The following is a 57,671-nucleotide window of genomic DNA, read 5'->3' as shown; positions in this document are numbered from 1 at the left end:
GATGAAGCCGTAGCACTCATCCTCAGCGTCCTGATAACGCTCCAGCTGCTTGCTCTCCACACTCATCTTGGCAAGTTCGTACTTGCTCTTCATTACGAGCGAAGCAAACTCCTCACGACGGTTACTGTAAGGATAGTCCTTCAGGGCATTCTGCGCTGTGACGATGCAAGCCTCATAGTTGTTGCCGCCGTTGGTGCAGTTGCCGAAGTAGGTTCCCAAATCGAAGTAGAGACGGGCGCTCTTGTATTCCTTCTCCACGAGCAAATCCTGCAGGGCATAGAGACGGCTGGTGGCCTGAGACTTGAGATGAGCATCAGGGAAGATGTCGAGATACTCCTGGAAGGCAGCGATGGCAGTCATCGTAGTGCTCTGGTCCAATCGAGGCTCCGGAGCATTCTGGAAGAGACTCTCGCCCACGTAATACTTGGCATTCTCAGCGTAGCGACCCTTCGGATAGGAAGAGAAATACTTCTTGAAGTATTCGGATGCGGTCTCGTAATCCTTCATACCGAACTCAGCCATGGCAAGCATGTAGAGACATTCCTCGCCCTCGGTAGAACCCTTCTTCATGGTAACGACTTCCTGCAGGAGAGGTACGGCACGGGAATACTTGCCCTGAGCATAACACTGCTTGGCATACTCGTACTTCAATGTATAATCACCCGATTTGGTGATCTGGTTATATTCGTTCACACAGCTGGTCATCAGCAGTGCTACGCATGTTGCGATAAGAGTCAATTTCTTCATAATTCTCATTTTGAGATGCAAAGTTACTCATAATTTACTTATTATCAAAAGAAAAAATACATTTTTTCGCAAAATATTAATCTTTATAACGATTAATGGCGATTTTTTTGTATTTTTGCACCTAAATTCAGTGATTATGGACTTTAAAATTACATCAGAATACAAACCGACGGGCGACCAGCCACAGGCTATCCGACAGCTTACCGAAGGCATAGAGCAGGGTGAGCCGGCGCAGGTACTGCTGGGCGTTACCGGTTCGGGAAAGACCTTTACGGTTGCCAATGTCATCGCAAACATCGGCAAGCCTACCCTTATCCTGAGCCACAACAAGACGCTCGCCGCACAGCTCTATCAGGAGATGAAGGGATTCTTCCCTGAGAACGCCGTAGAATACTACGTATCCTACTACGACTACTATCAGCCGGAAGCCTACCTGCCAACCACCGATACATACATCGAGAAAGACCTCGCCATCAACGACGAGATAGACAAGCTGCGACTGGGAGCCGTCTCTGCCCTACTCTCCGGAAGGAAAGACGTCATCGTAGTTTCATCCGTATCATGCATCTACGGTATGGGCGGACCTGTGGCGATGCAGGAAAACATCATCAAAATCAAGAAGGGACAGACGCTGGACCGCAACGAATTCCTGCGCAAGCTGGTGGATGCACTCTACGTAAGAAACGACATCGAACTGCAACGCGGCAACTTCCGTGTGAAGGGAGAAACCGTGGACATCTTCATGGCTTACAGCGACAACGTGCTGAGAGTAACCTGGTGGGACGATGAGATAGACAGCATCGAGGAGGTAGATTCGATGACCTATCACCGTCTGGCTTCGTTCGAAACCTACGAGATTTATCCGGCTAACCTCTTCGTAACCACGAAGGAACAGCAGGAAAGTGCCATCCGTATGATTCAAGACGATATGGTGAAGCAGGAGGAGTTCTTCAAGAGTATAGGCGACGGAATCAAGGCGCAGCGCATCAAGGAGCGTGTGGAATACGACATGGAGATGATCAAGGAGCTGGGTCACTGTTCGGGAATAGAGAACTATTCGAGATATTTCGACGGCAGAAAGGCGGGCGAACGGCCATACTGTCTGCTGGATTTCTTCCCGAAAGACTTCCTGCTGGTGGTGGACGAGAGCCACGTGAGCATTCCGCAGATTGGCGCCATGTATGGTGGCGACAGGGCGAGAAAGAAGAATCTCGTGGAATATGGTTTCCGATTGCCTGCCGCCTTCGACAACCGTCCGCTGACGTTCGAGGAGTTCCACAGTCTGATTCATCAGGCTATCTACGTCAGTGCCACCCCTGCCGATTATGAATTGAGAGAGGCTGAGGGCGTAGTGGTAGAACAGCTCATCCGTCCTACGGGCTTGCTGGATCCGGAGATTGAAGTACGTCCGAGCGAGAACCAGATAGATGACCTGCTGGATGAAATCCTGACCCGCACGCACCGCAATGAGCGAGTGCTCATCACTACGCTTACCAAGCGCATGGCAGAGGAGCTGACGGAATTCCTGCTGAACCATGACGTGAAGGCAGCATATATCCATAGTGATGTGGCTACACTTGACCGAGTAAAGATTATGAACGATTTGCGAGCTGGCGTTTATGATGTACTGGTGGGTGTGAACCTGCTCCGTGAGGGTCTCGACCTTCCGGAAGTTTCGCTTGTAGCCATCCTGGATGCTGATAAAGAGGGTTTCCTGCGCAGTCACCGTTCGTTGACGCAGACTGCGGGTCGTGCTGCAAGAAACGTGAACGGCAAGGTAATCATGTATGCAGATAATATTACAGATAGCATGCAGAAGACCATTGACGAAACCGCCCGCCGAAGAAGCATCCAGCTGCAGTACAATGCCGACCACGGCATTACGCCGAAGCAGATTCAAAAGGCGATTACATCTGCCCTGCCAACCAGCAAGGAGGAGGCAGAAAATGGATTGGGAAGTGGTTATGGAAGCGGTTCCGGAAAAGCTTCTGGAGCAGGTTCTGGTATCAATTCTGCATCATTCCGCACTATTCAGGGAGCTGATGGATCGAAACAGCGAGTTTACATCGAACCTGACAGCACCACGATGGTTGCCGACCCTATCGTCCGCAGCATGAGCAGGGAGGAATTGGAGAAGAGCATCGCCAATACCACCGCCCTGATGAAGCAGGCAGCCAAGGACCTCGACTTCATGCAAGCCGCACAATATCGCGACGAAATCATCCGATTGCAAAAGGAATTGGAAGAAAAAGGATAGGAGCTTCTGCCCTTTCAGGGCGCGTGGCGCTAATTTGCGAAGTTCTACCGAGGACGGCTAAAAGCCCCAAAGTACCTAGGTGTCTTCAAGAGCGTAAACCCGCCAGGCGTCCCGGCGGATTTGAAATCCGCCGTAAAAAAAGGTTCGACCTATATCACCGGGGGATTTGTAATCCCCCAACAAAAGGAAAAGCATACTCCTTTGCTGCGGATTGCAAATCCTCAGAGCCTAAATAGATTAGGACATTTTTTAACGCCGGATTGCAAATCCGGCGGGACGCCTGGGGGACTTACGTTCTTAAAAAACTAAAAAAGGGTGCGTTGTGGACTTATGACACACCCTCTTTCAGGGCGTGCGGGAACTCAGTGATTTTCCGTTATTCGAAGGAAAGCTTCTTCAGGCGAGTACGCAACTGCTCGGCTTCGCTCTTTCTGATGGATAACTTGATGGTACAGGTATTGTCGAAAGTCTGATCCACAATACGGGGATTCATCTCCTTGACAATCCTCATCACATCATTCATCATCGGATAAGTGAAATCGTAGATAACGATTTCCTCCACCTGCTGCGTCACTTCCTCACAATGCGCCAAAGCATCTATTGCTGCTTCACGATAAGCAACAATCAATCCACTGGTACCCAACTTCACACCTCCGAAATAGCGGATGACGACAATGAGAATATCCGTCAATTCCGCCTTCGTGATTTGTCCAAGGATAGGCTTGCCAGCCGTAGAAGATGGTTCACCATCATCATTGGCACGGAACTCGGTGCGCTCCGGACCCAGCATATAGGCATAACAACAATGTCGGGCATCGTAATATTTCTTACGGTACCCGGCAACAATCTCCTTCACCTCGTCAACGGTCGTCACGTGGTGAGCAAAGGCGAGAAACTTACTCCTTTTCTCGGTGTAATATCCCTCGCCTACTGTATCTGATATAGTCTTAAATTCGTCAATCATTAATCCAACTTGTGAATAATCAATCCGCTACGCAACTTAGGCTCAAACCAGGTAGCCTTAGGAGGCATAATCTTGCCACTGTCTGCAATGTCCATAATCTGCTGCATGGTGACTGGATGCAAGGCTAATGCCATCTTCATCTCACCACTATCTACACGACGCTTCAACTCTCCGAGACCACGAAGTCCACCCACAAAGTCAATGCGCTTGTCTGAACGCAAGTCCTTGATTCCCAGAATCTCATCAAGAATCAGACGGGAAGAAATGTCTACATCGAGCACACCGATTGGGTCCTCATCATCGTATGTTCCCGGCTTGGCAAACAGACCGTACCATTTGCCGTCCAGATAAAGGAGGAAGGAATGGAGAGCGGCTGGCTTCAGAATATCCAAACCGAACTGCTCGATAGCTGCATCAATGGCAAACTTCTCGTAGCAAGGGATTCCCTCCTCATCGCCAGATACGTTCACATTAATCGCATCAATCTCTATCACCTCGAAGTTCTTGGTCAATGCGTCGAGGAACTGCTCTGATGTCAAGCCATTCAGGTCCTTCACTACTCGGTTGTAGTCGAGGATGGTCAACTGGCTAGCCTGGAAGCAGACAGCCATGAAATAGTTGTATTCCTCCTTACCAGTATGGTTAGGATTCTGCTTAGCCTTCTCTGCGCCTACCAAAGCAGCGGCTGCCGAACGGTGATGACCGTCAGCTATATAGAGACTAGGCATCTTGGCAAATTCTGCGGTGATGGTCTCAATGTCCTTATCATCGCTGACAATCCAGAACTGGTGGCGGAAGCCATCAATCGGAGCGATGAAATCATACTCAGGTTCTGTAGCAGCATAGCGCATCAGAATCTCATTGAGTACGGAATTATCAGGGTAAGCGAAGAAGACAGGTTCGATGTTGGCATTGCAGACACGAACGTGCTTCATGCGGTCCTCTTCCTTATCACGGCGGGTGAGTTCATGCTTCTTGATGACACCCGTCATATAATCATTAACGTATGCACCCACAACAAGACCATACTGAGTCTTGCCATTCATGGTCTGTGCATAGATATAATACTGTTCTTTATCATCCTGCTTCAACCAGCCGTTCTCCTGGAACTTCCTGAAGTTCTCTGCAGCACTTTCATAGACGCGAGGATCATACTCTGATGTACCTGGTTCGAAGTTGATTTCAGGTTTAATAATATGATAAAGGCTTTTCTCGTTATCGCCAGCCTCGGCACGAGCTTCCTCTGAATCGAGGACATCGTATGGACGAGACTCAACTTGCTCAACAATACTTTTAGGAGGTCTTACTCCCTTAAAAGGTTTTATTATTGCCATAATGTTTTATTTTATAATTAATATTTGAATGTTTCTAAAGTAATATAACGCTAAGATTACAAGGAATCCCATAATTAAAAGACAAAAAGCCCATAAAGAGTACTTATACAAAGCACCCTTTATGAGCTCTCTTATATCCTAAAATTATTTGTTTACTTGATATTTTGTGCAGCCATCTGCAAAGAACGCATTGATCTGCTTAGCGGCAGCAATACCGGCATTGATGTTAGCCTCGGCAGTCTGAGCACCCATCTTCTTAGGTGTTGAGAAGTAGCGACCCTCGAACTTGGCGAAGTCTGCATCAGCATCTGGCTTGATGTCGGTAATGAACTTCAAGTCCTCACGCTCAGCGAGAAGCTTCAAGAGCTCTGGCTCATTGATTACTTCCTTGCGGGCAGTGTTGATAAGGATACCACCCTTTGGCAACTGGTTCACGGTCTTGTAATCGATGCTCTTGATGGTCTCTGGAGTAGCAGGGATATGAAGAGAAACGATGTCGCAAGTCTGGAACAACTCATCCTGAGACTTCACGGCGTGAACACCGGCAGCCTCAATGACATCAGCTGGGCAGAATGCATCGTAGGCAGCTACCTCCATACCGAAGCCCTTGGCGATGCGAGCCACGTTGCGACCCACGTTACCGAAAGCCAGGATACCCAACTTCTTGCCCTTCAACTCAGAGCCTGCCTTGCCGTTGTAGAAATTACGAACGGTGAAAACCAGCAGACCGAAAACCAACTCGGCAACGGCGTTGGAGTTCTGACCAGGAGTATTCTCAGCCACCACGTTGTGAGCAGTAGCAGCAGCCAGGTCGATATTATCATAACCGGCACCAGCACGAACAATGATCTTCAGGTTCTTGGCTGCGTCGAGCACCTCGGCATCAGCCTTGTCAGAACGGATAATCATCGCATCCACATCCTTCACAGCATCGAGAAGCTGAGCCTTCTCTGTATATTTTTCGAGCAGCACCAATTCGTTGCCTGCTCCCTCTATTTCTTTCTTAATGCCCTCGACAGCAGCTGCTGCGAATGGCTTTTCTGTTGCAACTAATACTTTCATATTGCGATTTTACTTGGAACTTTGAGCTTTGAACTTTGAACTTTATGATTTGCTTTTTCAATATTTCCAGATTATACATAGATATATAATCTTTGGAGTAATCATAAAGTTCAAAGTTCAATGTTCAATGTTCAATGTTCAAAGTTCAATGTTAATACTTAGCTTCAAATTCCTGCATTGCCTTGACGAGTGCCTGAACACCCTCCATGGTCTGTGCATTGTAGCAGCTGGCACGGAAACCACCTACTGAACGGTGACCCTTGATACCAACCATACCACGCTCTGTAGCGAAATCGAGGAATGGTTTCTCCAACTCCTTGTACTCATCGTTCATTACGAAACAGATGTTCATCAATGAACGGGAAGCCTCTTCTACAGTACCCTTGAAGAGCTTGTTGCGGTCAATCTCTGTATAGAGAACCTCAGCACGCTCGTGAGCACGCTTGTCAGCAGCCTCGACACCACCGTTAGCCTTCAACCAGCGGAGATTCTCCATCAAGGTGTAGATAGGAACTACAGGAGGAGTATTGAACATACTGCCCTTCTCTACGTGAGTGCGATAATCGAGCATGGTAGGAATCTCGCGAGGAGCCTTGCCGAGCATCTCATCCTTCACGACGATGACGGTAACACCAGCCATAGAGAGATTCTTCTGAGCACCGGCATAGATAGCGGTGTACTTGGAAACATCTACAGGACGGCTCATGATATCTGAGGACATATCAGAAATCAATGGAACGTTCACGTCTGGATCTACACGGAGTTCAGTACCATATATAGTATTGTTGCTTGTCAAATGCAAGTAATCACAATCGGCTGGCACATTGTTAGGAACCTGAGGATAGAAAGTGTAGTTGGCGTCGGACGATGATGCGATCTCCACGACCTCACCAAAATGCTTCGCCTCTTTCATTGCTTTCTTGGCCCAAGTACCAGAATTAATGTAGGCAGCCTTCTTGATGAGGAAGTTAGCAGGAATCTGCATAAACTGCAATGACGCACCACCACCAAGGAAGATTACGGAGTAACCCTCAGGAATGTCAAGAAGCTCCTTGAAAAGGGAGACAGCCTCGTCAACAACTGGCTGGAAATCCTTAGCACGGTGGCTGATTTCCATCAATGAAAGACCTGAACCATTAAAATCCAAAATCTGCTTTGCTGTGTTCTCAATCACTTCGCGTGGAAGCATTGATGGACCTGCGTTAAAATTGTACTTCTTCATCTTTATATAATTATTTAAGTAATTAATCGTATAACCCTCCTGTTAGCAGGAGACATACATGCGCAATCCACCCATATAGGCTTAGCTGTAAACCTTATGATAGGACTTACGACTGCGAAATTACATTTTTTATTTCAAACTACCAAATTTTTCTGCACATTTTTAGCATTTTGGGCATAAATCTTTCTTTTTGTCACCAGTTTTAACATATTATCTGCATATTTATGCCCTAAATTACAATTTATAACCTAAAAAGCCTCATCTGGAAACAGATTCCAAGATGAGGCTTTTACTAGCTATAAATTTAACTCACTTTGCAGTTTTTTTATCCAAAACCTGAAGTTTCATCTCACTTCTTCGACAATCGTCTTGACACCTTTAATCTTTTCGCCCTTCACATTGTTGAGCACGCTCTTCAGCTTAGGACGGGCGATGGCTGCATAGGCGTACCGGTCGTTGACATCAATCTTTCCGATTTCAGAAGAATTCAGACCTCCCTTCTTGCAGAGGAAGCCGAGAATATCGCCCTTGCTGATCTTGTCCTTCTTTCCCTTACCTATATATAAGGTAGCCATCTGTGGCTTGGCTGGTGCCGGCAACTCCTCAACGGCAGGAATCTCGTAATCCTCAACCTCTGCATCCACATATTCAGGAATATGCTCCTCAGGACCCAGCAGGAAAAAGGCTCTACCCTGCGCTTCCCAACGGGCTGTACGACCCACACGATGGATGTAGCCGTCCTCGCTCTCAGGAATGTGGTAATGGATGATGTTGTCAATATCAGGAATATCAAGACCACGGGAAGCCAGGTCGGTGCTCACCAGAATATTAGCGCTGCCATTGCTGAATCGGTAAAGGGAAGCTTCACGCTCCTTCTGCTCCAATCCACCATGGTAGAATGAAGTGGAGAAACCCTGCTCAACCAGATAGTTGTTGGTGCGCTCCACGCTGTCACGGTAGTTCAGGAAAACGATGGTGCTGGTTTCGCCCAGACTGCGAAGCAATCGACCCAGACTCTCCAGCTTATCCTTCACCGGACTTTCCACCTTATATATATGTACTCGCTCAGGCACCTGCTCCTCGTCCATTCGATAATCTATCTTCTCTACCCTGCCCATGTGGACGAAGCGAGGAATCTCCTCTGCCTCGGTAGCAGACAGCAGGAAGTGGCGGCGCAAGCCTGGCAAAAACTGGATGAGGCGGCTCATCTCGTCCTGGAAACCCATCTCCAGACACTTGTCAAACTCGTCGATGACGAGATACTTGATATGATAAGGCGAGAAGTTGCCCTTGCTGAGATGGTCGTTCAGTCTACCTGGAGTTCCGAAGATAATCTGCGGACGAACCTGCTTCAGCACCCGATGCTCATCCATCGCAGCACGACCGCCGTAGCAAGCCATGGCACGAAGCCCCGAACCCATATCCTTCAATACGGTAGACGACTGCAAAGCCAGCTCACGGCCGGGAGTAACCACGATTGCCTGCGGCTCATCATCGCCCGCATCCACCAGCTGGGAAAGCGGCAAGAGATAAGCCAGCGTCTTTCCACTGCCCGTAGGCGAAAGAACAACCACATCCTTATTGCCATGTGCAATAGACTGAAAAGCCTCCTGCTGCATCTCGTTCAGCGAGATTCCCAGTTTATTCAATATTCTATCTATCATATTTATTTTCTTCATTATCAATTTTCTAATCCTTATTTTCTGCCCTGGTTCAGCAGCTTGTCAATCTCATCAAATTCCTTACCCATGTTCAGGTTCAGATAGATGGTATAAAGCGGCAAGGCCCACTGGTCCTTCTTGTCGGGCATCATCTTTCTGTATTTCTCCAGATACGGCAGAGCCTTCTTGTAATCGCTCTGAATCTGCAAACGCTGCTTGTTGGACTGTTTCAGGTTCTTGTCCTGCTCCACAGCCATGTTGAAGTAAGCCAATCCAGCATTCAGATAGGTTCCCGGCATAGTATCGTTCTGCGCAATGATCCGGTCGCACACCTTGATGCAATCCTTGTATTGGCAGAGATTGAGCAGCAGGGTGCTCTTGGTGAAGAGATAAATATCATTCACCGAATCTACAGCCAGCGCCTGATTGACCACATCCATTGCAGAATCGAGCTGGTTCCTGTCCGAATAGTATTCCACCAGACGCGGGAAGAAGAACGGGAACTTCGGAGCGCGTGAGAAGCCTTCCTTCAGCGTAGCCACATAGCGGGCAGTATCCTTATCCAGCTTGTAGGTCTCAGCCAGATACTGCAACATATAGTTGTAGTGAACCGTATCCTTCAACGCTTCGTAGGAATGATGCAGGGTAGCCTTGCTGTTCTTCATCTTATAGCCAGAATACACAGCCCAGTAGGCAGCAGTATGGAGCGGTGGATTCTTGCTCTGGAAATCATTGCCCTTGAAGAGCGGCTTGTTGGCACAGTCGATGTAGAGGTCGAAGAACTGATAAGCCTCCGGATATTTCTTCTTCTGCAGAAACCAGACTCCACCGTTGTAGATATTGGGACGGATGCGCTTGAGATATTCAGCATGCGCCTTGCGATACTCAATATCCACCTTGCCCTTCCGGTTAGGAACCATCTCTACCGAGTCCAGCCCCTGGGCAATGAGAAACATCTGCCTGCCAAGATTGAAAAGCTGGGCAGTATCATACTTCTGCTTGAGATAGAGCTTTTCATTGCCCTGTTCATACTGCTTTCTGACAGCATCAAAGAGCGTAACCCAAATCTTCTTGTTGCCCAGGTTAGCCGAATCCTTCAAGAGTTTCTCCATGCTAGCCTGTGCCTTGTTCAGGTCCTTGCCCTCCTTGACCTGATCACGGGCAGCCGCAATCTCCTTCTTCTGAGCCTGCATCACAGATGGAAGTCCGAAGAAAAAGACTATTGTAAACATCCATATGTATTTCAATCTTGTCATTTTCTAATCTCTTTATATAATAAAATCCCAATCTCTTACTGCAATATGATTTTATCTCTCAGAGATATTTTTTTTATCTTACAGAGATATTATTTTATCTCTCAGAGATATTCTCCTTACTTACTGCAGTAGTCGAAATAATACCAGTACGTGTTGCCGTAGGTGTCACGGATGGCAGTCTGCATTTCCTGCCTGTTCGTATACTTGTGTTCCATCTGCTGATAGTCCTGGAAATCAGTATCAACCACATTGTCGTGATACTCGATGACAGGCTTGCTGCGACGATGGATGTAGAGCGTCAGAGCCTCCTTGTAATGGGTAGGGAGCTTGGCGGTCTTCACATCATAATGCTTGCACAGAGCCACGACAAACTGATCCAGCTTTTTGTCGAGCAGCAGCGCACAGAGCTTGTAATCGTCCGGCTTGCGATAAACCAGATGCTGCATCTTCATCGAATCGGTAGGCTCCTGCATCCAGCGGTGAGATTTCCACATCAATGACTTCACGGTAACGCTGTCGGGCAACATTGCCTTGCTGCCACCAACCAGCGGATAGGAAAACAGCTTGTCAGCAAGTTCACCCGTATGATGCAGACAAGCTATGCGCAGCATGGTCAGCGAGGAATCGGTCTGCAAGGACTTTCTGCCCACCTTCAGCGCCTCAGCATAATTCTTCTGCTTCATCAACCGCTCCATCTTCATACGTTCATGGAACAGACGGTCGTTGCTTGCCACAAAGCTCATCACGACAATCATCACCACCATCTGGAAGAGGTTGATCCACATATACTTGGAAAGCCAGCCGCTGCTATGAGGCTCCTGCTCCAAAGGTTCCAGTTGCCTGATGACCCATACCGCTCCGCCGAAAGCCAGAAGGCACAAGGGAGCCACAATCCACCAGGCACCGAGGGAATGATGAATATCCACATCCGTAGGAATGTCGGTGATGATGGTGAGAATCAGGAAGGAAGGAAAATACGTAAGAGCATGAAAGCGGCGCTTTACCTGAGTTAACGCATAGACGCCCAACTGCAAGACATAAAGTACCAACGTAATCAGCAGCGGGGCGACTGTATAGCTATAGTCGGTTTTACCATCACTCAGCACATGCTGGGCAACGGCTAATACATCTGCCTGGTAAAAAGCCAGGTAGCAATAAACAAAAATGATAAAGACAATAGCACAAGCGAAGTGCATCTTCGCTGTGCTATTCTTTTTATTTCCCATAAAATTTATCTACATTAATTTTTCTTCAGCACCAATGCTGTACGGGCTGGCAGATAGAGCTTCAGCCACTCCTTGCGGTCGTTCACGTAAAGTGGATCGTAAGTCGTGAGATGGGTCAGCTCATCATCATTCAAGCCGTTGCCGCCGAATGCCTTGTTGTCCGTATCAAGCACTACGCTGTAGGCGCCTGTAGGAACCAGGAAACCGTAATCGGTAAACGAACGGGTTGGCGAGAAGTTGAACACGAAGAGCAAGTCGCCTCGCATGTAGGCTAGAACCTGATCTCCATCATTGTGCCAAATCTCTACAACTGGTGTCTTGTTAAAATTCTTTTCGCTCGTAATCGTCTTGAGCATTGCTTTATCGAAATCGCCTAAGTAGTGGTAGCACAATTCCTTATTGTCTACCAGGTTCCACTGGCGACGGGCATACTTATAGCTCCAGCCATTACCCTCGCGAGGGAAGTCAATCCATTCCGGATGACCGAACTCATTACCCATGAAGTTCAGGTAACCGCCATTGATGGTGGATGCTGTAGCCAGACGGATCATCTTGTGAAGGGCAATACCGCGGTGGGCAACATAGTTCTCATCTCCCTTCTTGAAATGCCAGTACATATCAGCATCAATGAGACGGAAGATGATGGTCTTGTCGCCTACCAGTGCCTGGTCATGACTCTCGCAGTATGAGATGGTCTTCTCGTCGGCACGGCGGTTCTTGATTTCCCAGAAGATGCTGGATGGCTTCCAGTCTTCATCCTTCAATTCCTTGATGGTCTTGATCCAGTAGTCAGGAATGTTCATCGCCATGCGGTAGTCGAAGCCATAGCCGCCGTCTTCAAACTTGGCTGCCAGTCCTGGCATTCCGCTCACCTCCTCGGCAATAGTAATCGCATTCTTGTTCACCTCATGAATCAGACTGTTGGCAAGGGTAAGATAACAGATGGCGTTATCGTCCTCATGACCGTTGAAGTAATCGCCGTAGTTGCAGAATGCCTCACCCAATCCATGGCTGTAATACAGCATAGAAGTTACACCATCGAAGCGGAAGCCGTCGAAATGGAACTCTGTAAGCCAGTACTTGCAGTTGCTCAGCAGGAAGTGGATTACCTCGTTCTTGCCGTAGTCGAAGCAGAGGCTGTCCCAGGCAGGATGCTCATGACGGTCGCCAGGATAGAAATACTGGTTAGGATCGCCGGCAAGATTACCAAGACCTTCCAACTCGTTCTTCACTGCATGAGAGTGGACGATGTCCATGATGACGGCAATACCGTTCTGATGGGCAGTATCAATGAGATCCTTCAACTCTTCTGGAGTACCGAAACGGCTGCTAGCTGCAAAGAAGCTGCTCACATGATAACCGAAAGAACCATAATATGGATGTTCCTGGATAGCCATGATCTGGATGCAGTTGTAACCGTCCTCGATGATGCGAGGCAATACATTCTCCTTGAACTCAGTATAGGTTCCAACCTTCTCTGCATCCTGGCTCATACCGATATGGCACTCATAAATCAAGAGCGGAGTGGTCTTAGCCTTGAAAGTCTTCTTCTTCCACTTGTAAGGCTCTGGATTCCAAACCTGCGCAGAGAAAATCTTGGTCTGCTCATCCTGTACTACGCGCTGAGCCCATGCAGGGATTCGCTCGCCTTCGCCACCTTCCCAGTGCACCTTCATCTTATAGAGGTCACCGTGCTTCAATGCCTTCTCAGGAAGCTTCAGCTCCCAGTTGCCTGAGTTCTTCTGTCTCTTGGCACGATACTTCTCTGTCTCCTTCCAGTCGTTGAAATCGCCGATGAGATAGATATCTGTAGCGTTAGGCGCCCACTCACGGAACACCCATCCCTTCTCTGTCTTGTGAAGGCCGAAGTATTCGAAGCCATTGGCAAAATCGCTCAGGGTGGTCTTGCCGTTGTTGGTAAGCTGGCCCATCTTCCAGAGCACGTGGTCGTGGCGGCCACGGATAGCATCCTCGTAGTCTGCCAGGTAAGGATCGTTCTTTACAAGTCCTATATGTTTAACAGTAGCAGCCTTGGTTGTTTTCTTGCAGGCAGTCTTCTTGCAGGCTGCCTTCTTGGCTGTTGTCTTCTTAGCTGTAGTCTTCTTTTCTGTTGCCATGGATTATAGATTTAAATATTTATATTTATGTGTATTCGATTGTGAACTTGCCCAGATTAAGCCTTGATCTTGAAGATAGCCTTGTGGATGGCGCCCTTGCCGATACATGGCTGATGACCGTCCTCTGGCCAGAAGATGGCAAACTGACCCGGCTTGCAGGTAACGAGCGTCTGCGCCTTCACGCCAGGATACTTGGTAATATCCTTTGCCTCGTTGTACTCTACCTCTGGAAGGTCCTTCAAAGGAGTATATCCGTAGGTTTCCTCATTATCAAGTGGAATCTGGATATCGATCATCTTGCGATGAGTCTCGATAACAGCATCCTCCTCGTTCTTACCCTGAGCCTCAGCAATATTCAGAAAAAGGTCGGCGCCCTGAATAGGATGCTTACCTGCCTCAAGCTGAGTGAGATCGTTCTCCTTAATAAACTTCACCACTTCCGGGAAGAGTGGATTGAGAGAAATATATCTCTCCAAATTGTCTAATGTATCAACTATCATAGTCTTACTTTGAATTTTGAGATTTGAACATGGAACTTTGAACTCGGAACATTGAACATTGAACATTGAACTTTATGATATGTTCGCTCTTCAGTATCTCGTTATTAATTCATATTATTCCTATTTATTATTTCTTTATTATTCCTATTTTTCCGATTAATCTTCTTTATTAGTTCTATTTAATTCGATTAATCTTCGAAACGCTTGCCGTTTTCGTAGGTTCCCTTGGCTGTAACCTGACCATTGCGGTCTTTCTCTACGAATCTGCCGTCACGCATGTCGTTGCGATAGTTGCCCTCGAAACGCTTGCCGTTCTTATCTTCCTCAATGCAGGCTCCTTCGCGCTTGCCCTTGCGGTAGTTTCCCTTGAAGCGGCGACCGTCGGCATAGTGAATCACCACATTGCCCTCTACATGACCGTTGCGGAATTCACCCTCGTAAATATCACCGTTCTTCTTGGTCAGCTTGCCCCTTCCGTTCTGCAGGTCATCCTTCCAGGAACCAACATAGATGTCTCCGTTCTTCCATACGAAAGTACCCTGACCGGAACGCTGACCGTCGAGAAACTGTCCTGTATACTTGGAGCCGTTCATCGAACGGAAAATGCCTTCACCGGTACGTTCGCCCTGAACATAATCGCCTTCATAGACATCACCGTTGTGGAATTTGTAGATTCCCTTGCCGTCCTGGATATCATCCTTCCAGTCGCCATTGTAGACATCACCGTCAGCATACTTGAATACGCCTTTTCCGGAACGCTGGTTGTTCACCCACTGACCGTCGTAGGTAGTACCGTCACCCCAATTGAAGAAACCGTTGCCATTCTTCATGTCGTTCATCCACTGTCCCTTATACTGGGCACCATTGGAATAGGTATAGGTTCCTCTACCCTGTCGCTTGTCCTTATACCAGTCGCCGTCGTATCTGTCACCATTATAATAATACATGACTCCATGACCGTGCTGGAAGTCTCTGAACCAGAGTCCTACATACTTGTTATTATTCTGAAAATAGAAAGTACCCTTGCCATGCTGCTGGTCCTGCATCCACTGACCTTCATACTTTTCACCGTCAGAGAAAGTATATACGCCATATCCTTCACGCTTTCCTTTCTGGTAAGCGCCTTCGTAAGTATCGCCGTTCGGATAGACGGCAGCACCTTTGCCCTGAGGCTTTCCGCTTACCATTTCGCCCTTGTACTGACCACCGTCACGGGTGATGCAGGAACCCAGCGAAATCTTCTGGGCAAAGGCAGACAACGGACTGAGACAGAGAGCCAACGCCAGAAGCATCTGCTTTCCGTTCTGCCAGAAAAATCTACACGCCGAAGATGACTGATTGACGTTGTCTGCTATAGATTTCTTATTATATTTCTTTTTCATATACAGTAATCTCATGTTTCAATCCCCAAAGTTATAAGTTTTTCGTCAAATGACCAAATAGATTAAACAAATTTAAGTTTATAAGAAGAAAAATAATTATTAACGCAAAAAAATCGAAACACAATACAATATATAAATAAGAAATGCGTTTATACCGAAAAATATATTTTAAACCACAACAAACGCTTATGATTTTAAACTGTGCAATTATAGATGAAGATCCTACTGCCCTGGAGCAGTTGAAGAAATACGTAGACGAAACACCTACGCTGAATCTTATCGGCGCCTACCCTTCTGCCATTGATGCAGTAGACGGCATACGCCACTGTCATCTCGACATCCTGTTCCTGGCCATCCACATGCAGCAAATCAGTGGACTGGAATTCGCCAAGGTGGTACCTAAGAACGTCAAGATCATCTTCACTACAGCCTTCAAGGAGTATGCCATCGAAGCCTACAAGGTGCACGCTTTCGACTATCTGCTGAAGCCTATCAGCTATCCTGACTTCATGGACTCCTGCAAGAAGGTTTTCGACTCCTACATGCAAGACGACAAATACAATCCTATCAAACGCGACAAGTTCCTGATCGTGAAGAGCGATTATAAATATGTACGCATTCCGTTCGATAAGATTCTCTTCGTAGAAAGCCTGAAAGATTACATTCTCTTCCATCTGGAAGGAATGGAGAACGTATCCACCCTGGGCAACCTCAAGCATCTGGAAGAACGACTTCCGAAAGAGAAATTCAGAAGAATACACCGTTCCTATCTTGCCAACATGACCAAGTTCAACGTCATCGAACGGGGCAAGCTGATATACGGATCGCTGGGCATTCCTATCTCTGACACCTTCAGCGATGTTGTAAAAACCTATATTGATGAGCATTCTGTATGATGCTCATCAATACTTTTTATATAATATCCGACAATCATCAGAGCAGCTGGTCAGGAGCACTGACATAGATGGTTGCCCCATGCTCTGACAGGAAATCGCAGTCGCGGAAGCCCCAGAGCACGCTGATGCAAGGCATGTGACTGTTGCGTGCCGTCATCACGTCCACATCACTGTCACCAATATATACGGCTGTCTCCCTGTCCGCATGCAACAGTCTGAGTGCTTCGTTCACGGTGTCCGGAGCCGGCTTCTTCTCAATGCCCTCCCGTTCACCGATGGCTACGTCTACAAGGTCTCCGAAGAAATGGCGGCAGAGTTCCTCCGTAGCAGCATAGAACTTGTTGCTGACCACGGCGATGTTCTTGCCGCGCGCCTTCAGCTCTTTCAGCATGTCCATGATTCCAGGATAAGGAGCAGTCTCGTCCAGATTATGAACCATATAATGATTTCGGAAGTCCTGGAACACGCGGTCGAAATCCACCTCGCCCGACTCCAGCCGTTCCTTTCCTATCGCACGCTCCATCAGCAACTTCACACCGTTGCCCACCATCATTCTCACTTCTTCAATGGAACGCTCAGGCAACTGATTCGTCCGCAGGGCATAATTGCAACTGGAAGCCAGATCTGCAAGAGAAGAAATCAGGGTGCCGTCAAGGTCGAAGACGTATGTTTCAAAGTCAAACTGAGCATGTGGCGGGAACTTCTTGATGCGGAAATCACCGCCATGAAGCACATGAACCTCGCCCTGATAGATACGCTCGTCAAGCGTACGGTTTCCACCATACTCCCAGCGCTTGAATCGCTGGGTGTCCGTATTCACAATGATGTACTTGAATTCTATCGGAGCATCAATCGGAGCCACATTGACCGACAATACCCATTCATGCTTGCCCAGAGACTTCATCTGCAGGAAATGATCGATGTTCCAGTTGCCCAGCGTAGGATGATTGCCCAATAAGGCAATCGCTTCACCTTCGTGCAGACGGGGAGCATGAACCTTGAAGATGATTGTCTCGCCGAAGAGCGGCATACATTCCATGCGCTCATACGATTCCACATCCACTTTGGGAGTTCTGCCGATAGCTGTAGCCATGCGGGCTGCCAACTTCTCCTCCAGCCAGAAATCGTCAAAGATATAACTCTTGGAAGAATCATATACGTATACTCTCGGCGAATCAACCGATTCCGTACGGAGCACCTTGCCGTCTTCATCAACCACCGTATAATAATAGTAAATCAGATCAAAGGGATGCTGGCGGTTTTCACGGGTAGAAGTTTCCACCATCCAGTGATAACCATCCTGGGTATTCATCAGGAGTTTCACCTCCAGACTGGCTCCCCTTGAAGAATAAAAGGTGAGATTCACACATAGCATCTCGCCCCAATGAGCCTTATATGGTAAAGAAAAATTTATCTTCATGCTTTCTTTCTCCTAGTTATTCTTATTGATTCAACAAATCACTGTGCTGGAAACCATCAGTATCCCCATCGCACAGAAATTCCGTATGTCGACCGCAAAAGTAAATATTTTTTTTGAAAGAGAAAAAGAGAAACATAAGAAATTGACAACGAGAGAGGCTTTTTAACCTAATTTAATTGACGATACTTTGCCATTTCCCATTTTTGCAGTACTTTTGCAGATAAGAACGCAATATCATGTTTATGATAGGATTGAACAGAAAAAAGTGAAGCAAAACAAAAATGAATACAAAGAAAATGAAAAAATCAGTTTCTAAGCTCTATCTCTACGGTGCCATCGCATGCATCGTGATAGTTGCCATTGTTGGTTACCTCTACTGCTTCTCCTCTTTCTCGAAGAGCAGCAATACGCAGTATGTCTATATTGACACAGACGACAATATAGACTCTGTATATAAAAAGGTGGAACCGATAGCCAACAGTTTCCCGTATCAGGCATTCAAGACCCTGACCCATCACTTCGGATATGCGGAGCATATCCATACCGGACGCTACGCCATCCATCCGGGAGAAGGCGCACTGAAGGTGTGGCGACACATGAAGAACGGACTGCAGGAACCAATCAACCTCACACTGCCTTCCGTACGTACACTAGACAAGCTGTCGGTAGAACTCAGCAAGAAGCTGATGATAGACAGCACCTCCATTCTCCAGGCGCTGACCGATGAGGCTACCTGCGAGAAGTATGGTTACGACACCACCACCATCGCCTGCATGTTCATCCCGAACACCTACGACATCTACTGGAACTCATCCGTAGAAAAACTGCTCGACCGAATGAAGAAGGAAAGCGAGAAGTTCTGGAATGAAGACCGTACGCAGAAGGCAAAGGCTCTGCAGCTGACTCCGATAGAAGTCATCACCATCGCAAGCATCGTGGACGAAGAAACTGCCAACAACGGCGAGAAGCCGATGATTGCCGGAATGTACTACAACCGCTTCAAGCTGCGCAATGCAGAATATCCGGAAGGAATGCCGCTGCAGGCAGATCCAACCATCAAATACGCCTGGAAGCGATTCGACCTGAAGCGCATTTACAACAATCTGCTGCGCATCAAGAGTCCATACAATACCTATGTGAATCCGGGATTGCCACCAGGACCTATCCGCATCCCTTCAGTAGCTGGCATTGACGCTGTTCTCAACCTCGTCAAGCACGATTATCTCTACATGTGCGCCAAGGAGGATTTCAGCGGCACCCATAATTTTGCACGCACTTATCAGGAGCACCTGCAGAATGCTGCTAAATATTCAAAGGCATTGAATGAAAGAGGTATCAAATAATTAGAAGTATCAATTATTTAGAATACAAGCAGAGAAAACTTGCAAAATATCTGTTATTTTGCAAGTTTTCTTTTTTTTATTTGGCAGTCTGACAAAATAGTTGTACTTTTGTGGCATAAAACATATTAAGAACAAAAGTATAACAATAAAAAGCTATAATCATGAACAGAACGATTATTACAGTAGTGGGAAAGGATACCGTTGGTATCATCGCCAAAGTTTGTACTTATTTGGCAGAGAACAGCATCAACATTCTTGATATCTCTCAGACTATCGTACAGGAGTATTTTAACATGATGATGATTGTAGATATGGGCAAGATGACAAAATCGTTTGAAGAGGTTGCTGATGAACTTGCCAACGTGGGTAAGGAACTCGGCGTGCAGGTGAAATGCCAGCGCGAGGAAATCTTTAACATGATGCACAGAATCTAAGCAAGAATCCAAAAGTTTATAATCAATAGCTAAATTTTGAAAATATGATCAATATATCTGAGGTTATCGAAACCAATAAGATGATAGAGCAGGAAAACTTCGATGTGCGCACCATCACCATGGGTATCAATCTCCTGGACTGCGCTTCTACCGATGTGGAGGAACTCTGTCAGAATATACATAATAAGATTACACGACTCGCTAAGAACCTGGTGAAGACGGGCGAAGATATTTCCAAGGAATTTGGAGTGCCTATCGTCAACAAGCGTATCTCCATCACTCCTATCTCTCTGGTAGGAGGCTCTGCATGCAAGACTACAGACGACTACGTGAAGATTGCCAAGACCCTCGACAAGTGTGCCAAGGAACTCGGTGTCAACTTCCTCGGTGGTTACTCTGCCATCGTAAGCAAGGGTATGAGCAAGAGCGATGAACTCCTTATCCGGTCTATCCCACAGGCAATGGCTCAGACAGATTTCGTCTGCAGCTCTGTCAACGTGGGTTCTACTAAGACCGGAATCAACATGGATGCTGTCCGTCTGATGGGAGAAATCATCAAGGATACGGCTGAAGCTACCAAGGAAAAGGGTTCTTTGGGCTGCGCCAAGCTTGTCGTTCTCTGCAATGCTCCTGATGACAACCCATTCATGGCTGGTGCCTTTCACGGTGTTTCAGAGGCTGATGCTGTAGTAAGCGTTGGTGTCAGCGGTCCGGGTGTAGTAAAGTATGCATTGGAGAAGGTGAAGGGCGAAAGCTTCGAGGTTCTCTGCGAAACCATCAAGCGCACAGCCTTCAAGATTACCCGTGTAGGTCAGTTGGTTGCTAAGGAGGCTTCACGCCGTCTCAACGTACCATTCGGCATCATCGACCTCTCTCTGGCTCCTACTCCTGCCATCGGTGACAGTGTTGCTGATATCCTCGAACTCATCGGTCTTGAGCATGCAGGCGCTCCTGGAACTACAGCAGCTCTTGCTCTCCTGAACGATCAGGTAAAGAAGGGCGGTATCATGGCGTCATCATACGTTGGCGGTTTGAGCGGTGCTTTCATTCCTGTCAGTGAAGACCAGGGTATGATCAATGCCGTTGAGGCGGGTGCACTGACCATCGAAAAGTTGGAGGCTATGACCTGCGTATGTTCTGTAGGTCTCGATATGATTGCCATTCCGGGAGATACTCCTGCCACAACAGTTTCCGGCATCATTGCCGACGAGGCTGCTATCGGTATGGTCAACCAGAAGACCACAGCCGTCCGCGTCATCCCTGTTGTAGGAATGAAGGTTGGTGACAATGTAGACTTCGGTGGCTTGCTGGGTCACGCTCCTATCATGCCAGTGAACAAGTTCAGCTGCGAGGCATTTATCAACCGTTTAGGTCGCATCCCAGCTCCTATCCACAGTTTCAAGAACTAACATTTAGTTTCTATATATAGTAAAAGCCCTGGAAGTCATTATCAGACTTCCGGGGCTTTTTAATCATATCATCGGATTAACCGAATGAAGCTAGAATGAAACCTTGACTTTCTTTCCCTTGCTCTCATTACCTACTCTGTCAAGAGCTGTCACTACATAAACATACTGTTTTCCCTTCTCGTACTTCACCTTATAGAAAGGATTGTAGGTTATCTTCTGCAAAGCCTTCACATTACGGAGATCTATCTTCTCTCCCATTCCGAAACGGTAGACAGCAAAACGATTCGCTTCATCACCCCATTTCTTCTTTTTCCATTTTGGAGCTTTCCATACAAGCAGCGGACCAAATTCAGTCCAGTGCAACTTCATTCCCTTCACTCCCTTAGGAGCCTTATCATCCAGGAAAGGCATCAATGGAGGAAGAGCCGGATACTTCCAATAATTGTTGCGGAGCGTATGGCCAATATTGCCCACATTATCAGCGGCAGTCTTAGCATACCATAACACAGTACCCTGCACATTGCTCATCTGCTGGTGCAGACGGTGCTTGGCAGGCAACTGATGACTGCGAGGATTTCCAGGATCAGCATGCTTGGCAGTACGCTCAATGTCTTCACCAATATAGAGAGGACGGTTGCCGGCATGCTTGTTCCACCAGGTGATGAGCGTCTTATAGTCTGCCGCCTTGTTGCCAATTTCCCAATACAGCTGAGGCACGGTATAGTCAACAAATCCATTGTTCACCCAGAGCAACACATCAGCATAGAGATCATCATAGTTCTGCAAGCCGTAGGTCTCAGAACCGTTAGGATCGGTACGCTTGTTGCGATAAATACCGAAAGGAGAAACACCAAACTTCACCCAAGGCTTGATGGTATGAATGGTTTCACCCAATTCCTGAACAAATCGGCTTACATTGTCACGGCGCCAATCACCGATATTGCGGAATCCTCTAGGATGCTGTCTGTAGAGCGCCTGATCCGGAATCTGCTTGCCTGCTACAGGATAAGGATAGAAATAATCATCAATATGGAATCCATCGATATCATATCTTCCTACAATATCAGCTGCAATACGGCAAGTATACTCAGTAGCCTCTCGCAAAGCCGGATTGAGAAGCACCAGGTTGTCATACTTGAAGCAAAGTTCAGGCTGCTGCTTGACAACACTCTTTGGTGAGAGAGTGGCATAAGGAGTAGAACTGTGCTTGGCACGGAACGGATTGATCCATGCATGAAGTTCCATACCACGGTTGTGGCACTGCTCAATCATCCACTGCAGCGGATCCCAGTAAGGAGAAGGAGCTTTTCCCTGCACACCCGTCAGATAACGGCTCCATGGTTCATACTCACTGGCATAGAGCGCATCACACTCAGCACGCACCTGGAAGATGATGGCATTCACACCATCCTTCTGCAATTCATCCAGCTGTCTGGTGAGCATAGCCTGAATCTGCTGCGTACTCTTACCTAAATACTGTCCGTTGACACACTGTATCCATGCGCCACGAAACTCTCGCTTGTTTTGTGCCATCAGCGAAGTCTGAAACATCAGCATCATCGCCAGAATCAGCAATCCAAAGATTTTCTCTCTTCTCATGTAGTATTGTTTAATGTTTAATTATTTAATTATCCTTCTCATCCTCATCCCGCAATGTAGGCAGCGAGATGTGGTATTTCACTGCAAGCAGACGGATGGCACATACAGTAACGAAGGAAGCAACCACCGTTACGTAGAGACTCACGTCCAGACAACTGAATCCCCAGTAGACGAGACCACCGATGACGCAAGCCATCGCATAAATCTCCTTGCGGAAGATAACCGGCTCCTCATTGAGAAGCACATCACGGATTACTCCACCGAAAGAACCCGTAATACAACCCATGATGATTGCCACCCAGAACGGGAAGCCGCAATCAAGGGTCTTTTGGATTCCTGCAATATTGAAAAGCGCCAGACCGAGCGTATCGAAAAGAAACCAGGTATTGTCGAGACGCTTCAGATAATGATGGCAGACGATGACTACTAGCTGAGCCAGCAGCGTAAACAGAAGATAGATTGGACTCGACATCCAGAAAGGAGTCAGACCCAACATCACATCACGGATGGTTCCGCCACCGATGGCAACAGCCACACCACACACAAATCCGCCCAGCCAGTCGTAATGCTTGGTGGCGGCAAGTCGGATGCCCGAAAGGGCAAACGCAAAGGTTCCTATGAACTCAATGACACTCTGAAGCGTCATCACCAGTTCCGGGTCATTATGAATAGTCATTTTTCTCGTAACAGTTAGTTGTTTTCAATTATATGATTTTCTATCAATTAAAAATATCAATTATAAATTGTAAATTATCATTTATAAATTGTTAATCCTTAAACCGCTCTCCCCAGCAGGTTACCATCCAGTTATAGAGTCGTTCCTCAGAAGGAGAATGTTGCGGATACCAGAATCGCGAATTTCTGATTTCATCCGGCAGATACTGCTGCTCGGTGAAATGCCCCGGATAATCGTGAGGATACTTGTAGCCATCATGATAGCCAAGGTCCTTCATCAGCTTGGTAGGCGCATTCCTGAGATGCAGAGGCACAGGCAGATTGCCCGTCTGCTTAACGGTAGCAATGGCATCATTGATGCCCAGATAGGCACTATTGCTCTTAGGACTGGTGGCTAGATAAACTACAGCCTCGGCAAGTGCGATACGAGCCTCAGGCCAGCCAATCTTCATCACCGTATCAAAGGCGGCATTCGCCAGCAGCAGGGCGTTCGGATTAGCCAGTCCCACATCCTCGCTGGCACTGATAACCACCCTTCGGGCGATGAACTGCGGGTCTTCTCCACCCTCTATCATACGTGCCATCCAATAGAGAGCCGCATCAGGATCACTGCCACGGATACTCTTGATAAAAGCGGAGATGATGTCATAATGCATCTCTCCCTGCTTGTCGTAAGCCAGCGGATTCTGCTGCAACTGGTGTACCACCATCTGGTCGGTAATGACCACATCATCCGACCCAGCCGATTCAACCACGAGTTCAAGGATATTGAGCAGCTTGCGGGCATCACCACCACTATATCTCAGCAAGGCACCCTTCTCCTTCAGTTCAATATGCTTTTCCCTCAGTTCCACATCCTCCGTAATGGCACGATTCAGCAGTCCTTCTAGATCTTCCTTTTCCAAAGGTTTCAGGACATAGAGCTGACATCTGGAGAGCAACGGTCTGATGACTTCGAACGAAGGGTTCTCCGTAGTAGCACCAATCAGGGTAACGATTCCTTTTTCTACCGCTCCCAGGAGAGAGTCCTGCTGACTCTTGGAGAATCGGTGAATCTCATCTATAAATAAAATAGGTGAAGCGGAATTGAAGAATCTTCCGTTCTTTGCCCTTTCTATCACTTCACGCACATCCTTTACGCCACTGGTCACCGCAGAGAGTGTATAGAAAGGCACCTTCAAGGTCTGCGCCACAATCTGCGCCAAGGTAGTCTTTCCCACTCCCGGTGGTCCCCATAGGATAAAAGAAGATATACGCCCTGCATCTATCATCATGCGCAGGACGGCTCCCTCACCAACGAGATGCTTCTGACCGACATAATCAGCAAGCGTGTGAGGCCTCATTCTTTCAGCTAATGGTTCACTCATACTGCAAAGGTAATAAAAAAAACGAAACCGACACAAAAAATACAATGAAAAATAAAAAAATAGGCTGGAAAATTTGGATATATAAAAAGAAGTACTTAATTTTGCAATCAAAATATAGTAGACAATGAAAAAAGACAAAGTTATAACACTCAAGACTCTCACAAAGAGTAGTGTATGGGAAGTGCAGGAGAACGATGTTTTCCGCCTTTGGGAAGCTGCCGAGAAAGACAACGACCTGAAGGACAACCAGCGTAAGTATCTAGACACTATCCGCAGCGCATTCGAAATGGAGAAGATTACCGTCGATCGCCCAGAGGTGCTGGATAAGTTAACAGAACGTGGCTTCAAGATCGGTACCTTCCGTATCGATGACCAGAACGTGAAGTATGCCATCAAGAAGCGTCCTATCATGCGCGTTACCGACCTGACATACGAGAACGTAGGCCATATTACAGCCAGCAAGCTCATCGAGCTGCTGGAGCGCAACTTCGGTGGCGGATGGGAAAGCTTGCCACAGAGCATCCAGGACATCATCGAGAGCAACTTTGATATCAGTACCACTACCCTTCCTAAGGACCGCCTGAAGAAACCAGGTGGCTTGTACGAGAAGAAACTTGCCGATGATTATGAAGTACTCGTTGTACCAAAGGGTACATGGGTGGAAGCAATCTTCGCTAAGGAGAAGCCAAAGGTTGAGAAGATCCGCATGAAATTCATGGATGAAGACGAGCTGGACCGTGAGGACGATATCGAGGACATCGATGACGACGATGAGGATGCACCAGAGATTGAGGATCACTACAACGATCCTGACGAGGACGATGATGCCTTCGACGACGACAAGTTGACCGAAGAGAGTTATCGCACTACATTCGAAGACCCGGAGAATCTCGGTCTTGACGATGCAGAAGATGTTGCTGACGACGACTACTAACAGAGGATTCCCAAAACTGGAAGTAGTGAGAATAAAAAAAGGAATTTACACATTATTAAATAATAGATAAGGAAATGAACGCTTTAGTAGGATTTATCGCATTAGTTGTGGTAGCCATCGTAGGATGGGCTATCGCAGAGTTTAAGTATAAGGCTTTCACCTTTACCCGTTCTGAAAAGGATCTGGAAGAGGAGAAGGAACTGGAAGAGATCCAGCGCGAGAATGGTTTCAAGGAGATGAACATCCGTGACATCATGCGCAAGAACTCTACCAACGGCTACAATGCCGTAGGTTAAAGTAGAATCATCAATTCATACATTTTATAAATGACACAAAACGTGTTAATTCTATTGATATTGGCGGTATGCGTGATGTATACCGCCAATCGCATTTATAAAACTTACCGGAAAGCCAAGACGTGTAAGGACTTCAAATGCGCCAACTGCCCTTTTCTGGAAAAATGTGAACAGAAAAAGAGAAAATCTGAAGTAAAAACAGAGAAAACAAGGGGAAAACAATAAAAAATGAAAGTTTTTTGAAAAAAGTAGATGAAAAATTTGGTGGAACCAAATAAAAATAGTACCTTTGCACTCGCAATTCAGAAATGGTTGCTTCGCTTATAAATGGTGTCTTAACCGAGCGGTTAGGTAACGGTCTGCAAAACCGTGTAGAGCGGTTCGACTCCGCTAGACACCTCTTCAGAAAAAAAGGAAATTCATTCATTTGAATTTCCTTTTTTTTCGTTTATATCCCACTCACCTCTGAACCAACAAATCCAGTTTGCTCCACTCGCCCTGAAAGAGCGTGTGGCAACAAAATGACCCAACAGGGCGTGTGGCAACAAAACAATATTACAAGGGGCATATGATGAATAAATAAAATAATTTCTAAAAAAGTATCTGAACTTACTACATTAAAAAAAAAATGATGAGTAATCAAAAAATACTTTAAGTTTTATTCTTTTATTTAAAAAAAAATATGTACCTTTGCAAACGTTATCCTGAATACAATCTTTTTACCTTAAAGAAAACTAATACCTATTGAATGTGAGCAGTTGCCTGCGAAGGTAGCTGCTCTTAGTTTTTTATAACCCTCCCATATAATATACTCCCTTTTCAGACGTTATATTATATATGAATAAGAAAATAGACATCATCAAGTTACAAAAGATATATGACCCTCGCGGCACACTTGTCGTCGCTGAGGAAAATACCCATGTGCCTTTTGAAATAGGAAATACGGAATGGTTTTCACCGAAATACACCGTCATCACCCAGAATCAGAGAGAAACCATGCTGGTAGCACTCGCCGGTCACTTTACCCTTCGGGTAATAGAACAGGACGGAACCGGAGCAGAAACCTTGCTTGATAATCCAAACGAGGGAGCCCTGATTACGGCAGACTGTCCGTATCAGCTGACAGATTTCACAGAAGAAACCGTAGTATTGCGATTGACGGCAGCAGAAAAGGAAATCAAGTATCTAGACCTGAAAGCCATCAATGACCAATATCAGCCGGAAATCAACAATGCCATTGCCCAGGTATTAGACAGCGGCTGGTATCTGCACGGCAAAGCCCTGAAGCAGTTTGAAGAAGAATATGCAGCATTCATCGGCTCAGAATACAGCATAGGATGCGGATGCGGACTGGATGCCCTAAAACTCATTCTCATAGGCGAAATGGAACTGGGCAGACTGCAGAAGGGCGACGAGATTCTCGTGCCTGCCAATACCTACTATGCCACCATCCTTGCCATCACTAGCGTAGGACTGAAGCCTGTGCTCATTGATGCACGGCTGGACACCCTGCAGATAGATGAGCGACTCATCGAACAGCACATCACACCCCAGACCAAGGCGCTACTGACGGTCCATCTATACGGCAAGCTGTCTGTAACGCCCCTGATGCAGGAACTCTGCCGGAAACATCACTTATTGCTGTTTGAAGACAATGCGCAGGCTTTTGCCTGCCAGATGCTGGGAGAGAAAAACGAAGTCAACGGGGAAAGCATTCATACGGGCAATATCGGTGATGCAGCCGCTCACAGCTTCTATCCGGGCAAGAACCTGGGCGCATTGGGCGATGCAGGAGCCATCACCACCAACGACAGGAAGCTGGCAGAGGTCATCACTTCCCTCCGCGACTATGGCAGGGTGAGCAAATACGAATACAATTATCAGGGACTCAATTCGAGAATGGAAGAGCTCCAGGCTGCCGTGCTCTGCGTCAAGCTGAAGAATCCATACGGAGAGGCGAAAGACAGATTCCAGAAAGCCCAATACTATCTTTCCAAACTCGACAAAAAGATAGTAGAGCATTGCATTCCGCAAGAACTATATAAGGAGGAATCAGAAAATGTGGTGCATGTCTTCCCTTTCCTGACAGAAAAACGGGATGAACTGCGCGATTACCTTTCAGAGCATCGGGTGCAGACCGTGTGTCACTACCCTATTCCGCCTCATCAGCAGCCTTGCTATCCGGAATGGAACCATCTTTCGTTCCCTGTAACGGAACGGATAGCGCAGCAGGAAATCAGCCTTCCCTGCAATTCTACATTGAAGCAGGAAGAACTGGACAGAATCATCAACCTCATCAACCATTTCTTCGAAGAGAGAGGAATTTAATTCTCCGAAGAAACGGCTGATGAAGCCTTTAGTTTTTCAAGAACCCTTGGGAAGTTCCTGAAACATTATAAATATTGCATCTTGACGCCCAGGGAAAGACCGAAGATGTCCCAGAAGTTGCCATTGCCATTACGTATGAAACGCATGGTATAGATATCATTGGTTCCCAACTCATAAAAGAACGTAATGCTCTTGATGCGCTTACGCATATTGTGCGGGATATTGTATCTGAAGCGCTCACCGAAGGCGATGTTAGGACGGATACGGGTAGAGAACGGATAATAGCCGTTTTCATACTTGGTAGGCTGCTTGGTCCAGAAATCATGTCCGAAGATGGTATTGAAATAGATGCTGCACTCCAACGGTTCAAACCACCATCCCTTACCGATATCACGGTGCCAGGGAATGAAATTCTCCTTGATCGTGAGTGTCAGTTTCGAATCGTCAGAATCAAAACGGGGAATATATCCGAGCATCACAAACGTCTCCCATTGGCGATGCTTGCCATAATCCCATCCGAGGCCCAGGGAAAACACACCCATATTACCACAAATCTGTATCGCTCCGTTGGTAGGAATCAGCAAATCCCATTGCTTGCGGTATTTGAGTACCCGCCTGTCATAACGCGAGAGTTCACCCTGCTCATTAACAACCAGTGTATCATGAACAATACTGTCATTCTTCATCTCGCCTTCAGCAGCAGAAGCCGAGCTAACAGCACCCAGAAAGCATCCAGCCAGACATAAGCTTCTCTTCAAGGAAGAAAATCTCTTCACTGACGAAAAGGAGAAGTGTCTATTAATAATCGATAATCTCATAACGGTAGCCTTTTGGAGTAATGGTAAATATATAATACTGGTGCTTAGGAGCATTGCATATCTCATAATACATCGTGCCATCACCATACATATCGGTCTGCTTGGTATGATGTCCATGACCATAGAGACAGAACATCAGACCAGGGAACTGATGGGTATAATAGTTGAATACCTTAGCCACATTGTTATTAAACTGCTCTGAATAAGGAGCAGCATGCATACAGATAACGGTACGGTCGAAATCGGCAGAATCCGCCTTGCACTGTTCTTCCATAAAATCGAAGTTAGGTACAGGACGGGAATAGTCGTACTCAATGGCATTGGTATTGAGACATACGAACTTCACCCTGCCGGCGATAAAACTGAAATCCGGCTTGCCGAAAACCACCTCGTAAGTTTGGTTTCCGGTTCCCAGACAGTCATGATTGCCGAGCAATACCACAAACGGCATCTTCAGCTTCTGCAATCTGTCTCGGGTCCACTGAAATTCCTGCGTAGCTCCAAAGTCTGTGACATCTCCGCAGTGAAGTACGAAATCGATACTGTCCTTGCGCCTGTTGATATCATTCACTTCCTTTTTCAGATCGTCGAGCCACTGATGAGTATCGCTGATCATTGCAAAGCGGATGGTATCCTTATACTTGATGGCACTTTCTATCTTGGCGATATTGGCAGCATTCACGTTCTTGTCTCCATCCACATGAACATCGTATGGATGAACATCAAAAACGGTATCGCAGCCCGCCAGGAAGAGACAGCCAAAAGCTTCAGCAATCTGCGTAAAAATTTTCTTCATAAACAAGTATCTTCTAATTGTTCTATTCTTCCCTATAGATTATATCAGATGGAACTACTACTTCTTCTTCAGTCTGTTATAGAACTCCAGCAACTGCCCTTTGGAATACCCCATCTTCATCAACCGCTGCAAATCAGCATAGGCTTCATTCCTACGCTTCAGCAAGATGAGCAGGTCCAGATGATTCAGCACATAATCGGCATTATCAGCATCCAGCTCCATCGCCTTGGCATAATCATATTCCGCAGCTTCAAGCTGTCCCTTCTCCTTCTCCATTCCTCCACGTGCAGCATAGGCGATGGCATTGTCGGGATATTGCTCTATCAGCATATTAATGCCGTTATAAGCCTCGGTATAATGCTTGTCTTTCTGATTGAGAAGAGCGAGACCGAGCTGTGCCTGGAAATTACCAGGCACCAGAACCAGCAGATTCTGATAGTCTAAACGGGCGAAGTTGTATCTGCGCAGCTGTTCGTTGACATAGGCACGATAAAAGAGACCTGCGATATTGGTATTGTTGAGAAACAGCACCTTATCGAGATCGTCCTTGGCATATTGCCACTGCTTGAGCTGGATATTCCAGGCAGCCTTCTTAAGACGAAGGTCGATACTATCCGGATAATACGCCAGAACTTCCGTAGCCTGAGCAAGAGAATCTCTCAAAGCCTTCGCCTGGTCCTTGCTTAAGCGTTCAGATTCGTTCTGACTTTGAGCCGACATAGACAAAGCCCAAACTCCTAACAACATTGATATAATCATTTTCTTTTTCATGCTTGCAAAATTACAAATACTTTAGCAAACAACCAAGTAAAAAACTATTAAACTTAAATAGGTTTCCAGAAATAAACAAAAAAAAGGCAAATATGACAACTATCCATATAAAAAAACTACAATTACCAAAATAAAAAAGCCTTATGGAAGAAACGATTCCTCCATAAGGCCCTTGATATGATTATTCACATTTTATGCTTATGCATTCTTGATCCAGTTGACAATCCACTCGCCAACCTCTGTTGTGCCATAGTGAGCACCACCCTCAACCTGAATTTCAGGTGTGCGGACATTGGCATCGAGAGAAGCATCTACTGCCTTGCGGATCAAGGCACCCTCCCCGTTCAAACCGAAGTGTTCGAGCAACATGGCTGCAGAAAGAATCTGAGCTACAGGGTTAGCCAGGTTCTTGCCAGCTGCCTGTGGCCATGAACCATGAACAGGCTCAAACAATGGGGTGTGCTCGCCCAATGAGCTAGATGGCTGCAAGCCCATAGAACCGGTGATGCAAGAGGTCTCATCGGTAAGGATGTCACCGAAGGTATTCTCTGTAACGATGACATCGAAGAATGTAGGCTCTGTCAACACACGCATAGAAGCGTTGTCGATGAACATATAGTCGGTGTTTACCTCAGGATACTGTGGCTCCATCTCCTTGGCAATCTGACGCCAGAGACGAGAAGATGCCAATACGTTTGCCTTATCTACTACTGTCAAGTGCTTGTTGCGCTTCATGGCAAACTCGAAAGCTACCTTCAGGATGCGCTCAATCTCAGGACGGGTATAGATATCTGTATCGTATGCCTTATCGTTATCCTGATACTTCTCACCGAAGTACATACCACCAGTCAACTCGCGGATGACTACGAAGTCAGCACCCTTCAGGAGCTCATCCTTCAATGGTGATTTGTGGAGCAGGCAATCGAATGTAGCCACTGGGCGTACATTGGCAAAGAGACCCAACTTCTTACGCATAGCGAGCAAACCCTGCTCTGGACGAACCTTGGCTGTAGGGTTGTTGTCGAAACGTGGGTCACCAACGGCAGCGAAGAGCACTGCGTCAGCATCCATACAAGTCTTGAAGGTCTCTTCTGGGAATGGATCACCTACCTCGTCGATAGCGTGAGCGCCGCAGATAGCCTCGTTGTAAGTAAACTCGTGGTTGAACTTCTCTGCAATGGCCTGCATTACTGCTACGCCCTGCTTCATAATCTCTGGTCCGATACCATCACCGGCGAGAACTGCAATGTTTAATTTCATCTTATCTGATTTTTTAATTGTTTTTATTCCATATCTAAATTTCGAGGCGATGCCGGCTGTTCATCGCTCTTATCTGCCTCATACATATTAAGCATTTTGAGCGTTGCCTTGATAGCTGCCTCCGTCTGGTCGGCATCCAAGCCGCGGGTGCGCCAGATGCGGTCGCCTTCACGCCAGGTAATGACGGTCTGAACGAGGGCATCGGTACGGCCACCAGGTGGAATGGTTACCTGATAGTTGTCGAGCGTAGGGAAGGTCTTGCCGAGCTTCACCTTGTAAATGTTGCGAAGAGCCTTTACGAAGGCATCATACTGACCATCGCCTGAACTCCTGTCTTCATACTCCTTACCCTCTATTTCTACCTTCACGCTAGCGATAGGCTTCAAACCATAGGAGGTAGACACCATGTAACTGACCAGTTTTACCTTATCCTCAGGTGTGCTATGCTTCAATACATCGCTCACGATGTATGGCAAGTCGTCCTGGGTTACCAGTTCCTTGCGGTCGCCGAGTTCGGTGATTCGCTTGGTCACAGCCTTGGTCTGCTCTGGAGTCAACTCCAATCCCAGCTCGTTGAGGTTCTGGATGATGTTCGCCTTACCGGAATTCTTACCCAATGCATACTCACGATGTCTTCCGAAACGCTCAGGCACCAGATCGTTGCAATAAAGCTTGTCCTTGTTATCGCCATCGGCATGTACGCCAGCCACCTGGGTGAAGACGTTGTCTCCAACAACCGGTGTATTTGGAGCCACGGCAATACCGCTGTATCCTTCAACTAATCGGGAAATATCGTTCAGACGGTCTTCCTTGATATTGGTCTTTGCCTCGAACATATCCTTCAGAATCACCTGAACACTCGCCAATGGTGCATTGCCGCAGCGTTCGCCCAAACCATTCACGGTAACGTGAAGACCCTTGGCGCCACTCAACACGGCAGCCAGCGAGTTGCTCACCGCCAAATCGTAGTCATTATGGGCATGGAAGTCGAAGTGAGAGTTCGGATAACGGCGAACCATCTGGCGCATGTACTCCACACACTGCAATGGGTTCAGGATACCCAAAGTATCAGGAAGCAGGAAGCGCTTGATAGGCAACTTCACCAGCTCGTCCATCATCGTGAAGAGATAGTCACGACTGTCGCGCATTCCGCTCGACCAGTCCTCCAGGTAGAGATTTACGGTGAAATCCTTGCTCAAGGCATAGTCGATGGTCTGCTTGATATGAGCGAGATGCTCCTCAGGCGACATCTTGAGCTGCTGGGTGCAGTGCTTGTAGCTACCCTTCGTCAAGAGGTTGATGACGTGACCGCCGCATTCAGCAATCCAGTCTACGCTTTTGTTGTTATCCACGAATCCCAACACCTCAACGGAATCCAGCTTACCAATGGTCTTGGCATAACGGCAAATACGAGCGACAGCATCCTTTTCGCCTTCCGACACACGCGCTGAAGCCACCTCAATGCGATCAACATTGATGTCGTGCAACAGCATTCTTGCTATCATCAACTTCTCGTGAGGAAGGAAACTGACACCATTGGTCTGCTCGCCGTCACGCAGCGTGCAGTCCATGATCTCAATCTCCTTGATGCGGGAATTATCTCTCTTTGCGTTAACGTCCATAATTACTTGTTTTGAGCTTCCCAAGCCTCAACCTTGTCACGGTTCTGAACGAGGAAATCCACATCGTCCAAACCATTCTCCAGACAGTGCTTCTTATAGCCGTTGATTTCGAAGTGCTCGCTCTTGCCGGTAGCAAGATTGGTGACTGTCTGGTTAGGAAGATCTACCTTTACCTCTGTCTTGTGATCCTGGTCGATGCTCTCGAAGAGTTCCTTCAGGAATTCCTCGCTTACTACTACTGGCAATACGAGGTTGTTCAACTCGTTGTTCTTGTGGATATCAGCAAAGAAAGAGCTGATGACTACACGGAAGCCTGCACCTGCGATAGCCCAGGCAGCGTGCTCACGGGAAGAACCGGAACCGAAGTTCTTGCCAGCTACGAGGATGACACCACTGTAAGAAGGGTCATTCATCACGAAGTCTGGCTTTGGAGTTCCGTCGGCATTGTAGCGCCAGTCGCGGAAGAGGTTGTCGCCCATACCCTCTTTATCGATAGCCTTGAGGAAACGGGCTGGGATGATCTGGTCTGTATCTACATTCTCCAATGGAAGAGGAATGCAGCTTGATGTAATTACATTGAATTTCTGTTTCATAAGTGTACTTGTCAATTGTACATTATTAATTGTACGTTATTAATTTAAAATTACATAAACTCTCTTGGGTCGGTAATCTTACCAGTGATAGCGGCAGCTGCTGCTACGTATGGGCTGGCAAGGATAGTGCGGGAACCAGGTCCCTGACGACCCTCGAAGTTACGGTTGGATGTACTTACAGAGTACTTGCCTGCAGGAATCTTATCATCGTTCATTGCCAAACAAGCAGAGCATCCAGGCTGACGGATTTCGAAGCCGGCTGCCTCTACAATCTTATCAATACCCTCTTCACGTATTTGTTTATCAACCAACCAAGAACCTGGTACAAGCCAAGCTGTTACGCCGTCTGCTTTCTTCTTTCCTTTAACCAATGAAGCGAAGGCACGGAAGTCTTCAATACGGCCGTTGGTACATGCGCCCAGGAATACATAATCGATAGGATGACCCTCGAGCTTCTCGCCTGGCTGGAAGCCCATGTAGTTGAGGCTCTTCTTGAAACCAGCCTGCTCTTCCTCAGGAATCTCATCGAGAGTTGGGATATTCTCTGTGATACCGATACCCATACCAGGATTGGTACCATAGGTGATGCGTGGTTCGATATCCTTTGCCTCGAAAGTCAACTCCTTGTCGAAGACAGCGTCATCGCCACTCTTCAAGGTCTTCCAGTAAGCCACAGCCTTGTCCCACTCTTCACCCTTAGGTGCATATTCACGACCCTTGATGTACTCGAATGTGGTCTCATCAGGAGCTACGAAACCACCACGGGCACCCATCTCGATAGAGAGGTTACAGAGGGTAAGACGACCTTCCATAGACATATCCTTCACTACATCGCCACTGTACTCAACGAAGTAACCGGTAGCACCTGAAGTAGTGAGCTGGCTCATCAGATAAAGAGCTACATCCTTAGCTGTAACACCCTTGCTGAGCTTGCCGTTGATGCTGATGCGCATAGACTTTGGCTTGCTCTGGAGAATACACTGTGAAGCCATCACCATCTCCACCTCAGAAGTACCGATACCGAAAGCTACGGCACCCATAGCACCATGAGTAGAAGTATGAGAGTCGCCGCAGACGATAGTCATACCAGGAAGAGAAAGACCCTTCTCAGGACCAACCACGTGGATGATACCATTGTCCTTGGTGTTCATGGCAAAGTGAGTTACGCCGAAATCAGCGGTGTTCTTTGCCAAGGTATCTACCTGCTTCTTTGAGATAGGATCCTCGATTGGCTTATCCTGATCGTGGGTTGGTGTATTGTGGTCAGGCATACAGAAAATCTGGTCTGGACGGAACATCTTGAGACCGCGTGCTCGCATACCAGCGAATGCCTGAGGTGATGTTACTTCGTGACAGTAGAGACGGTCGATGTAAAGCTGTGTAGGACCGTCCGGAACAATCTGGACAACGTGCTTGTCCCAAATCTTGTCGAATAATGTATCCATAATATCCTGTTTGTTATATATTTATCTGAATTAATTTTATCTTACCTTGAACTTGTTGATACAGTCGATGTAAGCCTCAACAGAAGCGGTTACGATATCGGTATCTGCACCGAAGCCATAATATACATGACCGTCGTATTCTACCTGCATGTGAACCTTACCCACATCGTCTGAACCCTTGTCAATCGCCTGGATAGTGAACTCCTTGAGATTCATCTCCTTGGTGATGACCTTCTTGAGGGCACGGATGGCAGCATCCACAGGACCATTGCCAGATGATGCAGCCTCGAACTTCTGACCTGCGATGTTCAAGCCGATGCTTGCCACGCTCTTCACGCCCTTGCCGGTAGTTACCTGCAACCAGTCGAGCTGTACGCCATGCTTATCGGCAGAATCAGCACCAGCGAGCATCAGTACATCCTCGTCGGTAACTTCCTTCTTCTTATCAGCCAACTGGAGGAACTTCTTGTAGATTTTGTCAAGCTTCTCCTCATCTTCGATGTTCACGCCGTTAACGTGGAGGCGATACTTCAAGGCTGCTCGACCAGAGCGGGCTGTCAATACGATAGCGTTATCATCCAATCCCACATCCTTAGGGTCGATGATTTCGTAAGTTTGAACATTCTTCAGCACGCCATCCTGGTGGATACCAGAAGAATGGGCGAAGGCATTGCGGCCCACGATAGCCTTGTTAGGCTGCACAGGCATGTTCATCAGACTGCTCACCATTCGGGACATCGGAACAATCTTGGTAGTATTGATATTGGTATCAATATCGATGTTCTTGTGGCACTTCAGGATCATGGCGATTTCCTCGAGCGATGTATTACCCGCACGCTCACCGATACCATTGATGGTCACCTCTACCTGGCGTGCACCATTCAATACACCCTGCAGGGTATTGGCAGTAGCCATACCGAGATCGTTGTGACAGTGGGTAGAGATGCATGCCTTCTCGATGCCATCCACATGCTCCATCAGATACTTGATCTTGTCGCCATACTCATCAGGCAGACAGTAACCGGTAGTGTCAGGAATGTTGACTACGGTAGCACCCGCCTTGATGACAGCCTCTACCACGCGAGCCAAATACTCATTGTCGGTACGGCCAGCATCCTCAGCGTAGAACTCTACCTCTTCCACGTACTTCTTGGCATACTTGACAGCAGCCACGGCACGCTCGATGATTTCTTCGCGGTTGGAATTGAACTTATATTTGATGTGGCTATCGCTGGTACCGATACCCGTATGGATTCTCTTGTGCTTGGCATACTGCAGCGCCTCGGCAGCACAGTCAATATCCTTCTCCACTGCACGTGTCAGCGCACAGATGGTAGGCCATGTCACAGCCTTGGAAATCTCCACCACCGAATTGAAGTCGCCCGGGCTAGAAATAGGGAAGCCCGCCTCAATGACATCAACGCCCAACTGCTCCAGCGCCTTAGCCACCTGAATTTTCTCAACTGTATTCAACTGGCATCCTGGAACCTGTTCGCCATCGCGAAGGGTTGTGTCGAAAATAAATAATCTGTCACTCATATCTCTTTATATTTTTAATACTCTATATTATAATATGAGAAAAAGCCTTTCTCACTCCCCGATACGGAAATGTAGAAAGGCTTTATATATCCAAACCGATGAACTATACGCACACCTTATCACTTCCGCCCACAGTCTGTAGTCGAAGTCGAATAATAATGCTTGTAATATTCAACGCTATTGCTCTCATATCTTTCTATTTTTTATGTTATATTTTTATCGCTTGCAAAGGTAATATATTTCTTTGATATACGCAAACAATTTATAACTTTTTTAATAGAAAATCTAACAAATTACTATTCTTCCTGCACTTTTCTCGCAAAAATGCGCTAAAATTGCGCCTTTATGCAGTAAAAAGCAGCAAAAAAGACCTGAATGGCTACGAATCCAAAACTAGAATGGCAACGGACCATTAGGAACAGGAGGAGGAGGCAACTGGCTGTCGTCACCTCCGGCATTCATCTTGGAGCCCATGATTTCGCCACCCTCCTGGATAGGAGCGAACGAAGTTTCAGGGTCCTGGAAGCGTGTAAACTCGCCACGGAAGTTCAGGAGCACATCACCCGTAGCACCCTTACGGTGCTTGGCGATGATGATCTGCGCCATGCCATGCAGGTCGTTTCCCTTTTCATCCTGATAGATGTGATAGTATTCCGGACGGTGAACGAAGAGTACCATATCGGCATCCTGCTCGATGGCTCCGGATTCACGGAGGTCGCTCAACTGAGGTCGCTTTCCTTCGAGACCTTCACGGTTCTCCACGTTACGTGAGAGCTGTGAGAGAGCCAGGACCGGGATATTCAGCTCCTTGGCAAGTCCCTTGAGCGAACGTGAGATGGTAGAAACCTCTTCCTGACGGCTACCGAACTTCATACCGTTGGCATTCATCAGCTGCAGGTAGTCAATCATGATCATTTTCACTCCCTTCTCTCTTACCAGTCTTCTAGCCTTGGTACGCAGTTCGAAAACCGAAAGACCCGGCGTATCATCAACATAAATAGGTGCCCCCGTCAGGTCACGGATTTTCTTATCCAGTCTCTCCCACTCGCTTGGATCGAGCTGACCGTTCAGTATCTTCTTACCAGAAATCTCACATACATTGGAGATAAGGCGGTTCACCAACTGAACGTTATTCATTTCAAGGGAGAAGAATCCGATAGGAATATGATAATCCACCGCCACGTTCTTGGCAATGCTGAGTGCGAAGGAAGTCTTACCCATGGCAGGACGTCCGGCGATGATGACGAGGTCGGAATCCTGCCATCCGGAAGTCATCTCGTCCATACCGTGATAACCGGTAGGAATACCAGTCAAACCTCCCTTGTTCTGCGCAGCCCGCTGCAAGATATCCACGGCATCCTTGATGACCGGATCAATCTGTGTATAATCCTGCTTCATGTTGTTCTGCGAAATCTGGAAGAGTTCACCCTCTGCCTGCTGCATCAGTTCATCCACGTCCACGCTCATGTCGAACGCCTTGGTCTCGATGCCACCGGCAAAATGAATGAGCTGTCTCTGCAGATATCTCTGCGCCAGGATTCTGGCATGCGACTCGATATGGGCAGCCGAAGCCACCTGGGAAGAAATCTCCATCAGATAGGCAGGTCCGCCTATTCTGTCCAGTTCGCCCATCTTCGCCAGCTCATCAGTGAGTGTCATGACATCCACCGGGCGCTCCTCCATATTCATGGTCTGGATAGCCTGGTAAATCTTCTGATGACGAGGCTCATAGAAGGAATCGGGTTTCAACACCTCGGATACCATGGAGAAGGCGTCCGAATCCACCATGAGGGCACCCAGCACCACTTTCTCCACATCTATCGCCTGCGGCTGAAGATGCGCATAATTATTATCTATCGGAGCTTGCTGCCCCTTTTTATTGTTACCTATATTATTATTCGCCATTATCTTTCATTTCATCATGTCTAAATTGATCCATCATTTTTTTCATACCTTGACGAATTTTTTGAGCCATCAATTCTTCCAAATAGATACGCATATTTTCATTTATTCCATGCGCAGACAACCATTTTCCCTGCTTTTCGTCAAATAACAGACCCTCCTGATGAGCCATGCTTCTAGCTTCATAGGCTCTCTGCCAAGACTTCATAGCCTTTTGCCGATCGTCACGAGCCCACCAAAGCATGCCGTCCACTTTATACAGTTCAAAGTCTACCATGAAGTCCATATTTAAGCAAGCAGACATGGCAGAAAAGAAAGTTGCCATTCCTTCCTTTGGATCGTCTGGGAAACTGTCCAACTTAAAGTTATCCCTTCTCAGATTCATCAATTTTTCCTTTCCTGACTTCAATATTTTCTCAATCTTTTCCAGGTTCTTCTGATCGTCACCGTCCATATAGAGAAGTGCTTCAGCCAGATTAGCAGTCGCAGTCAGGTTGTCCGGCTCGAGATAGGTAATCTCGTAAAACAGCTTGACGGCATCTTCATATCGTTCCATCAAGACATAGATCTTAGCCAGACGTTTCTTACACCATAAGAGCGCCTTCTCGTCATCTTTCTTGATTTCCATCAGATGAGTCAGGCAGTCCACAGCTTTCTGATAGGCGCTCACGTTCTCGTAGCTGGCAACCTTCTCGTAAAAGTCCACAGCCATTTCTACCAGCTGAAACTGTCCGGGCTCATTCTTCATCAGATAATCAATATGAGGATAAGCCAGAACAACATTCTCCTTAGCTTTGGATTTCACAGCAGCCCATGCCAGCAGATAATGACTCTCCACTGTGTCAGGATAATGATTACCCATCAGGTCGAAGATGAAATACTTATAATTACGCTTGAAGCAATATCTCGCCATCTTGTAGCGCAGCTCGTCGAATGCAGCATCCTTAAAGATAGGCAGCACAAGAGTAGTATACAGTTCGTCTTCAGCATCCATCTTGATGCTATTGTCATACGCCTTGCGCATCGGAGCGAGGTTAAAGAAACGGGAAAGATCCTGGATGTAATAGATCACTGCAGTATGTATTTTTTTCTTTTCCAAATACTTTTTCTCCTCTTCATTAAACCCTACGGCTTCATCTTCATCCATCGAGTTCAGATACTCTTCTGCTATCTCATCAGGAGCCATGTTCTCCAGCGCCTCTGTAAAGGATTTTTTCTCCTTTTCGAGCATCAGAAGCAGACTATAGCGGTCGCTGTCGCAGGCGGTACCATTCACAAGCAGCAGATGCAGGTTGCGTTCCTTGTCACCCGCCATCTCCTGAACGGAGAGATAAAGTGGAGACTCGAAATAGAACGGCATGAACCAGTTGTACATGGAATGGAAGAAGCCCAGTTTCTTGGTTTCTCTAAACTGCGTGAAATAGATGTCAGCACCATCCTCCAGCAATTCCACCGTCTCGTCGACATCACGACCGTCTTCCGGCTCATCCTCATCATCATCTTTCTGGATAAAAGAGAAGCTTGACTTCCCCTCCAAGTCAATATCTTCATGACTTAACTTGTCCGCCATATTATGGAACATGTTCTTCATCATCGCTTCGCTATCCTCCTTCATATCCTGGGAACGTAGCAGGATTTTGGAAATCAGGAGCAGCAGCTTCTTGCCTTCCTCATCCTCCTTCAGCGACTCGATATCCTTGGCGCACTCTTCTACCATAAAGCCTGGAACTTGACTGGAACACAAGGCCCAGCCCACCCATGCACGTACACGTACCTGCATGTCTTCGCTCTCCTTAGCCAGCTTGAAAAGGAACTTGAACTTCTTACGGTCAAAGAAGTAGAGGCAGGAAAGGGTTATGGCACTCACCATGAGCTGGGCTGTGACGGAATCGACGGCTCTGGAATGCAGCAGTTCCTGATACTCCTTCGCCTCGTCTTCATCCCACATAGGTGAGCTTGTGATATAAGAGAAGATGACATTGCGCAACTCGTTGAGACGTTTCTGTGTCTCAATCATCTGATCTATCTTCTTCTTTTTCGAACCTCCCTCGTCAAGAGAGAGCATAGCCACATCTGCCAAGGCAGAAACCAATTTCTCCTTCAGGTCGCTGAGATTTCCCAGCTTCTTACCTCTATTACGAAGGGCAGAAAGAGTGGAATCATTACTCAGCATGAGCAAATAATGGTATTTTTGAACAATCGTATACAAATGCTCGTAGGTATTGTACACAACACTGAAGTCTATCGGATGAGTTGCCGAGAAGGCATGCTTCCCCACTACATCCAGCTCATGCAATGACTCTCCCAGAAGCAGAGCCACCATCTTCTTCTCCTTCTCTGGCTGGGCTTCGAGTTCCGTATACATTTTCTCTACCAGAAAACGGAAAGACTTGAGGTCCCCAAAACCAGGTATCTTTCTCAACTTTTTAATGTCATTTTCTTCCATTTTTCTTGATTTTATAGATTAATGTTTAGCCACACGAGCTGCAGCCTCAAGGTCACGACGGCGAGGTTCCAATGCATGGTTGTATTTTATTTTAGGCAAGTTGCCAATTGTTTTCTCATCTACATGACAGTACTTACTGATAAGCTTGGAGTAATGCTTCACTCCCTTGGAGTTGATGCTGTCCACAGCTATATTGTAAGCCTGGATGAATTTCTGCAGCTGTTGCTTGCGTCCCGGCTGCTTCAGCGCCTTCTCGCGGAAGGCAAAAGCACCCAGGTTCAGGTTCTTGTCGCGGCTATCCATCAATACCACATGCCTGTCCATACGGGCTCTGGTTGCCTGAGGCTCCGGCAGGAGCATGGCATCCATCTCGTTGTTGAGAAGCATCTGGAGACGAAGATTCACATCGTTTATCTGCACACGATACACGTCATATTTCGGCTTGCCGCTGTCTACTGCCAGGTCGGCAAGATAGTCGGTAGCCGAATAGCGTGTCATGGCTATCATCTTATCGCTCAACTGCTTCAGGTCGGCAATACGGGCTTTTTTGTTCGTAATCAGCTGCCAGTAGGTATCTGTGGCGATAGGATAAGTGAGCGGAGTGCCCTTCCTTACCATTCGGGCTCCTCGGATCAGGTCGGTGATGGAACCCTCTACCCTGCCATTCATCAGGGCTGTATCACAGTCCATCTGTGCCGTATAATAGCGCAGATGAACATCCACTCCCTGCTTGCAGAAGAGGCTGTCTTCATAAGCTAGATATACGGGAAGGCAGTCCAGGGTGGGCATCACGCCCACCTTGAGCGCAGCCCGGTCGATACTGTCCATACGGGCACGTTCCTGCTTGCTCAGCCGCTGGCGTTCCTGCTGGGAATCGCTGCAACTGCACATTCCAAAAATAAAGCCACTCACCAACGTGATCCATAATAATCTCTTCATAACCTTCTGTTTTTTACTCCACATAAAGTACCAGTCCCTTCAGATACTCACCCTCCGGGTGATAGATATTGATAGGATGGTCGGCAGGCTGATGCAGCTGGTGCAGGATGCGCACCTTTCTGCCAGCCTGGGCTGCTGCCGTAAAGACGGCATTGCGGAAATTGTCCTTCGTCACCACCTGCGAGCAGCTGAATGTAAACAGGATACCGCCCTTCTTGATGCGCTGCAGTCCCTTCACGTTCAGACGGGTATATCCCTTCAGGGCATTATGCAGGGCTGCACGGTGCTTGGCAAAAGCTGGTGGATCCAGGATGATGAGGTCATACTGCTGGTCGTGGTCATCGAGATACTTGAATGCATCCTCGCAGATAGCCTGATGACGCGCATCGCCAGGAAAGTTCAGGGCGATGTTCTCATTGGTCAGTTCGATGGCCTTGGCACTACTGTCTACGGAATGGACTGCCTTGGCATCACCACGCATGGCATAGACAGAGAATCCGCCGGTATAGCAGAACATGTTGAGCACGCTCTTGCCCTTGGCATAATGCTCCAGCAGCGAACGGTTCTCGCGCTGGTCTACGAAGAAACCGGTCTTCTGACCGCGCAGCCAGTCGATATGGAACTTCAGTCCGTTCTCTACCGCCACGTCGTCGGCATCACCTCCCAGGATGAATCCGTTCTCCTGTCTGAGGTCAGCCTTGTATGGCAGGGTTGTCTCGCTCTTGTAGTAGATGTTCTGCAGTTCGTCTCCCATCACCTTCTTCAGTGCCTTGGCTATTTCCATACGGCATACGTGCATGCCCACGCTGTGAGCCTGCATCACGGCAGTAGGTCCGTAGCAGTCGATGACGAGTCCTGACAGGTTATCTCCTTCTCCATGCACCAGACGGTAAGTATTGTTCTCAGGATTCTCGGCGATACCCACAGCCACTCGCATCTTATATGCCGACTCCAGGCGTGAGCACCAGAATTCCTCATTGATTTCTACATCCTTGAAGGAAAGAACGCGCACGGCGATAGAACCGATCTGATAATGACCTACGGCGATGAAATCACCCCCACGTGTAATCACTCTAACGATTTCTCCTTCCTCGATGCCTTCATCCATCGCCTGGATGGCACCGGAGAAAATCCATGGATGAAATCTTTTGAGCGATTCCTCTTTACCTTTCTTCAAATATATGCTCTTATACATATTTATATATATTGATTAGTTACAATTCAAGTTTCGCGAGTTCAGGAGTTAAAGAAATTAAAGGAGTTATCGCTCCCTACGGTCGCTGAGGAGTTAAGACAGTAGTCTTTTTGGCGTAGGTTTTAAGCTGCAAGACATACGTCTTAACTCCTTAACTTCCTTAACTCCTTTAACTTCCTGATATGTGAAAGTTCAGTTATTTATTTCCGAATTCTACAGTTCGTCGAGCTCATAATCTCCCTCCTGCTTCAGTCGGAGCAGTTCTTCATAGAGATTGATGCAGCACCAGGCATCCGTGGCAGCATACGCCATCTGCGAGTCCTTCAACTCGCTAGCCTCCCAGTTGCTCAACCGCTGTGCCTTGCTGATTTTCTGATGGAAGAGGTTGGCATAAAGCTTCTGCAGACTCATGTCCTGCAGTCCGAACTTCTTCGCCTCGTCCTGCAGTTCTATGAAATATCCCGGCTTGAACTCAGCCCTCTTATGCAGCTGCAGCAGGTCGTCATGCCATGACAATCCCACCTTGGGCACCGTCTTGTCTTCCAGGAACCGGATGATGGCAGGCGTAATGCCCGTCAGATGCAGACGGAAGAGATAGCAGGTATCACGGGTGCTCACCTGGAGCAGCGAAACCTGGAATCCCCTGCCCTTGCTGAACGAAGGACGGGTCTCCGTATCTACACCTAGAATGGGCTGGCTCAGGAGGAAATTTACGGCTTCTTCCGTGTCTTCAGCCTTGTCAATCAGTACGATTTTACCTGGGAAGAGAATCCTCGGCAAACTGTTTATTGATTTCTTATCGAATTTAGTGAAAATAATCCTCATTACTCATTTTATTCTTTACAATTTGCAAAATTAAAAAAAAAAACTGAGAAAAGAGCGGTTTTTTCATTTATTTTCGCTAATTTTGCAGATAAAATATTCAAAGACAAAAAAAATGGCTAAAAAAAGAACAGAACGCAAAGCTAAATCTTTTGGCGAAGCTATAGGTTTGCAATATATTTTTAACAATACTATCACCGACTTTTTCCTAGGGCTGGCGCTGATTGGTATTGCTATTGTCACCATCATCGCTATGGTTTCATTTCTCAACACGGGATATGCCGACCAGAGTATACTGGAGAATCTGAAAGCAGGCGAATGGACCAACAACGAGCAGCAGTTCCAGAACTACTGCGGCTCCCTGGGTGCCATCATCTCCTACTGGCTCATAGCCGTGAACTTCGGTTTCCCGGCATTCCTCCTGCCTTGCTACATCATCATGGCTGGCTTGCAGCTCATGAATGCATACAAGGTGAACCTCTGGAAATGGTTCTTCTGCCTGATGATTGTCATGATATGGTCGTCTGTCACTTTCGCCAAGTTCCTCACTCCTATCATGGGTGGACTCATCTTCAATCCCGGCGGAAAGCATGGACTCTTCGTGGTACAGAATCTGGAAAACGTAGTGGGGCCTCCGGGACTTACCGCCATCCTCCTCTTCGTGGCTATCGCCTTCCTCACCTATCTCACGTCTGAGACCATCACCATCATCAGAAAGGCGCTCAACCCTATCGGATATATATCTAATAAGGTGAAGTTCGAGATTACCAACCACGACAACAAGGCAGAAACCAACGCCATCGACGAGGCCTATGCGCATGCTGCCAAGGGGCAGGCCGAGGAACAGCCTGAGGAACAGGAAGAATACAAGGACGATGAGCAACCTACCGTCATCGACCTGGACGTAGCCCCTGACAAGACCTTCTCAGAGCCTGCAAGCCAGGAGAACGGGCAGGCTCAGACCGATGAAACGGCTGATGCTGCCGACAGTCAGGAGAATGCTGCTGAAGAGCAGACCGATGCAGAGACTGCCGGAAAACCACTTTCTTTCCTGGAACAGCAGCGTCAGCTGCGTGCGGCAAGAGCCAAACAGGAAGATGAGGAGACGAAGGCTGCTGCTGCCAGCGAGGCGCTCAACATGGATATCTCCGTGGCTGCCTCTGACGAAAAGGCATCGGGAAATACAGTCAGCAGTGCCGAGGTGCTCAATACGCCTATCAATCCGAAGGAACCGTTTACAAGATACAAATACCCTACCCTCAATCTCCTGAAGAAATATGAGGACGACGGCGTTTCCATCGACGAGGAGGAACAGCGCGCCAACAAGAACAGAATCATCGAGGTGCTCGGCAACTTCGGCGTACAGATCAAGACCATCCGTGCCACCGTGGGTCCTACCATCACCCTCTATGAGATTCAGCCTGCCGAGGGCGTCCGCATCTCCAAGATCAAGAACCTGGAAGATGATATCGCCCTGAGTCTTGCGGCGCTCGGCATCCGTATCATTGCTCCTATCCCTGGCAAGGGTACCATCGGTATCGAGGTGCCTAACGCCAACCCTAAGATTGTGAGCATGGAGAGCACACTGAACTCCAAGAAGTTTCAGGAAACCAAGATGGAGCTGCCTATCGCGCTGGGTAAGACGATTACAAACGAAGTGTTCATGGTAGACCTTGCCAAGATTCCTCACCTGCTCGTTGCCGGTGCTACGGGCCAGGGTAAGTCTGTGGGTCTGAATGCCATCATCACCTCCTTATTATATAAGAAGCACCCTAACGAGCTCAAGCTGGTGCTCATCGACCCTAAGAAGGTGGAGTTCAGCGTTTACTCGCGCATCACCAACAAGTTCATGGCGGCACTGGCTGACGAGGACGAGCCGATCATCACCGATGTAACCAAGGTAGTACGCACCCTCAACAGTCTCTGTGTCCTGATGGATAGCCGCTACGACCTGCTGAAGAAGGCGGGAGCCCGAAACATCAAGGAATACAACCAGAAGTATATCAACCATAAGCTGCGACTGACCGATGGACATGAGTACATGCCATACATCGTAGTCATCATAGATGAGTTTGGTGACCTGATCATGACCGCCGGCAAGGAAGTGGAGCTTCCTATCGCCCGCATCGCCCAGCTGGCACGTGCCGTGGGCATCCACATGATCATCGCCACTCAGCGCCCTACCACCAGCATCATCACCGGTAACATCAAGGCAAACTTCCCTGGCCGCGTAGCCTTCAAGGTGACGTCTGCCATCGACTCGAAGACCATTCTCGACCGCACCGGAGCCAACCAGCTGATAGGTCGTGGTGATATGCTTTATCTCAACGGTCAGGAGCCGGTACGTGTGCAGTGTGCCTTTGTTGATACGCCTGAGATTGAGCGCATCAACGAGTTTATCCAGGAGCAGCCTGGTCCTATTGAGCCGATGGAACTGCCAGAGCCAGCCAACAACGAGGGTGGTCCTTCCGGCGGCACAGTGGACACCAAGAATCTGGATCCGTTCTTCGAGGAGGCAGCCCATGCCATCGTCCTCTCCCAGCAGGGTTCTACCAGCATGATCCAGCGCCGATTCAGCATCGGCTACAACCGTGCCGGACGCCTGATGGACCAGATGGAGGAAGCCGGCATCGTAGGTGCAGCCCAGGGAAGCAAGCCGCGTGAAGTGCTGATACAGGATGAGAATCAGCTCAACAACCTCCTGCTCCAGCTCAGAAACTCATAAAATCATTAAACCTTGAAGCCGTAGAAGCGTCTAATCATCTGAAGGTCGCTTTTACGGCTTCATATACAATTAACATACATCATAAACAGTAAGGATATGAAAAAATTTCTAGCTATCGCTTTCGTAGCGATGATGAGCCTGGGCACTATGGCACAGACCGCCCAGCAGGTACTCAACAAGACAGCTGCCATCGTGGGCAACAAGAAGGGCGCCAGCGCCAGCTTCAAGTTGTCAAGCCCTAAATATGGTTCCACCAGCGGTTCTATTGCCATCAAGGGCAATAAGTTCAACGCCCGCACGCCGCAGGCTATCGTATGGTATAACGGAAAGACACAGTGGTCGTACATGAAGAAGACCAACGAGGTGAACGTCACCAACCCTACCCAGGCACAGCAGATGTCGATGAATCCATATACCTTCATCAATATCTACAAGACAGGCTACAAGAGCACCCTCAAGACCGTGGGCGGCAACTACCAGGTTCACCTCGTAGCCAACAACCAGAAGCGCACCGTGGCAGAGATGTACATCACCATCAACAAGAAGACCCACGTGCCTTCGCAGGTGAAGATGCGCCAGGGCTCTACCTGGAGCACCATCAATATCTATGGCTTCAAGGCGAAGAACATCGCCAACAGTGCCTTCACCTTCAACAGCAAGGAATTCCCTAATGCAGAGGTCATCGATTTAAGATAATTTGAAAGGGCAGAAGCTCCTAGCCCAGGGCAGCGCCCTGGGTTTAAAATTCAATCAGAAACGACGCCCTGTAAGAGCAAAAGCTTTAAAATAAATAATTAAACTCCACACTAACATGAAAGATCTTTCGACAATCCTCAAGCAGTTCGACATCAAGGGAACTGTAAGTGAAGTGAAACCCCTCGGTAACGGACTCATCAATGACACCTACAAGGTGACAACCCAGGAAGAAGATGCACCCGACTACGTTCTGCAGCGCATCAACAACGCCATCTTCACCGATGTTGACCTCCTGCAGCGCAACATCGAGGAAGTGACCACCCACATCCGGCAGCAGCTCGAAGCAAAGGGCGCTGACGATATCGACCGCAAGGTACTCACCTTCGTCAAGGCACACGACGGCAAGACCTATGTCAAGGACCAGGACCAGCAGTACTGGCGCATCTCCGTCTTCATCCCTCGTGCCATCACCCAGGAAGCTGTCAACCCGGAAAGTTCCTACTACGCCGGCAAGACCTTCGGCGAGTTCGAGGCACAGCTCACCGACATCACCGACCGCCTCGGCGAAACCATCCCTGATTTCCACAACATGGAACTGCGCCGCGACCAGCTGCGCCAGGCTGTAAAGGAAGACCGTGCCGGACGCGCAGCGGGCGTGAAGGATTTCATCGCAGAGATAGAGAGCTATATGGACGAGATGTGTCTCTGCCTGCGCCTCTTCCGTGAAGGAAAGCTGCAAAAGCACGTCTGCCACTGCGATACAAAGGTGAACAACATGATGTTTGATGAGGAGGGCCGCGTATTGTGCGTCATCGACCTCGATACAGTAATGCCATCCCTCTTCGTGAGCGATTATGGTGATTTCCTCCGTACGGCAGCCAATACCATCGCCGAGGATTCTCCTGAGGTCGGGAAGATAGATTTCCGCATGGACATCTTCGAATCCTTCACCCGTGGCTACGTGGAGTCAGCATCAGCCTTCCTCTCCCCTCTTGAGATTTCCCTCCTGCCTCATGCAGCCGAGCTCTTCCCATACATGCAGGCAGTGCGCTTCCTCTGGGATTACCTCAACGGCGACCACTACTGGAAGTGCAAATATCCTGAGCACAACCTGGTTAGAGCCCAGAACCAGTGGCACCTCTTCCTCAAGGCAAAGGAACATGAGGCTGAAATGAAGGCTTTCATCGAAAAACTCCAGGAAAAACAGTAAAATCGACCAAGGAAAAGTAAAAATTCAATTAATTCTGTAAAAAGTCCTAAAATTATTTGGATTTTTTACAGAATTATTTTGTTATTAAAAATAAATATATTACCTTTGCACTCAGAAAAATCAACAACAGTAATAAATAAAAAGCATGAAGAAGAAAGAAGCTTACACTAGGTTGGTGGAGAGTGGCGTTCGTCCTTCGGTACAGAGACTAGCCATCATGGATTACCTGATTAAGCATCCTACCCACCCAACAATCGACGATGTGTTCCAGGCTCTTTGCGAGGAGCTTCCAACGTTGAGTCGTACCACAGTTTATAATACACTAAGAATGTTGAGTGAGAAGCATGCTGCCCAGATGATTACTATCGACGACCATCGTGTATGCTATGATGGCAATACCGACAGTCATGTCCATTTCTTCTGCAAGCAATGTGGTAAGATCATCGACCTCTTCGACGAGGAGGCACCATCACTGAAAAGCGACAAGGTGATCAATGGCAACATCGTACAGGAAGAGCAGCTCTACTATAAGGGCATCTGCGCTGAATGTGCCAAGAAGTTGAATTAACTCATATTATATACAATAACATTTAAAACATTAACATTATGAAGAAGAAGTTTATTTGCACCGTTTGCGGTTACATCTACGAGGGAACAGAGGCACCAGAGAAGTGCCCTATCTGCAAGGCTCCAGCCAGCAAGTTCAAGGAGATGGAGGATGCAGTGGATGAGGATTTGACATTCGCTACAGTTCACGTTCTCGGTCAGGCATATAAGGATGGCGTCAATGAGGAGGTCATCAAGGGTTTGAAGGATCACTTCGCAGGTGAGTGCGGCGAGGTGGGTATGTATCTTGCCATGGCTCGCCAGGCTGACCGTGAGGGTTATCCAGAGATTGCAGAGGCTTACAAGCGTTATGCTTTCGAGGAGGCTGACCACGCATCTCGTTTTGCTGAGTTGCTGGGTGAGGTTCTGGGTGATACAAAGAGCAATCTCGAGGCTCGTATCGCTGCTGAGAAGGGTGCATGCGAGGATAAGTTCCGCATTGCCAAGCTCGCTAAGGAGCAGGGTTCTGATGCCATCCACGATACAGTTCACGAAATGGCTAAGGACGAGGCTCGCCACTGCGCTGGCTTCGCTGGTCTCTACAAGAGATATTTCAAGTAAAAGCACCTCCCGTTTTTCATGGGAACTATTGCCCAGGGCAGATTCTTTCTGCTCTGGGCTTTTTTTCATCACCCCACAGATTATTTTTTTCTCACGGATTATTTTTTTTAAGTCCCACTGATTGTTTTTTTTAAGTCCCACTGATTTCACAGATTTACACAGATTTTATTATCCCATTACTGAATCTACTTTAAAAAGTCAATACTGCGTTAAATTAATATTTAATCGTCTGTAAATCAATAACTTATATTAAGAAATGCATATGAAAACTTAACTATAAAAAGTTGGTCAAGTCGCTGATTTTCAGTAACTTTGCAAATCACGACAAACGCAAAATTATATGAATACAGGACTTGACCAATATATGGATATCTTTAAAGATGCAGTTGAAGATTCGGCTGCAAAGTTAACAAAAAGTTTCGAGAAAATACTCATCGAGGTGATAATTTTGTTCATGGTAATACCAAGAAAGATAAATTTCACCCAAATGAGGAGGTATGGCTCGCATGTTGAGCAAACCTATCGCAACACATTCGGCTTAAAAAAGTCGAAAAGCATTGACTGGCTCAAACTTAATGTATCACTTGCCAAGCACTTCTTTGGTAAACTGGGAAGATGGGCTATTGCCATTGATCCCAGCTACATCAGCAAAGCTGGCAAAAAGACTCCACATATCGGTCGTTTTTGGTCGGGATGTGCACAGTCTGTTAAACATGGTCTCGAAATCATGGGTATTGGCCTCATTGATATTGATACCTTGCTTCGACGTCAAGGCATGGCTGGCGCAGGAATCCATTATCTGATGGTTGCACCGAAATACTTTACGAACTTAATCTTCTTTCCATCCATGCGGACTGGCTTGTTCCAGTCACCACCCAGAATGAGGATGGTAGTCTTCTTGCCTGCCGGAATGGCATCTACCGCTTCCTGAAGCGTAAAGAAATCACCTCTACCCTCCTGGGATACCACATGGTCGAAATGACGGACGTGTTTCTTGAGTGCCGGAACCTGCTTGCCTATTTCATCAGCCAAAGCGTTGGCTACGATGCGAGCTCCATAGATATTATAATGTGTATTGTCTTTCTTGCCAGCGGGAACCTGCGGGTTCACGCCTGGCAAGAACCACATGTGAAGCTTGCGGCTGCCCTCGATGCCCATGCTGGTCTCGATGTCGTGGGTAACCTTGGTAGCATCAACGAAAGGAACATTCAATGCCTTTGCCACATGACGAGGCGCTACCACATAGGCGCCATGCGTATCTATCAGGGTATCGCTGTTGATGAGCTCCTTGCCGTCATACTTCTTGTTGCGCAGTTTCTCATCATCATCATTCTTCAGTTCCTCAGAATAATAGCAACGGCGTACTACGGCATTGAAAAGTACCGGAATGCCGCCCTTGGCACGGGTCTCGTTCACGTACTTGGCGAGATTGGCATCAAAGGTGGAACCCGGATCGGTATGACGGTCTGGCTTCGGCTTTTCGTCGTTATGTCCGAACTGGATGAAGACATAATCGCCCGGCTTGATCTTGTCCAATACCTTCTGCCAGCGGCCCTCGTTGAGGAAGCTCAGGGAAGAGCGACCGTTGACGGCATGATTGTCTACGATGATCCTGTCATCGAAACAACCCTGCAAAACCATACCCCAGCCACGCTCAGGACTCGTCTTGTAATTGCCCTTCTCGGCTGCGGTAGAATCACCAATCACAAAGATGGTGGTGGTCTTCGTGCTGGATATCATCAACAAAGCCAACAGGAAGACACATAAAATAGCCTTTATTTTCTTCATTGTTTTTGTAGTTTAAGAATTTGTCATTACAGAATAAAAAAACTCGCCCTGCCATACCATATATTCACATACATCAGCATGAGAGGACGAGACCTATATATAAACAACTAAATTCTTATTTCTTTACAGCAGCAATCAGCTCCTCGGTAGAAACCAGGGTCTGTTCACCGCTTTCCATATTCTTCAATGTAACCTTGCCCTGAGCCATCTCGTTTTCGCCTGCAAGCACCACAAACGGAATGTTCTTGGCATTGGCATAGATCATCTGCTTCTTCATCTTCGCCTTATCAGGGAAAATCTCTGTACGGATACCGGCTGCACGGGCTGCACTGATGACAGGCAGGCAGTAGGCAGTCTCCTTCTCACCGAAATTGATGAAGAGCACCTGGGTGGTATTCACCGCCTCCTTAGGATAGAGATCGAGGGCATTCAGCACATCATAGATGCGGTCGGCACCGAAACTGATACCTACACCACTCAAGCCTGGAAGACCGAAGATGCCGGTAAGGTTGTCATAACGGCCACCACCGGTGATACTGCCCATAGGAGTATCGAGCGCCTTCACCTCGAAGATGGCTCCAGTATAATAGTTCAAGCCACGAGCCAGGGTAAGGTCGAGTTCTATCTCGTTCTTCAGACCTACAGCCTTCAAGGTATCGAGGATAAACTTGGTTTCCTCTACTCCCTTCAAGCCCACCTCCAAGCCTTCGAGAACCTTAGAAATTACTTCAAGCTTCTCATCGTTTGTGCCTGACAGAGAGATGATTGGCTGCAACTTCTCTATCGCTTCTTCAGAGATACCATCCTGACGAAGTTCCTCGTTTACATTGTCGAGACCAATCTTGTCGAGCTTGTCGATAGCCACGGTGATGTCTACAATCTTCTCTGCCTCGCCGATAACCTCAGCGATACCAGTCAGAATCTTGCGGTTGTTGATCTTGATGCATACGCGCACGCCAAACTTGGTGAAGACGGTATCCACAATCTGCATCAGCTCTACCTCGTTGAGAAGAGAATCAGAGCCAACCACATCGGCATCACACTGATAGAACTCACGGTAACGACCCTTCTGAGGGCGGTCAGCACGCCATACAGGCTGAATCTGATAGCGCTTGAAAGGCATCTGGAGTTCTTCACGATGCTGGACTACGTAACGGGCAAAAGGTACTGTCAAGTCGTAGCGAAGTCCCTTTTCGCAGAGCTTGGCAGCCAACTTGAGCGATCCGAGCGAATGAATGTCCTCATCGCTCACCTTATTCATATAGTCTCCTGAATTCAAAATCTTAAAGAGCAGCTTGTCGCCCTCCTCGCCATATTTTCCCATCAATGTCTGAAGGGTCTCCATGGCAGGAGTCTCAATCTGCTGGAATCCGTAAAGGGCATATACGTCCTTGATGCTATTGAAGATGTAATTGCGCTTCGCCATCTCTACAGGACCAAAATCTCTCGTGCCCTTTGGTATACTTGGTTTCTGAGCCATGTTGTATTAATTAATAATGTATAATTAAGAATTAAGAATGAAATTCATGGTCTGAAACATGAATCCATTCTTAATTCTTATTCTTTTATTTTTAAATCTTGATTATTTACGTACAATAGTCTGAGCACGGTCTGGACCGATTGAGATGATGCCAATCTTGGTCTCGAGGAACTCCTCTACGAATGCAATGTAGTCCTTGAACTCCTGTGGGAACTGATTCTCAGAAGTGAACTGGGTCATATCTGTCTTCCAGCCCTTGAACTCCTTGTATACAGGCTCTACATCATCGATTTCGTATGGGAAATCGGTGGTAACAGAACCGTCCTTCAACTTATATGCCACGCAGGCCTTGATAGTATCGAAGCCATCGAGCACGTCGCTCTTCATCATGATGAGCTCGGTAACACCGTTCACCATCACAGAATACTTGAGCTGTACGAGGTCGCACCAGCCGCAACGACGCTCACGTCCGGTAACAGCACCATACTCATGACCGAGGTCACGGATCTTGGCACCTGTCTCGTCGAAGAGCTCTGTAGGGAATGGACCTGCACCAACACGAGTACAGTAAGCCTTCATGATACCATAGACATTGCCGATGCGGTTAGGACCGATACCCAGACCGATGCAGGCACCAGCACAGATGGTATTGGAAGAAGTAACGAAAGGATAAGAACCGAAGTCAACATCGAGCATAGTACCCTGAGCACCCTCGCAGAGGATATCCTTGCCGGAACGAAGCACCTTGTTGATTTCCACCTCGCTATCGATGAGCTTGAACTGCTTCAAGTATTTAATGCCCTCCATCCAGGTCTTCTCAACCTCTGTGATATCGAAGTCGGTATAACCGAGGCTTGCGATGGTCTTGAGATGAGCAGCCTTATGAGCAGCATACTTCTCCTCGAAATTGTCGAGGATATCGCCTACACGGAGACCGGTACGGCTCACCTTATCTGTATAAGTAGGACCGATACCCTTACCGGTAGTACCCACCTTGTTCTTACCCTTAGAAGCCTCGATAGCAGCATCGAGCACACGATGAGTAGGCATGATGAGATGAGCCTTCTTCGAGATGAAGAGACGACTCTTGAGGTCGTGACCGCTCTTCTCCAAATCCTTAGCTTCACCCATGAAGAGGTCTGGAGCCAAGACTACGCCATTACCAATGATGTTCACCTTACCACCCTGGAAAATACCAGAAGGGATAGAGCGGAGCACATACTTCTCGCCTTCGAACTCGAGGGTATGACCTGCGTTAGGACCACCCTGGAAACGAGCAATGACATCATACTTAGGGGTCAACACGTCAACCACCTTACCTTTACCTTCATCGCCCCACTGCAAACCCAGTAGGACATCTACTTTACCTGTGTTCATTTTATTTTAATATAAAATTATTTAGACTTTTCGTTCTTGTTGTTGCGGAGTCGCGTAATCTTTGCCTGACAGATGCTGCATACACCATAGATGTAGAGCACGAAGGCGTCCTTGCGGAACCGCTGCAATCTGGTCTCGTTGATGGCTGCCGTCACCAGGGGTGCCTGCACCTCAGTAACTCTTCCGCATACGGTGCATACCTGATGCACGTGGTTCTCGTTGCTGGAACTGGCCTCGTACTTGGTTCCATCCACCAGACTATGTCTCACCACCAATCTCAACTCCAGGAAAAGATGGATGGTATTATAGAGCGTGGCTCTGCTCACTCTGAAATTCTTCCTTTCCAGAGCAGCACCCAGCTCCTCTAATGTAAAATGTCCTCTCATGCTGAAGACAGCATCAAGGATGGCATATCTTTCCGGGGTCTTACGATGCAGGTTTGACTCCAGATACTGGTCCAGGATTTCTCTTGCCTGGGCTTTCATTTTTTCACTCATATTTCTTCGTTAGTTACATAAAACGCACAAAGATAGTCATAATTTATGATATGAGGAAAAATCAAATTTTAAAAAATCTAAATTGCCGTACATTCTTTCACTTTTGCGCCTTTTCAGCTTTCATTCCGGCGATTTCAGCGACAAATCCGCTTACAATCATACGTATTACATCCTGGCTATTTCTTCATAGATGCGCTGTACGGGAAGGCCCATTACATTGAAATAGCTGCCCTTCAATCCAGTGCATCCGATATAGCCAATCCATTCCTGAATGCCATAGGCTCCTGCCTTGTCGAAAGGCTTGTAATGCGAGATGTAATATCTGATTTCTGCATCACTGAGCTGCTTGAACGTTACCTCGGTAGTAACCGAGAAATGGCGCTGCTGACTGCGGGTAGTCAGACATACGCCCGTTACCACATGATGGGTCTTGCCGCTCAGCATCCGTAGCATGCGCACGGCATCCTCCTCATCCTTCGGTTTTCCGAGAATTACGCCCTTTCCCTCCTGATCGTTCTGCTCGTCAGCAGTTGGGGCAATCACAACGGTATCAGAAGTAAGAATGAGCGTCTGGGCTGCATCCTCACCCTGTTCTTCTGAAGCTTTTCCAGAAGGTTCTTCATCCAGAAGGCTCCGATAAGCCTCTGCCTTCTTACTGGAAATATATTCTGCCACCTCATAGGCATCAAGAGATTCAGGATAGCTCTCATCAATGCCCTTGATAACCTTTACCTCGAAAGGAATATCCAATCCGGCCAGCAGTTCCCTGCGGCGTGGCGAATTACTCGCCAAAATGATCTTATAATTCATCTTACTTGGAACTTTGAACTTGGAACTTTGAACTTTATGATTAGTAAAGCTATTGAATTGGCTTTCCCTTTCGGCCGCCGAACGTTGTTTCTTCACTTAAATTCCCTCTTCACTTACATTACCACCCAAAGGCCTTGGCGCTGGAAAGCCAAAGGCCCTTGGCACGAAGCACCTGCTCTACAATATCCCTGCCCACTCCTTCGCCACCATTGGCTGAAGAGATGTAGCGGGAAATAGACTTGATATCCGAACAGGCATCAGCAGGACAACATGGACATCCGCAACGGCGCATGACCTCATAATCAGGAATATCATCTCCTACATAGATAATCTCCTCATCCGAAAGCTGATACTTCGTCAGGAACTCATCGTAGGTATGAATCTTCACGGCACATCCCATGAAAATATCCTCTAAGCCCAAACCTTCATAACGCTTGCGTATCGCCTCGGTGGTACCACCCGTGAGAATGGCTATGCGCAATCCCATCTTCTGTGCCAACTGAATGGCATAGCCGTCCTTGATGTTAACCGTGCGAAGCGGTTCGCCAGAACTGGCCAGCGTAATGGTCTGTCTGGACAACACGCCATCCACATCAAAAATAACGGCCTTTATCTTATCTAAATCGTAATTTATCATACTTTGAACTTGGAACTTTATGATTAGTAAAGCTATTGAACTCTTCACTTAAACGGTGGATATTCATGCTCATTCTGTCATAGATATCCTTCACCAGCGGATTATTCTTGAGAAGCTGACTCTGCGCCCTGATTACATTCTCATCATATCTTACCGCCGGACCGGTCTGCGCATCCTTCGGTAACATCTGATGCACCTTGGCTGCCGTCTCGTCAATCAGCGGAAGCATCACATCGAACGGAATACCATGCTTCTCAAGAAGCTCGGCACTGATGGCATAACAATGATTCACAAAATTGCAGGCAAAGACGGCAGAGAGATGCAGATACTTGCGAGCCTCACTCGACAAACGGTAAACCCGATGGCTCAACTGAGAAGCCAACGCCTCGATGGCATCTGTCTCCTCTTCGCCCGAACCCTCTATAAAACAAGGAATCTCTTCGAAGGAGACACGCTTCTGCCTGGAGAACGTCTGCATAGGATAAAACACACCGTAATGGCGGGCCATACCCTGGAAAACATCTATGGAAACAGAACCTGCGGTATGAAGGAACAGCTTGTCTTCCCTGCCCCTGCAAAGCTGAGGAATAAGCACTGGAAGCGCATCGTCCTTCACGGAAAGTATATAGACATCAGCATCGGCTCTCACCTGGGAAATATCGGTGATAGCAGCCCCGCCTGCAATCGTTGCCAAAGTCTGCGCCGAT

48 protein-coding genes, 1 tRNA gene and 1 pseudogene (2 of these 50 cut by a window edge) are annotated in these 57,671 nt (G+C 47.5%); 14 read left to right on the top strand and 36 right to left on the bottom strand.

The window, feature by feature from the left end:
• Window positions 1-747, bottom strand: partial view of an outer membrane protein assembly factor BamD gene (locus ACTQ53_RS03480; protein WP_217759806.1) — the 5' portion only. 114 nt of this gene lie to the left of the window's left edge; only the first 747 of its 861 coding nucleotides appear in the window; it begins with the start codon at window positions 745-747; its stop codon lies beyond the left edge, outside the window.
• A 136-nt stretch (window positions 748-883) separates the two neighbouring features.
• On the opposite strand from ACTQ53_RS03480, the gene uvrB reads away from it, so the two are divergent.
• Entirely contained in the window at window positions 884-3,004 is a 2,121-nt protein-coding gene (uvrB, locus tag ACTQ53_RS03475; protein ID WP_441932025.1) for an excinuclease ABC subunit UvrB, read from the top strand.
• A gap of 376 nt (window positions 3,005-3,380) precedes the next feature.
• Here uvrB and ACTQ53_RS03470 read toward each other — a convergent pair whose 3' ends face one another.
• From ACTQ53_RS03470 to ACTQ53_RS03425, 10 genes are all read right to left on the bottom strand, one after another.
• On the bottom strand, window positions 3,381-3,968 hold the full coding sequence (locus ACTQ53_RS03470; RefSeq protein WP_294967560.1) for a YigZ family protein: 588 nt from the start codon (window positions 3,966-3,968) through the stop codon (window positions 3,381-3,383).
• The gene (locus ACTQ53_RS03465; RefSeq protein ID WP_294967558.1) at window positions 3,968-5,302 is read right to left on the bottom strand and encodes a DUF1015 domain-containing protein; all 1,335 of its coding nucleotides are present in this window, start codon (window positions 5,300-5,302) and stop codon (window positions 3,968-3,970) included. Before ACTQ53_RS03465 ends, ACTQ53_RS03470 begins: the two co-directional genes overlap by 1 nt.
• 144 nt (window positions 5,303-5,446) lie before the next feature.
• Complete coding sequence (locus tag ACTQ53_RS03460; protein ID WP_118139440.1) at window positions 5,447-6,364, bottom strand: NAD(P)-dependent oxidoreductase; 918 nt, start codon at window positions 6,362-6,364, stop codon at window positions 5,447-5,449.
• A 151-nt stretch (window positions 6,365-6,515) separates the two neighbouring features.
• Window positions 6,516-7,586: a 3-phosphoserine/phosphohydroxythreonine transaminase gene (gene serC, locus ACTQ53_RS03455; protein ID WP_294967554.1), complete on the bottom strand. Its 1,071-nt coding sequence runs from the start codon at window positions 7,584-7,586 to the stop codon at window positions 6,516-6,518.
• A 344-nt stretch (window positions 7,587-7,930) separates the two neighbouring features.
• On the bottom strand, window positions 7,931-9,250 hold the full coding sequence (locus ACTQ53_RS03450) for a DEAD/DEAH box helicase (RefSeq protein ID WP_441932023.1): 1,320 nt from the start codon (window positions 9,248-9,250) through the stop codon (window positions 7,931-7,933).
• A gap of 32 nt (window positions 9,251-9,282) precedes the next feature.
• Window positions 9,283-10,503 carry a tetratricopeptide repeat protein gene (locus ACTQ53_RS03445; protein ID WP_441932022.1) on the bottom strand — a complete coding sequence of 407 codons (1,221 nt, stop codon included), beginning with the start codon at window positions 10,501-10,503 and terminating at the stop codon, window positions 9,283-9,285.
• 116 nt (window positions 10,504-10,619) lie between these two features.
• Window positions 10,620-11,729 carry a DUF6057 family protein gene (locus ACTQ53_RS03440; protein WP_441932021.1) on the bottom strand — a complete coding sequence of 370 codons (1,110 nt, stop codon included), beginning with the start codon at window positions 11,727-11,729 and terminating at the stop codon, window positions 10,620-10,622.
• A gap of 14 nt (window positions 11,730-11,743) precedes the next feature.
• Window positions 11,744-13,846, bottom strand: a complete 2,103-nt coding sequence (locus tag ACTQ53_RS03435) for an alpha amylase C-terminal domain-containing protein (protein WP_294967549.1) — start codon at window positions 13,844-13,846, stop codon at window positions 11,744-11,746.
• Between the two features lie 56 nt (window positions 13,847-13,902).
• Window positions 13,903-14,346 carry a YhcH/YjgK/YiaL family protein gene (locus ACTQ53_RS03430; RefSeq protein WP_217759815.1) on the bottom strand — a complete coding sequence of 148 codons (444 nt, stop codon included), beginning with the start codon at window positions 14,344-14,346 and terminating at the stop codon, window positions 13,903-13,905.
• A gap of 188 nt (window positions 14,347-14,534) precedes the next feature.
• Window positions 14,535-15,638: a phosphatidylinositol-4-phosphate 5-kinase gene (locus ACTQ53_RS03425; RefSeq protein WP_441932044.1), complete on the bottom strand. Its 1,104-nt coding sequence runs from the start codon at window positions 15,636-15,638 to the stop codon at window positions 14,535-14,537.
• A 278-nt stretch (window positions 15,639-15,916) separates the two neighbouring features.
• Between ACTQ53_RS03425 and ACTQ53_RS03420 the strand changes: the two genes are divergently transcribed.
• Window positions 15,917-16,624 (top strand): LytR/AlgR family response regulator transcription factor, encoded by a 708-nt coding sequence (locus ACTQ53_RS03420; RefSeq protein WP_441932019.1) that lies wholly within the window; start codon window positions 15,917-15,919, stop codon window positions 16,622-16,624.
• 37 nt (window positions 16,625-16,661) lie between these two features.
• On the opposite strand, the gene ACTQ53_RS03415 is transcribed toward ACTQ53_RS03420, so the two are convergent.
• Both ACTQ53_RS03415 and ACTQ53_RS03410 read right to left on the bottom strand, forming a co-directional pair.
• Entirely contained in the window at window positions 16,662-17,333 is a 672-nt protein-coding gene (locus ACTQ53_RS03415; RefSeq protein WP_441932043.1) for an HAD family hydrolase, read from the bottom strand.
• Window positions 17,334-17,399: 66 nt separating this feature from the next.
• Window positions 17,400-17,654, bottom strand: a pseudogene (locus ACTQ53_RS03410) (carbohydrate-binding module family 20 domain-containing protein); the annotation flags it as partial.
• A gap of 686 nt (window positions 17,655-18,340) precedes the next feature.
• On the opposite strand from ACTQ53_RS03410, the gene mltG reads away from it, so the two are divergent.
• From mltG to ACTQ53_RS03395, 3 genes are all read left to right on the top strand, one after another.
• The gene (mltG, locus tag ACTQ53_RS03405; RefSeq protein ID WP_441932018.1) at window positions 18,341-19,387 is read left to right on the top strand and encodes an endolytic transglycosylase MltG; all 1,047 of its coding nucleotides are present in this window, start codon (window positions 18,341-18,343) and stop codon (window positions 19,385-19,387) included.
• Window positions 19,388-19,548: 161 nt separating this feature from the next.
• Window positions 19,549-19,821, top strand: coding sequence for an ACT domain-containing protein (locus tag ACTQ53_RS03400; protein ID WP_153124755.1), 273 nt, complete (start codon window positions 19,549-19,551; stop codon window positions 19,819-19,821).
• A gap of 44 nt (window positions 19,822-19,865) precedes the next feature.
• Window positions 19,866-21,230, top strand: a complete 1,365-nt coding sequence (locus ACTQ53_RS03395; RefSeq protein WP_295416409.1) for a PFL family protein — start codon at window positions 19,866-19,868, stop codon at window positions 21,228-21,230.
• A gap of 90 nt (window positions 21,231-21,320) precedes the next feature.
• Here ACTQ53_RS03395 and ACTQ53_RS03390 read toward each other — a convergent pair whose 3' ends face one another.
• The 3 genes from ACTQ53_RS03390 to ACTQ53_RS03380 all read right to left on the bottom strand — a co-directional run bounded on the left by ACTQ53_RS03390 (window position 21,321) and on the right by ACTQ53_RS03380 (window position 24,871).
• Window positions 21,321-22,829 (bottom strand): glycoside hydrolase family 10 protein, encoded by a 1,509-nt coding sequence (locus ACTQ53_RS03390; RefSeq protein ID WP_441932016.1) that lies wholly within the window; start codon window positions 22,827-22,829, stop codon window positions 21,321-21,323.
• A gap of 25 nt (window positions 22,830-22,854) precedes the next feature.
• A complete protein-coding gene (locus ACTQ53_RS03385; protein WP_294967538.1) occupies window positions 22,855-23,505 on the bottom strand; it encodes a trimeric intracellular cation channel family protein in 651 nt (216 codons plus the stop codon).
• A gap of 91 nt (window positions 23,506-23,596) precedes the next feature.
• Window positions 23,597-24,871: a replication-associated recombination protein A gene (locus tag ACTQ53_RS03380; protein WP_295346726.1), complete on the bottom strand. Its 1,275-nt coding sequence runs from the start codon at window positions 24,869-24,871 to the stop codon at window positions 23,597-23,599.
• A gap of 124 nt (window positions 24,872-24,995) precedes the next feature.
• Here ACTQ53_RS03380 and ACTQ53_RS03375 point away from each other — a divergent pair, with 124 nt between their 5' ends.
• The 4 genes from ACTQ53_RS03375 to ACTQ53_RS03360 all read left to right on the top strand — a co-directional run bounded on the left by ACTQ53_RS03375 (window position 24,996) and on the right by ACTQ53_RS03360 (window position 28,429).
• Window positions 24,996-25,805: a hypothetical protein gene (locus tag ACTQ53_RS03375; RefSeq protein ID WP_295346725.1), complete on the top strand. Its 810-nt coding sequence runs from the start codon at window positions 24,996-24,998 to the stop codon at window positions 25,803-25,805.
• Window positions 25,806-25,879: 74 nt separating this feature from the next.
• Complete coding sequence (locus tag ACTQ53_RS03370; protein ID WP_153124744.1) at window positions 25,880-26,101, top strand: hypothetical protein; 222 nt, start codon at window positions 25,880-25,882, stop codon at window positions 26,099-26,101.
• Window positions 26,102-26,430: 329 nt separating this feature from the next.
• Window positions 26,431-26,501 (top strand) — tRNA-Cys (locus ACTQ53_RS03365).
• 437 nt (window positions 26,502-26,938) lie between these two features.
• Window positions 26,939-28,429 (top strand): aminotransferase class V-fold PLP-dependent enzyme, encoded by a 1,491-nt coding sequence (locus ACTQ53_RS03360; RefSeq protein WP_441932015.1) that lies wholly within the window; start codon window positions 26,939-26,941, stop codon window positions 28,427-28,429.
• Between the two features lie 65 nt (window positions 28,430-28,494).
• Here the strand turns inward: ACTQ53_RS03360 and ACTQ53_RS03355 are convergent, their stop codons facing one another.
• The 13 genes from ACTQ53_RS03355 to ACTQ53_RS03295 all read right to left on the bottom strand — a co-directional run bounded on the left by ACTQ53_RS03355 (window position 28,495) and on the right by ACTQ53_RS03295 (window position 44,580).
• On the bottom strand, window positions 28,495-29,187 hold the full coding sequence (locus ACTQ53_RS03355) for a hypothetical protein (protein ID WP_295346724.1): 693 nt from the start codon (window positions 29,185-29,187) through the stop codon (window positions 28,495-28,497).
• A gap of 40 nt (window positions 29,188-29,227) precedes the next feature.
• Window positions 29,228-30,043 carry a metallophosphoesterase family protein gene (locus tag ACTQ53_RS03350; RefSeq protein ID WP_294967532.1) on the bottom strand — a complete coding sequence of 272 codons (816 nt, stop codon included), beginning with the start codon at window positions 30,041-30,043 and terminating at the stop codon, window positions 29,228-29,230.
• A 57-nt stretch (window positions 30,044-30,100) separates the two neighbouring features.
• Window positions 30,101-30,802, bottom strand: coding sequence for a hypothetical protein (locus tag ACTQ53_RS03345; protein ID WP_441932013.1), 702 nt, complete (start codon window positions 30,800-30,802; stop codon window positions 30,101-30,103).
• Window positions 30,803-31,012: 210 nt separating this feature from the next.
• A complete protein-coding gene (gene leuB, locus ACTQ53_RS03340) occupies window positions 31,013-32,074 on the bottom strand; it encodes a 3-isopropylmalate dehydrogenase (RefSeq protein ID WP_294967530.1) in 1,062 nt (353 codons plus the stop codon).
• Between the two features lie 23 nt (window positions 32,075-32,097).
• Window positions 32,098-33,696: an alpha-isopropylmalate synthase regulatory domain-containing protein gene (locus ACTQ53_RS03335; RefSeq protein WP_294967528.1), complete on the bottom strand. Its 1,599-nt coding sequence runs from the start codon at window positions 33,694-33,696 to the stop codon at window positions 32,098-32,100.
• Window positions 33,697-33,698: 2 nt separating this feature from the next.
• Window positions 33,699-34,289 carry a 3-isopropylmalate dehydratase small subunit gene (gene leuD, locus ACTQ53_RS03330; RefSeq protein ID WP_294967526.1) on the bottom strand — a complete coding sequence of 197 codons (591 nt, stop codon included), beginning with the start codon at window positions 34,287-34,289 and terminating at the stop codon, window positions 33,699-33,701.
• A 50-nt stretch (window positions 34,290-34,339) separates the two neighbouring features.
• Window positions 34,340-35,734, bottom strand: a complete 1,395-nt coding sequence (gene leuC / locus ACTQ53_RS03325) for a 3-isopropylmalate dehydratase large subunit (RefSeq protein WP_294967524.1) — start codon at window positions 35,732-35,734, stop codon at window positions 34,340-34,342.
• Window positions 35,735-35,770: 36 nt separating this feature from the next.
• On the bottom strand, window positions 35,771-37,273 hold the full coding sequence (locus tag ACTQ53_RS03320) for a 2-isopropylmalate synthase (protein ID WP_294967522.1): 1,503 nt from the start codon (window positions 37,271-37,273) through the stop codon (window positions 35,771-35,773).
• 393 nt (window positions 37,274-37,666) lie between these two features.
• Window positions 37,667-39,178, bottom strand: a complete 1,512-nt coding sequence (dnaB, locus tag ACTQ53_RS03315) for a replicative DNA helicase (RefSeq protein WP_294967520.1) — start codon at window positions 39,176-39,178, stop codon at window positions 37,667-37,669.
• The gene (locus ACTQ53_RS03310) at window positions 39,168-41,621 is read right to left on the bottom strand and encodes a hypothetical protein (protein ID WP_441932012.1); all 2,454 of its coding nucleotides are present in this window, start codon (window positions 41,619-41,621) and stop codon (window positions 39,168-39,170) included. The genes dnaB and ACTQ53_RS03310 overlap by 11 nt, the downstream gene beginning before the upstream one ends.
• Window positions 41,622-41,639: 18 nt before the next feature.
• The gene (locus ACTQ53_RS03305) at window positions 41,640-42,560 is read right to left on the bottom strand and encodes an ABC transporter substrate-binding protein (protein WP_294967517.1); all 921 of its coding nucleotides are present in this window, start codon (window positions 42,558-42,560) and stop codon (window positions 41,640-41,642) included.
• Window positions 42,561-42,573: 13 nt separating this feature from the next.
• Entirely contained in the window at window positions 42,574-43,755 is a 1,182-nt protein-coding gene (locus ACTQ53_RS03300) for a class I SAM-dependent rRNA methyltransferase (RefSeq protein WP_294967516.1), read from the bottom strand.
• Between the two features lie 213 nt (window positions 43,756-43,968).
• Entirely contained in the window at window positions 43,969-44,580 is a 612-nt protein-coding gene (locus ACTQ53_RS03295; RefSeq protein WP_264949997.1) for a 3'-5' exonuclease, read from the bottom strand.
• A 112-nt stretch (window positions 44,581-44,692) separates the two neighbouring features.
• Between ACTQ53_RS03295 and ACTQ53_RS03290 the strand changes: the two genes are divergently transcribed.
• From ACTQ53_RS03290 to ACTQ53_RS03270, 5 genes are all read left to right on the top strand, one after another.
• Window positions 44,693-47,302 carry a DNA translocase FtsK gene (locus tag ACTQ53_RS03290; protein WP_295347309.1) on the top strand — a complete coding sequence of 870 codons (2,610 nt, stop codon included), beginning with the start codon at window positions 44,693-44,695 and terminating at the stop codon, window positions 47,300-47,302.
• A 96-nt stretch (window positions 47,303-47,398) separates the two neighbouring features.
• Window positions 47,399-47,998, top strand: coding sequence for a LolA-like putative outer membrane lipoprotein chaperone (locus tag ACTQ53_RS03285; protein WP_294967511.1), 600 nt, complete (start codon window positions 47,399-47,401; stop codon window positions 47,996-47,998).
• Between the two features lie 115 nt (window positions 47,999-48,113).
• On the top strand, window positions 48,114-49,208 hold the full coding sequence (locus ACTQ53_RS03280; RefSeq protein ID WP_441932011.1) for a phosphotransferase enzyme family protein: 1,095 nt from the start codon (window positions 48,114-48,116) through the stop codon (window positions 49,206-49,208).
• Between the two features lie 145 nt (window positions 49,209-49,353).
• Entirely contained in the window at window positions 49,354-49,776 is a 423-nt protein-coding gene (locus ACTQ53_RS03275) for a Fur family transcriptional regulator (protein WP_295347311.1), read from the top strand.
• Between the two features lie 38 nt (window positions 49,777-49,814).
• Entirely contained in the window at window positions 49,815-50,375 is a 561-nt protein-coding gene (locus tag ACTQ53_RS03270; RefSeq protein WP_218416366.1) for an NADH peroxidase, read from the top strand.
• Window positions 50,376-51,170: 795 nt separating this feature from the next.
• On the opposite strand, the gene ACTQ53_RS03265 is transcribed toward ACTQ53_RS03270, so the two are convergent.
• From ACTQ53_RS03265 to ACTQ53_RS03235, 7 genes are all read right to left on the bottom strand, one after another.
• On the bottom strand, window positions 51,171-52,163 hold the full coding sequence (locus tag ACTQ53_RS03265) for a GDSL-type esterase/lipase family protein (RefSeq protein ID WP_441932008.1): 993 nt from the start codon (window positions 52,161-52,163) through the stop codon (window positions 51,171-51,173).
• 115 nt (window positions 52,164-52,278) lie between these two features.
• Complete coding sequence (hisS, locus tag ACTQ53_RS03260) at window positions 52,279-53,643, bottom strand: histidine--tRNA ligase (RefSeq protein ID WP_441932006.1); 1,365 nt, start codon at window positions 53,641-53,643, stop codon at window positions 52,279-52,281.
• Between the two features lie 102 nt (window positions 53,644-53,745).
• Complete coding sequence (locus ACTQ53_RS03255) at window positions 53,746-55,020, bottom strand: adenylosuccinate synthase (RefSeq protein ID WP_441932005.1); 1,275 nt, start codon at window positions 55,018-55,020, stop codon at window positions 53,746-53,748.
• A 17-nt stretch (window positions 55,021-55,037) separates the two neighbouring features.
• The gene (locus ACTQ53_RS03250; RefSeq protein ID WP_217759839.1) at window positions 55,038-55,517 is read right to left on the bottom strand and encodes a Fur family transcriptional regulator; all 480 of its coding nucleotides are present in this window, start codon (window positions 55,515-55,517) and stop codon (window positions 55,038-55,040) included.
• Between the two features lie 165 nt (window positions 55,518-55,682).
• Window positions 55,683-56,327 (bottom strand): Maf-like protein, encoded by a 645-nt coding sequence (locus tag ACTQ53_RS03245; RefSeq protein ID WP_294967499.1) that lies wholly within the window; start codon window positions 56,325-56,327, stop codon window positions 55,683-55,685.
• Window positions 56,328-56,445: 118 nt separating this feature from the next.
• Entirely contained in the window at window positions 56,446-56,964 is a 519-nt protein-coding gene (locus ACTQ53_RS03240) for a KdsC family phosphatase (RefSeq protein ID WP_441932004.1), read from the bottom strand.
• Window positions 56,942-57,671 carry the 3' portion of a Rossmann-like and DUF2520 domain-containing protein gene (locus ACTQ53_RS03235; RefSeq protein WP_441932003.1) on the bottom strand. Its footprint extends 104 nt past the window's final position, so 730 of the gene's 834 nt are visible here — the last part of the coding sequence; the start codon falls outside the window, past its right edge — the gene reads right to left on this strand; the stop codon is at window positions 56,942-56,944. Before ACTQ53_RS03235 ends, ACTQ53_RS03240 begins: the two co-directional genes overlap by 23 nt.

Origin of the sequence: Prevotella sp. Sow4_E9_plate, assembly GCF_052116205.1 — a bacterium.
In the GTDB taxonomy this organism is placed as follows: Bacteria; Bacteroidota; Bacteroidia; order Bacteroidales; family Bacteroidaceae; genus Prevotella.
This window is presented reverse-complemented; position numbering and strand designations above follow the sequence as displayed.

Coding starts and splice junctions, on each gene's coding strand:
- ACTQ53_RS03275 (WP_295347311.1), top strand. CDS start 49,354: ATGAAGAAGAAAGAAGCTTACACTAGGTTGGTGGAGAGTGGCGTTCGT.
- mltG (WP_441932018.1), top strand. CDS start 18,341: ATGAAAAAATCAGTTTCTAAGCTCTATCTCTACGGTGCCATCGCATGC.
- ACTQ53_RS03250 (WP_217759839.1), bottom strand. CDS start 55,517: ATGAGTGAAAAAATGAAAGCCCAGGCAAGAGAAATCCTGGACCAGTAT.
- ACTQ53_RS03425 (WP_441932044.1), bottom strand. CDS start 15,638: ATGCTTCTGGCGTTGGCTCTCTGTCTCAGTCCGTTGTCTGCCTTTGCC.
- ACTQ53_RS03435 (WP_294967549.1), bottom strand. CDS start 13,846: ATGGCAACAGAAAAGAAGACTACAGCTAAGAAGACAACAGCCAAGAAG.
- ACTQ53_RS03265 (WP_441932008.1), bottom strand. CDS start 52,163: ATGAAGAAAATAAAGGCTATTTTATGTGTCTTCCTGTTGGCTTTGTTG.
- leuC (WP_294967524.1), bottom strand. CDS start 35,734: ATGGATACATTATTCGACAAGATTTGGGACAAGCACGTTGTCCAGATT.
- ACTQ53_RS03300 (WP_294967516.1), bottom strand. CDS start 43,755: ATGTATAAGAGCATATATTTGAAGAAAGGTAAAGAGGAATCGCTCAAA.
- serC (WP_294967554.1), bottom strand. CDS start 7,586: ATGAAGAAGTACAATTTTAACGCAGGTCCATCAATGCTTCCACGCGAA.
- leuD (WP_294967526.1), bottom strand. CDS start 34,289: ATGAAACAGAAATTCAATGTAATTACATCAAGCTGCATTCCTCTTCCA.
- ACTQ53_RS03320 (WP_294967522.1), bottom strand. CDS start 37,273: ATGAGTGACAGATTATTTATTTTCGACACAACCCTTCGCGATGGCGAA.
- ACTQ53_RS03470 (WP_294967560.1), bottom strand. CDS start 3,968: ATGATTGACGAATTTAAGACTATATCAGATACAGTAGGCGAGGGATAT.
- ACTQ53_RS03270 (WP_218416366.1), top strand. CDS start 49,815: ATGAAGAAGAAGTTTATTTGCACCGTTTGCGGTTACATCTACGAGGGA.
- ACTQ53_RS03390 (WP_441932016.1), bottom strand. CDS start 22,829: ATGAGAAGAGAGAAAATCTTTGGATTGCTGATTCTGGCGATGATGCTG.
- ACTQ53_RS03255 (WP_441932005.1), bottom strand. CDS start 55,020: ATGAACACAGGTAAAGTAGATGTCCTACTGGGTTTGCAGTGGGGCGAT.
- ACTQ53_RS03375 (WP_295346725.1), top strand. CDS start 24,996: ATGAAAAAAGACAAAGTTATAACACTCAAGACTCTCACAAAGAGTAGT.
- ACTQ53_RS03440 (WP_441932021.1), bottom strand. CDS start 11,729: ATGGGAAATAAAAAGAATAGCACAGCGAAGATGCACTTCGCTTGTGCT.
- ACTQ53_RS03360 (WP_441932015.1), top strand. CDS start 26,939: ATGAATAAGAAAATAGACATCATCAAGTTACAAAAGATATATGACCCT.
- ACTQ53_RS03310 (WP_441932012.1), bottom strand. CDS start 41,621: ATGGAAGAAAATGACATTAAAAAGTTGAGAAAGATACCTGGTTTTGGG.
- ACTQ53_RS03430 (WP_217759815.1), bottom strand. CDS start 14,346: ATGATAGTTGATACATTAGACAATTTGGAGAGATATATTTCTCTCAAT.
- ACTQ53_RS03450 (WP_441932023.1), bottom strand. CDS start 9,250: ATGATAGATAGAATATTGAATAAACTGGGAATCTCGCTGAACGAGATG.
- ACTQ53_RS03380 (WP_295346726.1), bottom strand. CDS start 24,871: ATGAGTGAACCATTAGCTGAAAGAATGAGGCCTCACACGCTTGCTGAT.
- dnaB (WP_294967520.1), bottom strand. CDS start 39,178: ATGGCGAATAATAATATAGGTAACAATAAAAAGGGGCAGCAAGCTCCG.
- ACTQ53_RS03335 (WP_294967528.1), bottom strand. CDS start 33,696: ATGGACGTTAACGCAAAGAGAGATAATTCCCGCATCAAGGAGATTGAG.
- ACTQ53_RS03460 (WP_118139440.1), bottom strand. CDS start 6,364: ATGAAAGTATTAGTTGCAACAGAAAAGCCATTCGCAGCAGCTGCTGTC.
- ACTQ53_RS03370 (WP_153124744.1), top strand. CDS start 25,880: ATGAACGCTTTAGTAGGATTTATCGCATTAGTTGTGGTAGCCATCGTA.
- ACTQ53_RS03465 (WP_294967558.1), bottom strand. CDS start 5,302: ATGGCAATAATAAAACCTTTTAAGGGAGTAAGACCTCCTAAAAGTATT.
- ACTQ53_RS03350 (WP_294967532.1), bottom strand. CDS start 30,043: ATGAAGAAAATTTTTACGCAGATTGCTGAAGCTTTTGGCTGTCTCTTC.
- ACTQ53_RS03290 (WP_295347309.1), top strand. CDS start 44,693: ATGGCTAAAAAAAGAACAGAACGCAAAGCTAAATCTTTTGGCGAAGCT.
- ACTQ53_RS03385 (WP_294967538.1), bottom strand. CDS start 23,505: ATGACTATTCATAATGACCCGGAACTGGTGATGACGCTTCAGAGTGTC.
- uvrB (WP_441932025.1), top strand. CDS start 884: ATGGACTTTAAAATTACATCAGAATACAAACCGACGGGCGACCAGCCA.
- ACTQ53_RS03445 (WP_441932022.1), bottom strand. CDS start 10,503: ATGACAAGATTGAAATACATATGGATGTTTACAATAGTCTTTTTCTTC.
- ACTQ53_RS03295 (WP_264949997.1), bottom strand. CDS start 44,580: ATGAGGATTATTTTCACTAAATTCGATAAGAAATCAATAAACAGTTTG.
- ACTQ53_RS03280 (WP_441932011.1), top strand. CDS start 48,114: ATGAAAGATCTTTCGACAATCCTCAAGCAGTTCGACATCAAGGGAACT.
- ACTQ53_RS03345 (WP_441932013.1), bottom strand. CDS start 30,802: ATGATTATATCAATGTTGTTAGGAGTTTGGGCTTTGTCTATGTCGGCT.
- hisS (WP_441932006.1), bottom strand. CDS start 53,643: ATGGCTCAGAAACCAAGTATACCAAAGGGCACGAGAGATTTTGGTCCT.
- ACTQ53_RS03420 (WP_441932019.1), top strand. CDS start 15,917: ATGATTTTAAACTGTGCAATTATAGATGAAGATCCTACTGCCCTGGAG.
- ACTQ53_RS03400 (WP_153124755.1), top strand. CDS start 19,549: ATGAACAGAACGATTATTACAGTAGTGGGAAAGGATACCGTTGGTATC.
- ACTQ53_RS03285 (WP_294967511.1), top strand. CDS start 47,399: ATGAAAAAATTTCTAGCTATCGCTTTCGTAGCGATGATGAGCCTGGGC.
- ACTQ53_RS03245 (WP_294967499.1), bottom strand. CDS start 56,327: ATGAATTATAAGATCATTTTGGCGAGTAATTCGCCACGCCGCAGGGAA.
- ACTQ53_RS03395 (WP_295416409.1), top strand. CDS start 19,866: ATGATCAATATATCTGAGGTTATCGAAACCAATAAGATGATAGAGCAG.
- ACTQ53_RS03305 (WP_294967517.1), bottom strand. CDS start 42,560: ATGAAGAGATTATTATGGATCACGTTGGTGAGTGGCTTTATTTTTGGA.
- ACTQ53_RS03240 (WP_441932004.1), bottom strand. CDS start 56,964: ATGATAAATTACGATTTAGATAAGATAAAGGCCGTTATTTTTGATGTG.
- leuB (WP_294967530.1), bottom strand. CDS start 32,074: ATGAAATTAAACATTGCAGTTCTCGCCGGTGATGGTATCGGACCAGAG.